At 41.8% G+C, this 56281-nt stretch carries 58 protein-coding genes and 1 tRNA gene (2 of these 59 running past the window's edge); 26 read left to right on the forward strand and 33 right to left on the reverse strand.

Annotation, left to right across the window (positions count from 1 at the left end; all coding sequences use genetic code 11):
- Positions 1–150 carry the 3' end of an alpha-ribazole phosphatase CobZ gene (cobZ, locus tag VFC49_RS00900; protein ID WP_324736559.1) on the forward strand. 297 nt of this gene lie to the left of the window's left edge, so the window shows 150 of its 447 coding nt (coding positions 298–447); its start codon lies off the left edge, out of view; the stop codon is at positions 148–150.
- Here cobZ and VFC49_RS00905 read toward each other — a convergent pair.
- Entirely contained in the window at positions 107–280 is a 174-nt protein-coding gene (locus VFC49_RS00905) for a hypothetical protein (RefSeq protein WP_324735784.1), read from the reverse strand. The two genes, cobZ and VFC49_RS00905, sit on opposite strands and share 44 nt — an antisense overlap.
- Before the next feature lie 67 nt (positions 281–347).
- On the opposite strand from VFC49_RS00905, the gene cobS reads away from it, so the two are divergent.
- Both cobS and VFC49_RS00915 read left to right on the forward strand, forming a co-directional pair.
- Positions 348–1034 carry an adenosylcobinamide-GDP ribazoletransferase gene (gene cobS, locus VFC49_RS00910; protein ID WP_324735785.1) on the forward strand — a complete coding sequence of 229 codons (687 nt, stop codon included), beginning with the start codon at positions 348–350 and terminating at the stop codon, positions 1032–1034.
- A gap of 5 nt (positions 1035–1039) precedes the next feature.
- The gene (locus tag VFC49_RS00915; RefSeq protein WP_324735786.1) at positions 1040–1597 is read left to right on the forward strand and encodes an NTP transferase domain-containing protein; all 558 of its coding nucleotides are present in this window, start codon (positions 1040–1042) and stop codon (positions 1595–1597) included.
- Here the strand turns inward: VFC49_RS00915 and VFC49_RS00920 are convergent.
- From VFC49_RS00920 to VFC49_RS00930, 3 genes are read right to left on the reverse strand one after another with little or no spacing between them, the layout of a single operon-like run.
- Positions 1570–3021 (reverse strand): cobyric acid synthase, encoded by a 1452-nt coding sequence (locus VFC49_RS00920; RefSeq protein ID WP_324735787.1) that lies wholly within the window; start codon positions 3019–3021, stop codon positions 1570–1572. The two genes, VFC49_RS00915 and VFC49_RS00920, sit on opposite strands and share 28 nt — an antisense overlap.
- On the reverse strand, positions 3003–3746 hold the full coding sequence (locus tag VFC49_RS00925) for a radical SAM protein (RefSeq protein WP_324735788.1): 744 nt from the start codon (positions 3744–3746) through the stop codon (positions 3003–3005). Before VFC49_RS00925 ends, VFC49_RS00920 begins: the two co-directional genes overlap by 19 nt.
- Before the next feature lie 35 nt (positions 3747–3781).
- The gene (locus VFC49_RS00930; protein WP_324735789.1) at positions 3782–5641 is read right to left on the reverse strand and encodes an ABC transporter substrate-binding protein; all 1860 of its coding nucleotides are present in this window, start codon (positions 5639–5641) and stop codon (positions 3782–3784) included.
- 95 nt (positions 5642–5736) lie between these two features.
- Between VFC49_RS00930 and cobT the strand changes: the two genes are divergently transcribed.
- A complete protein-coding gene (cobT, locus tag VFC49_RS00935; protein ID WP_324735790.1) occupies positions 5737–6738 on the forward strand; it encodes a nicotinate mononucleotide-dependent phosphoribosyltransferase CobT in 1002 nt (333 codons plus the stop codon).
- Positions 6739–6787: 49 nt separating this feature from the next.
- Here the strand turns inward: cobT and VFC49_RS00940 are convergent, their stop codons facing one another.
- A complete protein-coding gene (locus tag VFC49_RS00940; RefSeq protein ID WP_324735791.1) occupies positions 6788–7081 on the reverse strand; it encodes a hypothetical protein in 294 nt (97 codons plus the stop codon).
- 98 nt (positions 7082–7179) lie between these two features.
- Between VFC49_RS00940 and VFC49_RS00945 the strand changes: the two genes are divergently transcribed.
- Entirely contained in the window at positions 7180–7767 is a 588-nt protein-coding gene (locus VFC49_RS00945) for an adenosylcobinamide amidohydrolase (RefSeq protein WP_324735792.1), read from the forward strand.
- 81 nt (positions 7768–7848) lie between these two features.
- Here the strand turns inward: VFC49_RS00945 and VFC49_RS00950 are convergent, their stop codons facing one another.
- The 3 genes from VFC49_RS00950 to VFC49_RS00960 all read right to left on the reverse strand — a co-directional run bounded on the left by VFC49_RS00950 (position 7849) and on the right by VFC49_RS00960 (position 11477).
- Positions 7849–8409: a CBS domain-containing protein gene (locus VFC49_RS00950; RefSeq protein ID WP_324736560.1), complete on the reverse strand. Its 561-nt coding sequence runs from the start codon at positions 8407–8409 to the stop codon at positions 7849–7851.
- Positions 8410–8652: 243 nt separating this feature from the next.
- Positions 8653–9522: a DMT family transporter gene (locus tag VFC49_RS00955; RefSeq protein WP_324735793.1), complete on the reverse strand. Its 870-nt coding sequence runs from the start codon at positions 9520–9522 to the stop codon at positions 8653–8655.
- 155 nt (positions 9523–9677) lie between these two features.
- On the reverse strand, positions 9678–11477 hold the full coding sequence (locus VFC49_RS00960; protein ID WP_324735794.1) for a hypothetical protein: 1800 nt from the start codon (positions 11475–11477) through the stop codon (positions 9678–9680).
- 124 nt (positions 11478–11601) lie between these two features.
- Between VFC49_RS00960 and VFC49_RS00965 the strand changes: the two genes are divergently transcribed.
- Positions 11602–13065, forward strand: coding sequence for a DHH family phosphoesterase (locus VFC49_RS00965; protein ID WP_324735795.1), 1464 nt, complete (start codon positions 11602–11604; stop codon positions 13063–13065).
- Positions 13066–13070: 5 nt separating this feature from the next.
- Here VFC49_RS00965 and VFC49_RS00970 read toward each other — a convergent pair whose 3' ends face one another.
- From VFC49_RS00970 to VFC49_RS00990, 5 genes are read right to left on the reverse strand one after another with little or no spacing between them, the layout of a single operon-like run.
- Positions 13071–13280: a PRC-barrel domain-containing protein gene (locus VFC49_RS00970; protein WP_013466840.1), complete on the reverse strand. Its 210-nt coding sequence runs from the start codon at positions 13278–13280 to the stop codon at positions 13071–13073.
- A gap of 34 nt (positions 13281–13314) precedes the next feature.
- The gene (locus VFC49_RS00975; protein WP_324735796.1) at positions 13315–13839 is read right to left on the reverse strand and encodes a hypothetical protein; all 525 of its coding nucleotides are present in this window, start codon (positions 13837–13839) and stop codon (positions 13315–13317) included.
- On the reverse strand, positions 13836–14471 hold the full coding sequence (locus tag VFC49_RS00980) for a DUF120 domain-containing protein (RefSeq protein WP_324735797.1): 636 nt from the start codon (positions 14469–14471) through the stop codon (positions 13836–13838). Before VFC49_RS00980 ends, VFC49_RS00975 begins: the two co-directional genes overlap by 4 nt.
- A complete protein-coding gene (locus tag VFC49_RS00985; RefSeq protein WP_324735798.1) occupies positions 14458–15039 on the reverse strand; it encodes an endonuclease V in 582 nt (193 codons plus the stop codon). The genes VFC49_RS00980 and VFC49_RS00985 overlap by 14 nt, the downstream gene beginning before the upstream one ends.
- Entirely contained in the window at positions 15036–15653 is a 618-nt protein-coding gene (locus VFC49_RS00990) for a haloacid dehalogenase (RefSeq protein WP_324736561.1), read from the reverse strand. The genes VFC49_RS00985 and VFC49_RS00990 overlap by 4 nt, the downstream gene beginning before the upstream one ends.
- 337 nt (positions 15654–15990) lie before the next feature.
- Here VFC49_RS00990 and VFC49_RS00995 point away from each other — a divergent pair, with 337 nt between their 5' ends.
- The gene (locus VFC49_RS00995; RefSeq protein WP_324735799.1) at positions 15991–17208 is read left to right on the forward strand and encodes a methionine adenosyltransferase; all 1218 of its coding nucleotides are present in this window, start codon (positions 15991–15993) and stop codon (positions 17206–17208) included.
- Positions 17209–17246: 38 nt separating this feature from the next.
- Here VFC49_RS00995 and VFC49_RS01000 read toward each other — a convergent pair whose 3' ends face one another.
- Complete coding sequence (locus tag VFC49_RS01000) at positions 17247–17468, reverse strand: hypothetical protein (RefSeq protein WP_324735800.1); 222 nt, start codon at positions 17466–17468, stop codon at positions 17247–17249.
- Positions 17469–17604: 136 nt separating this feature from the next.
- Between VFC49_RS01000 and VFC49_RS01005 the strand changes: the two genes are divergently transcribed.
- The 4 genes from VFC49_RS01005 to VFC49_RS01020 all read left to right on the forward strand — a co-directional run bounded on the left by VFC49_RS01005 (position 17605) and on the right by VFC49_RS01020 (position 21777).
- Entirely contained in the window at positions 17605–18147 is a 543-nt protein-coding gene (locus tag VFC49_RS01005; RefSeq protein ID WP_324735801.1) for an adenylate kinase family protein, read from the forward strand.
- A 1-nt stretch (position 18148) separates the two neighbouring features.
- Positions 18149–19027 carry a zinc metalloprotease HtpX gene (gene htpX / locus VFC49_RS01010; protein ID WP_324735802.1) on the forward strand — a complete coding sequence of 293 codons (879 nt, stop codon included), beginning with the start codon at positions 18149–18151 and terminating at the stop codon, positions 19025–19027.
- 170 nt (positions 19028–19197) lie between these two features.
- On the forward strand, positions 19198–20340 hold the full coding sequence (locus VFC49_RS01015; protein ID WP_324735803.1) for an amidohydrolase: 1143 nt from the start codon (positions 19198–19200) through the stop codon (positions 20338–20340).
- A 387-nt stretch (positions 20341–20727) separates the two neighbouring features.
- Positions 20728–21777 (forward strand): FAD-dependent oxidoreductase, encoded by a 1050-nt coding sequence (locus VFC49_RS01020; protein WP_324735804.1) that lies wholly within the window; start codon positions 20728–20730, stop codon positions 21775–21777.
- 15 nt (positions 21778–21792) lie between these two features.
- Here the strand turns inward: VFC49_RS01020 and tiaS are convergent, their stop codons facing one another.
- Together tiaS and VFC49_RS01030 are read right to left on the reverse strand one after the other, a co-directional pair.
- Complete coding sequence (gene tiaS / locus VFC49_RS01025) at positions 21793–23073, reverse strand: tRNA(Ile2) 2-agmatinylcytidine synthetase TiaS (protein WP_324735805.1); 1281 nt, start codon at positions 23071–23073, stop codon at positions 21793–21795.
- A gap of 24 nt (positions 23074–23097) precedes the next feature.
- Positions 23098–23646 (reverse strand): GNAT family protein, encoded by a 549-nt coding sequence (locus tag VFC49_RS01030; protein WP_324735806.1) that lies wholly within the window; start codon positions 23644–23646, stop codon positions 23098–23100.
- 48 nt (positions 23647–23694) lie between these two features.
- On the opposite strand from VFC49_RS01030, the gene VFC49_RS01035 reads away from it, so the two are divergent.
- Positions 23695–24651 carry a transcriptional regulator gene (locus tag VFC49_RS01035; RefSeq protein WP_324736562.1) on the forward strand — a complete coding sequence of 319 codons (957 nt, stop codon included), beginning with the start codon at positions 23695–23697 and terminating at the stop codon, positions 24649–24651.
- Here VFC49_RS01035 and VFC49_RS01040 read toward each other — a convergent pair.
- Positions 24644–25894, reverse strand: a complete 1251-nt coding sequence (locus VFC49_RS01040; RefSeq protein ID WP_324736563.1) for an HD domain-containing protein — start codon at positions 25892–25894, stop codon at positions 24644–24646. The two genes, VFC49_RS01035 and VFC49_RS01040, sit on opposite strands and share 8 nt — an antisense overlap.
- A gap of 118 nt (positions 25895–26012) precedes the next feature.
- A complete protein-coding gene (locus VFC49_RS01045) occupies positions 26013–27302 on the reverse strand; it encodes an AMP-binding protein (protein ID WP_324735807.1) in 1290 nt (429 codons plus the stop codon).
- Positions 27303–27428: 126 nt separating this feature from the next.
- Between VFC49_RS01045 and VFC49_RS01050 the strand changes: the two genes are divergently transcribed.
- Complete coding sequence (locus tag VFC49_RS01050) at positions 27429–28490, forward strand: hypothetical protein (RefSeq protein WP_324735808.1); 1062 nt, start codon at positions 27429–27431, stop codon at positions 28488–28490.
- The gene (locus tag VFC49_RS01055; protein ID WP_324735809.1) at positions 28484–29581 is read left to right on the forward strand and encodes a DUF835 domain-containing protein; all 1098 of its coding nucleotides are present in this window, start codon (positions 28484–28486) and stop codon (positions 29579–29581) included. Before VFC49_RS01050 ends, VFC49_RS01055 begins: the two co-directional genes overlap by 7 nt.
- Positions 29582–29919: 338 nt before the next feature.
- Here the strand turns inward: VFC49_RS01055 and thsB are convergent, their stop codons facing one another.
- Positions 29920–31578, reverse strand: coding sequence for a thermosome subunit beta (gene thsB / locus VFC49_RS01060; RefSeq protein WP_324735810.1), 1659 nt, complete (start codon positions 31576–31578; stop codon positions 29920–29922).
- Positions 31579–31785: 207 nt separating this feature from the next.
- On the opposite strand from thsB, the gene VFC49_RS01065 reads away from it, so the two are divergent.
- Together VFC49_RS01065 and VFC49_RS01070 are read left to right on the forward strand one after the other, a co-directional pair.
- Positions 31786–32160, forward strand: a complete 375-nt coding sequence (locus VFC49_RS01065) for a hypothetical protein (RefSeq protein WP_324735811.1) — start codon at positions 31786–31788, stop codon at positions 32158–32160.
- Complete coding sequence (locus VFC49_RS01070; RefSeq protein WP_324735812.1) at positions 32114–32779, forward strand: Kae1-associated kinase Bud32; 666 nt, start codon at positions 32114–32116, stop codon at positions 32777–32779. Before VFC49_RS01065 ends, VFC49_RS01070 begins: the two co-directional genes overlap by 47 nt.
- On the opposite strand, the gene VFC49_RS01075 is transcribed toward VFC49_RS01070, so the two are convergent.
- Positions 32772–34469, reverse strand: a complete 1698-nt coding sequence (locus VFC49_RS01075; RefSeq protein ID WP_324735813.1) for an endonuclease MutS2 — start codon at positions 34467–34469, stop codon at positions 32772–32774. The two genes, VFC49_RS01070 and VFC49_RS01075, sit on opposite strands and share 8 nt — an antisense overlap.
- Positions 34470–34555: 86 nt before the next feature.
- Here VFC49_RS01075 and VFC49_RS01080 point away from each other — a divergent pair, with 86 nt between their 5' ends.
- Positions 34556–35083, forward strand: coding sequence for a hypothetical protein (locus VFC49_RS01080; protein WP_324735814.1), 528 nt, complete (start codon positions 34556–34558; stop codon positions 35081–35083).
- Here the strand turns inward: VFC49_RS01080 and moaC are convergent.
- Positions 35080–35550 (reverse strand): cyclic pyranopterin monophosphate synthase MoaC, encoded by a 471-nt coding sequence (gene moaC, locus VFC49_RS01085; protein WP_324735815.1) that lies wholly within the window; start codon positions 35548–35550, stop codon positions 35080–35082. The genes VFC49_RS01080 and moaC overlap by 4 nt on opposite strands.
- Positions 35551–35636: 86 nt before the next feature.
- Here moaC and VFC49_RS01090 point away from each other — a divergent pair, with 86 nt between their 5' ends.
- The 5 genes from VFC49_RS01090 (at position 35637) to VFC49_RS01110 (ending at position 41074) form a co-directional block, all read left to right on the forward strand.
- On the forward strand, positions 35637–35966 hold the full coding sequence (locus VFC49_RS01090) for a YbjQ family protein (protein ID WP_013466863.1): 330 nt from the start codon (positions 35637–35639) through the stop codon (positions 35964–35966).
- A 117-nt stretch (positions 35967–36083) separates the two neighbouring features.
- Positions 36084–37007, forward strand: a complete 924-nt coding sequence (locus VFC49_RS01095) for an ABC transporter permease subunit (protein WP_324735816.1) — start codon at positions 36084–36086, stop codon at positions 37005–37007.
- Positions 37008–37011: 4 nt separating this feature from the next.
- A complete protein-coding gene (locus tag VFC49_RS01100) occupies positions 37012–37926 on the forward strand; it encodes an ABC transporter ATP-binding protein (RefSeq protein WP_324735817.1) in 915 nt (304 codons plus the stop codon).
- A 5-nt stretch (positions 37927–37931) separates the two neighbouring features.
- Positions 37932–40154, forward strand: coding sequence for an NEW3 domain-containing protein (locus VFC49_RS01105; RefSeq protein WP_324735818.1), 2223 nt, complete (start codon positions 37932–37934; stop codon positions 40152–40154).
- Complete coding sequence (locus VFC49_RS01110) at positions 40151–41074, forward strand: ABC transporter permease (protein ID WP_324735819.1); 924 nt, start codon at positions 40151–40153, stop codon at positions 41072–41074. The genes VFC49_RS01105 and VFC49_RS01110 overlap by 4 nt, the downstream gene beginning before the upstream one ends.
- A gap of 35 nt (positions 41075–41109) precedes the next feature.
- Here VFC49_RS01110 and VFC49_RS01115 read toward each other — a convergent pair whose 3' ends face one another.
- On the reverse strand, positions 41110–43923 hold the full coding sequence (locus tag VFC49_RS01115; protein WP_324735820.1) for an RtcB family protein: 2814 nt from the start codon (positions 43921–43923) through the stop codon (positions 41110–41112).
- A 50-nt stretch (positions 43924–43973) separates the two neighbouring features.
- A complete protein-coding gene (locus VFC49_RS01120; protein WP_324736564.1) occupies positions 43974–44402 on the reverse strand; it encodes an archease in 429 nt (142 codons plus the stop codon).
- A gap of 63 nt (positions 44403–44465) precedes the next feature.
- On the opposite strand from VFC49_RS01120, the gene panB reads away from it, so the two are divergent.
- Complete coding sequence (gene panB / locus VFC49_RS01125; protein ID WP_324735821.1) at positions 44466–45341, forward strand: 3-methyl-2-oxobutanoate hydroxymethyltransferase; 876 nt, start codon at positions 44466–44468, stop codon at positions 45339–45341.
- Here panB and VFC49_RS01130 read toward each other — a convergent pair.
- The 10 genes from VFC49_RS01130 to VFC49_RS01175 all read right to left on the reverse strand — a co-directional run bounded on the left by VFC49_RS01130 (position 45338) and on the right by VFC49_RS01175 (position 53621).
- Positions 45338–46177: a DMT family transporter gene (locus VFC49_RS01130; RefSeq protein WP_324735822.1), complete on the reverse strand. Its 840-nt coding sequence runs from the start codon at positions 46175–46177 to the stop codon at positions 45338–45340. The two genes, panB and VFC49_RS01130, sit on opposite strands and share 4 nt — an antisense overlap.
- Positions 46178–46301: 124 nt before the next feature.
- A tRNA-Ser gene (locus tag VFC49_RS01135) sits at positions 46302–46389 on the reverse strand.
- Between the two features lie 20 nt (positions 46390–46409).
- A complete protein-coding gene (gene rpsJ, locus VFC49_RS01140) occupies positions 46410–46718 on the reverse strand; it encodes a 30S ribosomal protein S10 (RefSeq protein WP_013466878.1) in 309 nt (102 codons plus the stop codon).
- Between the two features lie 56 nt (positions 46719–46774).
- Positions 46775–48061 carry a translation elongation factor EF-1 subunit alpha gene (gene tuf / locus VFC49_RS01145; RefSeq protein WP_324735823.1) on the reverse strand — a complete coding sequence of 429 codons (1287 nt, stop codon included), beginning with the start codon at positions 48059–48061 and terminating at the stop codon, positions 46775–46777.
- Between the two features lie 110 nt (positions 48062–48171).
- Positions 48172–48612: a hypothetical protein gene (locus tag VFC49_RS01150; protein WP_324735824.1), complete on the reverse strand. Its 441-nt coding sequence runs from the start codon at positions 48610–48612 to the stop codon at positions 48172–48174.
- Positions 48613–48947: 335 nt separating this feature from the next.
- Positions 48948–49085 (reverse strand): hypothetical protein, encoded by a 138-nt coding sequence (locus VFC49_RS01155; RefSeq protein WP_324735825.1) that lies wholly within the window; start codon positions 49083–49085, stop codon positions 48948–48950.
- Positions 49086–49089: 4 nt separating this feature from the next.
- Positions 49090–49674, reverse strand: coding sequence for a hypothetical protein (locus VFC49_RS01160; protein ID WP_324735826.1), 585 nt, complete (start codon positions 49672–49674; stop codon positions 49090–49092).
- Positions 49675–49812: 138 nt separating this feature from the next.
- On the reverse strand, positions 49813–52011 hold the full coding sequence (locus tag VFC49_RS01165) for an elongation factor EF-2 (RefSeq protein WP_324735827.1): 2199 nt from the start codon (positions 52009–52011) through the stop codon (positions 49813–49815).
- A 185-nt stretch (positions 52012–52196) separates the two neighbouring features.
- A complete protein-coding gene (gene surE / locus VFC49_RS01170) occupies positions 52197–52982 on the reverse strand; it encodes a 5'/3'-nucleotidase SurE (protein WP_324735828.1) in 786 nt (261 codons plus the stop codon).
- Between the two features lie 54 nt (positions 52983–53036).
- Entirely contained in the window at positions 53037–53621 is a 585-nt protein-coding gene (locus VFC49_RS01175) for a DUF996 domain-containing protein (RefSeq protein WP_324735829.1), read from the reverse strand.
- Between the two features lie 117 nt (positions 53622–53738).
- Between VFC49_RS01175 and VFC49_RS01180 the strand changes: the two genes are divergently transcribed.
- The 3 genes from VFC49_RS01180 to VFC49_RS01190 all read left to right on the forward strand — a co-directional run.
- The gene (locus VFC49_RS01180) at positions 53739–54707 is read left to right on the forward strand and encodes an archaeosine biosynthesis radical SAM protein RaSEA (RefSeq protein WP_324735830.1); all 969 of its coding nucleotides are present in this window, start codon (positions 53739–53741) and stop codon (positions 54705–54707) included.
- A 220-nt stretch (positions 54708–54927) separates the two neighbouring features.
- Positions 54928–55185, forward strand: a complete 258-nt coding sequence (locus VFC49_RS01185; RefSeq protein WP_013466885.1) for a 2-oxoglutarate ferredoxin oxidoreductase subunit delta — start codon at positions 54928–54930, stop codon at positions 55183–55185.
- A 2-nt stretch (positions 55186–55187) separates the two neighbouring features.
- Positions 55188–56281, forward strand: the 5' portion of a protein-coding gene (locus VFC49_RS01190) for a 2-oxoacid:acceptor oxidoreductase subunit alpha (protein ID WP_324735831.1). Its footprint extends 94 nt past the window's final position; only the first 1094 of its 1188 coding nucleotides appear in the window; it begins with the start codon at positions 55188–55190; its stop codon lies beyond the right edge, outside the window.

A 56281-nucleotide genomic window follows, 5' to 3' on the forward strand; every position in this document is an offset into this window, starting at 1 on the left:
TTCTACTATGACACCAAAAAGCCGGGAATCTTAAAAGAGCTACCACCGTTTTTGGACGATGCAGTTGGGGGATTCATAGCTGGCTGCATGACAAAGCTCTTTGAACCTATGAATTTCGATTCAGCCGAGACTCCCAGCGGAGGAAGATAAACAGAAATATGAAGAGAATTGTAATGTAATAACTAACCGCAAAAGGCAGAATCCCAGCTAAGCCGAGCGTGTATACAAAGGCGAGAGCCAAAACAACGATGAGCAATATTCGATAGTGTTCCTTCTTCATTGCACAAATAATCGGAGGAAGAATTTTTAAGGCTTTTCAACATTGGATTAATTAGCCGGGTGGTTCAATGAAAAACATCATCTCTTTCATGACAAGGATTCCGCTTGAGGGTGACTTTGAAAAAGCAAGGCAGGAGATTTGGGCGTTCCCTATGCTGGCAGTCATTACTTCTGCTTTATCCACAATTGTCCTTTATTTTAACGCTCCTCTGAAAAATATTTTGGCAGTTCTGCTCTTATATTTCACCATAGGCTTGCTCCACCTTGACGGATTAGCAGATTTTGCCGATGGGATTATGACCAAAGGGGACAGGGAAAGGAAGATTAAAGCCATGAAGGACTTGAACACTGGGATAGCAGGAATTTTTGCTGTTGTAATGGTTCTGCTTATCCAAGTCTACTCTTTGAGCTACACCCCGTTCTACGCCCTTTTTCTGGCAGAGCTGAACTCGAAGTATGCGATGGTTCTGGCTTTAAGCACGAAGAAGCCTTTAGGAGATGGGTTAGGAGCTTACTTTATGGAGGCTATGAGCAGAAAGCAACTGCTTTTGGCAACCATGATTTACATTCTCTTACTGGTGCCTTTCTTTCTCTACGAGTGGAGAACTGTTATTAGTGTTCTTGGATTTCTAATTGGGGCTTACATCATAAAGCTCAGCTTAGATAACTTTGGCGGTTTAAATGGTGACTGCATTGGAGCGGTGGCTGAGATAACGAGGGGCGGAACGCTTTTGATCTTGGCTTTCATTTGGTGATACTTATGATAATCATCTTAGCAGGAGGAAAATCTACCAGAATGGGAAAAGAAAAGCCCGTTCTCAGGATAGCCAATAAACCGATGCTCCTCTGGATTTATGAGCAGGCAGAAAAAGTTGATGAAGTTTTAGTCGCATTGAGCAAAAATACACCCAAAACGAGAGAGCTCTGCCTTCGGGAGGGAATTCCTTTTATTGAAACCTCTGGAAAGGGTTATGTTCACGATGTTCAGGGGCTTTTAAAGGAATTTGGTCCATTTGTAAGCATCTCCGCAGACGTTCCTTTTGTGAAAGCAGGTGATTTCTGGCTCATCAAGAAAGCCTTTGACGGAAGAAAAAGCTTAACGGGGGTTCTTCCCTTAAGTCTTGTTCCAAAAGATCTCCACCCCGTAACCTATAGGGGATGTGCAATTGTTGGGTTAAACGCCGTAGCTGAAGAAGGAGAAGAGTTTTTCAAGCTTACAAATCCATTATTGGCTCTGAATGTGAACACTCTGGAAGAGCTGGAGCTTGCAGAAAAAATTGCAAAGCTGATTTACAGCCCTAAGCTTCTCAAGATGTAACTAATGTCGAGATTTCTCTCAACAATCTTTGCAAACCTCTCGATTTCCTCTTCAATACTCCACTTCTGCACTGTTATTGGTTCAAGACCCTTTTCTAAGCGAAGCATGTTCAAAAACCGCTCTGTAAATTCAAAGTTGTGAAAAATTCCGTGGAGATAAGTGCCAAAAACCCTTTTCCCAACAGCTCCTTCAGGCTCAAAGGTCTTAACTCCGTTTATTTTACGTATTATTGAGAATGGGTTTTTTGATACAGAGCGCCCCATCCTAATCTCATAACCATCAACGTTTAAGCCTCTCATAGGCTCCCACATAATTTCGGCCTTTAAATGGTTTGTTCTCTTAGTTTTAGCAAACACCGTTTTAGCTTTCAGCAGACCAATACCCCTAACCCTACCACGCTTCGACTCTATTTTATCAATAATTTTTTCTCCAAGCATCTGAAAGCCACCGCAGATTCCTACAACGAATGCTCCATCTTTATGTGCTTGGATTACTGCATCTTCAATGCCGTTCTCCCTCATCCAGAGCAGATCTTCAATCGTGTTCTTGCTTCCTGGAATTATGATTAAATCCCCTTTGATTTCCTCCGCTTTTGTGACATAATCAACTCCGTTTGCCCAGTGGAGGGGTTCAAAATCTGTGAAGTTGCTTATATGTGGGAGCTTAATGATTTGAATATGCAAATCGCCCTTAACCTTTGGAAAGCTAACGAGAGAATCTTCCTCTGGGATTTTGTGCTCCGTGTATGGTATCACACCCAAAACCTTCTTACCGTATTTCCTCTCAAGATATTCAAAGCCAGGCTTCAGAAGAGAGGCATCTCCCCTAAATTTGTTGAAGACAAAGCCGATTACGAGTTCCCGCTCTTCTTTACTTAATAACTCCATTGTGCCAACTATAGAAGCAAAACTACCGCCTCGATCTATGTCCGTAACGAGAATGACTTTGGCATTTGCATGTTTTGCAACACGCATATTTGCAATATCATAATCTTTGAGGTTGATCTCGACTGGACTCCCAGCCCCTTCAATTACAACGATGTCGTGCTTTTCCAAAAGCTCATCTAAAACCTGCATAGCTTTTTTGAAAAGTTCCTCTTTCTTTGAGAGCATATATTCACGAGCGGAGACACTTCCTATTGGCTTCCCCATGAAAACTATTTGACTCCTCATATTCCCCTCTGGTTTAAGTAAAATGGGGTTAAAATTTATTGAGGGTTTCTTTCTGCACGCTAAAGCTTGTAAATACTGCGCCCTGCTGATCTCTCCTCCTTCTATGCTCGGAGCCGAATTTAGGCTCATATTTTGGCTTTTAAACGGAACTACATCGTAGCCCATGTCCGTGAAAATTCTACATAAGGCTAAGGTTAGGAGAGATTTTCCAGCTCCTGATGAAGTGCCCTGAATCATGAGGGCCTTTCCCATATTTTACTCACCTCAGGATAAAGCAAATTGGGAGGCTCACCTTTTCCTGTTGCCTTTATTCTATACGTGTTTGGCAGGATTCTTCTCACTTTTCTTATGCATTCATCAACCTCCTCATATACGGGGTTCTGGACAAGAGGATCAATTCTGAACCTGATTTTTGGATTTAGTGATGCTATGAATTTGGCTATTTTTAATATTTCATTACACTCTACGATACCTTTAACATAAACAGTTTCGGCAACTATTTTTCCGCTTTTTGCAAAGCGTTTAAAGTTCTTAAGAGCCTTATAGTTAGAAACACCAGTTATTTTCTTGTGAAGCTCATTATCAAGGGCTTTTATGCTGAATGTTATCCCTCTTACCAAATCAACAAGTTCCTTATCCAAAAGCTCACCATTAGTGATAAGCCACACGTCAATCCCCTCTTTTTTCAGGCGTTTTATTAACGGTTTGAGCTCTCTATCAATTGTAGGCTCTCCGCCTCCGAAAAAAGCCAGCTTAACGCCATTTTCCTTTAAAATTCTTACAACTTCTTCAATGCTCAAAAATTTAATATCCCCTCGGATCCACAGCTTATCAAGCTTTCTCTTTAAATCATCTGGAAGACACAGATTCCATTTTTCAAACGCCCATACACAATAAGAACAGCGCCAATGACAACCATGGAAGAGCACATATGCATCTCCGCTTTGAAATTGGACAATGTGATAAACATTTGTCATGGCAACCACCAAAAGAAAGGGTAGAGGGAAAAAGATTAACCAGAGACCGAGGTACTACACTTCAACGGTTGTGGTTCATAGTTGAAAACTTCAGGATGTATGAATTCTGCCAGCTCTTCTAAGCCCAGCACAATTCTTGGCCCTGGACGCGAAATTATGTTGTCGTCGCTTATAACATAGACCCTACCGTTCTTCACGGCATCTGTCTTTGCGAGCTCTGTCTCACAGAGCTGTTCTGGCGAAATTCCAGCATGAGCTGAGAGTATTATGATTTCTGGATTTCTCGCCAACACCTGCTCAATGCTAACTTGTGCCCAGCCAGTTAAATCATTGAATACATTCTCTCCACCGGCTAATTCAATAAGATCGCCCTGGAACGTATCTCTACCAGGAGTGTAGATTGGGTTCCACCAGCTTATGAAGAAAACCTTTGGCTTTGGCTTATCCTTGACTATTGAAGTTATGTACTCAACTTTTGCCTTCATTTCATTAACAACACTCTGTGCATATTCTTCCCTGTTGGTAACCTTACCCAAAAGCTCAATTTGTTTATAGATTTCATCAATGTTTCTCGGTGCAACGATTATTACTGGTGCAATCTGCTGGAGCTGGTCAAGATATTTAAGGTGCATTGAAGTCCCGATAATCAAGTCTGGCTTAAGTGATGCGATAATCTCAATATTAGGATCGCTAAAGCCACCAATTTTCGTAATATTAGCTACTTGAGGTGGGAAGTCATCGTACTTTGTAACACCAACAACCTTATCACCGGCACCTATATAGAACAGGGTTTCTGTTATGCTTGGTGCAAGTGAGACAATTCTTTGGGGCTCTTTTTCAATTGTGACTGTTCTGTTCATGAAGTCAATAACAGTGAGGGGATACTTTCCTCCAAATACATCAGGATGAATAACTTTTGCAAGCTCTTCGAGCCCAATAACAATTCTTGGAGAGGGTCTTACAAGGACATTGTCGTTTTGAATTACCACCACCTTTCCTTCCTTGGCGGCAGTTGTCTTTGAAAGTTCGCTGTGATATACATCCTGAACCGTCATTCCACAATGAGGCGTGAGAATTATGACTTCTGGATCCTTAGCTAAAACCTGCTCTACACTTACCTGCGCCCATCCTTCAACATCGCTGAATACGTTTTCTCCACCGGCTAATTTAATCAAGTCATCAATGAAAGTCCCCTTTCCAGCGGTCATCAGGGGATTATTCCAGACAACATAAAAGACCTTGACTTTTGGCTTGCTCTTAACTGCATTTTGGATTTCCTCAACTTTTGACTTCATATCTGCAACAACTTTTTGTGCTTGTTCTTCTTTGTCGACAACTTTACCGAGAAGTTCAATTGCCTTGTAGATGTCATCCATGTTCTTGGGGTCAATGATTACAACCGGGGCAATCTGCTCAAGTTGAGTGAGATATTTCAGGTGCATAGATGTAGCGATGATTAGATCGGGTTTCAGAGATGCAATTATTTCGATGTTTGGATTGCTAAATCCCCCAATAATTGTTCTACCTTCCTGCACTCCCGGGGGAAAATCATCATATTGGGTAACACCTACAACTTTGTCCAAAGCCCCGAGGAAGTATAAGGTTTCGGTTATACTTGGAGCTAAGGAAACGATTCTCTGAGGCTCTTTTTCAATGGTAACTTTTCTATCTGCAAAATCAGTGATGGTTATTGGATACTTTCGCTGTTCAGTCTCCGTTGGAGCTTTTGTAGTTGAGGTTGTGTGAGCTGCTGTCATCTCTTTTGAGGAGGTTGCTTGGGTAGTCGTACTTGTTGGGGTTGTGCTTTGGGTTGAAGATGTCTGTTGATTTATACAGCCCGCTATTATTACTCCAAACATCAAAATTGTCAAAATCAGGGCGACTTTTCTTTTCATGATTCTCACCTTTTGGATTATTTGTCCAGCCTTCAGCAAAAATATGGGCGAAGGGTATATAAGCTTGTTGGATAAAATTGCCAAGGGTGAAGATTATGATGCTGGTAGTTTTGGGGAACACTGAGGTAAGCACAATCCCGGGAATAAGTGTTGCCGGAGCAACTCCGGAGTTAACCAAATTGACTCCTCCAGCGGATGCCGAATATCTGTTTTATGAAAAGCCTGAAATCATTGATGTTATCCCCGTAACTCCAGAAGGGCACCCGACACCAGCTATAATCACTAAAGCCGCTAAGGAACTGGCTGATTTTCCAATTGTAATTGTCAGGGGAGGGACTTATTTAGCACCATTAGTTCCTCACATTCACATAAGCGACGTAGTTGGGAGGGACTTCCGCAGGGAGAAGGCCCTCCCGGAGGCAGAAAAAATAATAGAGAAGGCAAAACTCTTTGGACAGCAGCTGGACAAACTTAATCTTAGAGAAATAGTAATTGGTGAGTCAACCCCTGGAGGAACGACAACGGCTCAAGCTGTTCTCTGGGCTTTGGGATATGATGCGAGAACTTCATCTGCTTCACCAGACAATCCGCAGAGCTTGAAGGAGCAGGTAATCATGGAAGGCTTCAAAAGAGCGGGCATTGAAAAAGGTGGATTTGCAAATGAACCTTTAAGAGCATTAGAGGAGTTCGGTGACCCAATGATGGCAACCGTTATTGGACTCTCCCAGGGATTCAAAGGTAACGTTGTCTTAGCAGGTGGAACTCAGATGCTGGCAATAGCTGCTCTGCTCAAGGCTATGGGGGAAGATTTGAGCAGATTCATGATCGCCACGACAAAGTGGGTTGTAAATGATGAGAGTTCAACGTTCAAGAAGACGGCAAAAGATATTGGCATAATCTACTACTACGCTGAGCTTGACTTTTCAAAGAGCAAGTTCAAGGGTCTGCAAGATTATGAGAGAGGATATGTGAAGGAAGGCGTTGGAGCTGGGGGAGCAGTTTGGCTGGCTGTTAAGAGAGGGTTTACAGTTGATGATGTTGCAAAGAAGGTTGATGAGCTTTATGAAAGGCTTATGGAGATTGGAGGAAAAGCTTAATTTGCTGTCTTTTCTTTTTTATGCTTGTAAAATATAAAATGGGAGAAAATCACCCAAACAGAATCTTAAGCTCCTTCACAAAAACCTTACGATTGACTATGATGTGAGCAATGATAAGAACGTTCATGATGAGAGCGACTTTTGTTCTAAGTGCAAAGATTTGAGCCTTGGTCATTCCAAGGAATGCTCCGTTTTTTGTGGCCCACAGCATGCCTATTGCAGTGAATAACGCTAAGAGGAACACGATAAACAGAACAAGTGAAAGCAGTGCCTTGACTTTAAGCTTTCTTCTCATCTTGGGATTCTTTGCGGCATCATCAAGCATCTTTTCCATTGGATCCATTTTTACACCCCCAGTGCAGTCATTAATCTTCCTTATCAGCCCTTTAAAAGTGTTCCGAAGACCGTCAAGCTCTTAAACGAAAAAGAGTATTAGACTCCATGGTTGGCAAACACTACATCCATGCTTTCAAGGAACCGATGCTCAGCTTAAGCAACGCCCCTCATAACGGTGGATTATTCAGGGCTAATGGCTTCTTCTTCATGCACGTTCACAAGAACTACAGCGGCAACTACAAAGAAGACTGCCTTAATTTCGAAAAGCAGAACGGATTAAGGGACTTTGTGGGCTTCATGACAGCGGCAGATATTCCAAAAGTTCTCGTCCATGCAAAAAATGGGAGAGTTGAGGCATATATAACGGCAGGAATAACAAATCCTGCCATAGCGGGTGACGAACCTCCACCATGGAAGCCCGGAACGATAAACATTGCCCTCATAATATCTGAAGGGTTAAGCGTTGGAGCATTGGCAAACGCTATAATGACCGCAACAGAAGCAAAAACTTACACCCTGCTGAAGCTTGGCTACAACGCAACGGGAACCACAAGTGATGGGATTGGGGTGTTTGCTTATGAAGGAAGAGAAGAGTGGGCTGGAACTGCAACAAAGCTCGGTATCTCAATTGGAAAAGCCGTAAGAAAAGCCCTAAAGGAAAGCTTGGTCAAATGGGAGAAAATCAAAGATTAAGATTTAAAAATTGTGGCGGGAATAATCTACTGGGGATGATGCCTTCCGACGCTGAGGGATGATGAGTGGACGGCTGGCTGATCACTTAAGCCGGAACAGGTCTGAGCGGGTTATTATCCCTACAGGCTTTCCCTCCTTGTTCTGCACAATAACCGCTGGATGCTCTTCAAGGAGATACTTAACGACCTCAATGTCTTCCTCCTCATTGACTATTGGAAAAGGCTCCTCCATGACTTCCATAGCTTTTCTCTCGTAGATGTCTTCATATTCCAGGCTCTTTCTCACAAGTGTTTTTTCAGTTACAGATCCGACAACTTTGTTTCCTGCAATCACAGGAACCTGGGATATGTTGTGTTCGTTCATCAGCTTGATTATCTTATCCACTTGATCATACGGTTTAACAGCAATTATCGGAGAAGACATTACATCTTTAGCTTTCAACTGGGCTTTCTTACACTGAAGAAGGGCCTCAAGAATTCGATTAAAAGTTGAAAGTCTGGGATCAACTCTTCCACTTTCAAGCTTAGCTATATACGCTTGGGTAACACCTGCCCTTTTAGCAAGTTCCTCTTGAGTAATTCCAAGCTCTTTTCTGATTCGTCTTATCTCTCGCGGATCAATGGGGCGGGGAAGAATTACCATAATAACCACCGGTTATTAAAATTAACTTTGGGGATTATAAAAGTTTTGAAATTGTGGGCCGGCAACAGAGACACCCCGCTCATGGCTCACGGGGGCGGATGCACCGGCCCTATGGGCTCGGCGTGAGCACACTCCGCTCATTGAGCCCGAGTTCTTGCGGAGGCGGGTTCGACCGAGCCCACGAGGGTACGAATTGTACCCTCGCTGTCGGCATTAATAATTGGGATGATTGAGATTTAACCTTTATGCTGTGCTTATCAATATTACACCAATCACTGCCATCACTAAACCGGTCAGAATCTTGCTGTTTGGAGGCTCTCTTAGAATAAGAATAGCCAAGGTCGCTGAGATAATCGGATTTATTGCCGTAATTGGAGCTGCAATTGGAGAACCGACCAAGCTAACTGCCTTCACAAATGAATACTGTCCAATGAATAAGCCTAAAAACGCTGCTCCTGCTAATGCTGTTAATTCTCTTTTTGTAATTGTTTTTATCTCGCTTTCATATTTCTTGACAAATACGCTAATCCCCAAAGCAGCAAACATCATCCTAAGCCCAGCCAATGTAAAAGGTGAAATTTGAGCAGAGAGCCATTCCATGGTAATTATGGCAAAGCTCCACGATAACGGAGCTAAGAGAGCAAATATAAATCCTTTCATATCTAAATGCTCCTCTATTTCCCCCTGCCGTACAATTATAATAGCGAGGACTATTAAAAATGCACCGAATATTATCTGTGGGCTGATATTTCTTCCGAGAAACAAATATGCCCATAAAATTGCCCAGAGAGGATAAGATGAAGTTATGGGCACCGTCCTTGAAACACCCATGATTTTCATAGCGTTAAAGAAAAAGTAATCTCCGATAACAAACCCGAACTGGGCAGAGACAAATGCAACCATAAGCTGGAGGGGTGTTAAGTTTAAAACTTCCTCCCAGTTTCCATTAACCGTAAAGAAGATTGCATAGACAACGGCAATAATGTAGAGCCTAACTATATTTACCGTTATGGCACCTTTGTTTTTCATGCTTATTTTCAACAGTATTGAGGAGACTCCCCACCCAAACGCTGACAGCAGTGACAATATTACTCCGAACATCAACGGATTCATGTGATCTCGTCTTCCACTTAGCTTAAAAACTTAACGTTTCGACAAATATCATAAATGAATTTATAAGCATTTAAAGTTGAAAAGTTTCGGATGATGACCTCGGCAGAACTGAGCTCTGCAATGATGACGATCTTGAGTGCTGATAAAATTTAAAATCAGCGAACAAGGACGTTTATTCTCTTTGGGACAATATTTATGCCATATTCTCTTGAAACATCTTCCATAGCCTTCTTTATTGTCCTAATAGCATCCTCTTTTATTTTATCGTCAGAAATTCCTGAAAATGTCCCAAATAATCCCCCAACTTCCTCTTTTGCAAAGCTGACTTCAAATATAACTTCCACGTTTGAACCCGTGAAGTTCCAGTTCATCTTGAGCCACTTAAAAGTGACCCTTGGAAGCAATTTAAGGTCATTCTGGACTCTTGATTTCAAAGTTTCCATAGCAGGTTCAATACGGCTTTTGAGCAACGTTTGCTCTACATCTTTTTTCTTGTCTTCAGTTAGGAACGACAGCTCCTCAATACCTGCTTCTTTAAGAAGCTTTTCTACCTCTTTTTCTATTTCCGATTTTTTCTTGAGGATTTCTGCAGCTTTTGTACTTACTTGAGACTCCATGACACTCGATGGTTGTTGAGGCATTATACTTTCAACCTCTACCTTGTGCACCCATACATATTTCTTAAGAGCCTTCCCTATCTCCCGAGCATGCTTTTTAGCAAGAGCGGTCACAAATGATTCGATCTGGATTCTGCTCATATTGGCTGCAGAAGCGTGAAGCTTTATGTTGATTTCGTGCTCTTTTCTTCCTTCGACCTCTACTTCCATCTTTTCAACTCTAATCCCCGCATCTTCTATGTCCCTTAGAAGGGCCTTTGAATAGGCACTAAAGTACGTTCTGAATTCTGGATCGATTGTAAGAGATATCTTGGGAGTAACTTGAACTGTCGGTGGCTTTTTAAGTCGCCACAGCTCAACCTCCCCTCTTTCTTTTTCCTCCATGGTATCAACTTTCTCACCAGCTATTACGTTCACCTTTACGGTTCTAATTATTGGCTTCAGTCCAGAAACTCTCCCTATAACAGGTATGTGCCTATTGGCAAAGAATAGAATCTTTCTTTTTGCAATTTCAATGCTCTTTTCGTCCCCGACATTTGCATTGAGTTGAATTGTTAAGTATACTACCCCAGTTCCAATTTCACCGCGAATTTCTACCTCATTAAGGACTGTATCGTTCATCTTCTTAATGTCATTGAGAAGAACTTTTGAGTACTCTTTGAATGCCTCTTCAAGAGCAGGTTTAAATGCTTCGCTTCCAATTATTTCAATCTTCACCTTAAGCTCTTCTTTTTTAGCTACCTTTTGAGAAGCTGGTTTAGGAGCCTCTTTAGGAACTTTGACTGGCTTTTCCTCCAGGGGTTTTTCTATTATCTCGGGAACTTTTGCCTTTTTCACCTCTTTGACTTTCTCAATTTGAGGTGCAGGTTTTGTTCGCTCCTCCCTCTTAACTTTTTCTAAAACCTGTTCCAGGAGTTTCTCCTTTTCAAGAACTTCAGAAAACTCACTCTGCTTGGGAACTCCGAGGAATTCCTCAATGCCAATTTTAGGGGTTGCGCTATAGATCTCAATGTTGTCTGCAATAGACAGCTTAAGCGTTATCTCATCGAGGGTATATACATCGATGACCATTGGATTTGAAAGGAGCAACTTGAGAGCATCCAGTGCTTCCTTTCCGATTACATCCCTATTCTCGATCAGAAACTTTCCATAAGCTGCGAGTATCTTTGAGTTGTCCGTTAATACCGTGAAATAGTATTTCTCATTAGAGTCCTTGGTAAATATTTTGATAAATGCCCCATTAGCATCAGCGAGGGCTTCACGGATAAGTGATACAAAGTCATCCTTGCTTGTGGACACAATATTTTCTTTAAACGGCTGCATTTTAGGTAGCTGCATATTTCACCACCACATATACCATTAGGTATATATATCACTACTCTCCAAAAATCGTTGAAAGGGCATTCTTACTAAAATACATCCACGCTAATATTTAAACATTATTGTATTAAAGGTGGGAAAAATGAAGGTCCTCATACTTGGTGGAGGGGCAATCGGAAGAACTATCGCAGAAGCTTTGAAAGGGGAGTTTGATATCACAATTATTGAAAAAGATGAGCTACGAGCCAGGTCACTATCTGAAAGTGGCTTTCAAGTTGTTCACGGTGATTTTTCATACACTGCCACTCTACTCAAGGCTCACATAGATAAGGCCGATTTAGCGATCATTACAACAATGGATGTTCCCACAATAAAGCGCACTATCCAAGTAATACGCTCAAACAATAAATCAATTCCTATTCTTACGATTCTTCCTGATGATGTAAGCCAGGAGGATATTGTGAATCAAATTAAGGAAGAATTTGAAACAGAGGTTAAAATAGACTACGCTGTATCTCCAAGAAAGGCTATCTCTAAGGTCGTTGTTGATATAGTTGAGATGTTTGGTGAAAAGAAGAATGCAAATCTTCTTGCTAAAAAACTCCAGCAGCTCAAACAAAAAGGAGACGGTCTTCTAATAGTTATGCACGATAATCCAGATCCAGACTCCATGGCAAGTGCGGCAGCATTAAAGACAATAGCACAAAACTTTGGATTTAAAGTGCATATAGTGTATGGTGGAGAAATTACCCATCATGAAAATAAAGCCCTTTTAAATGTTCTTGGAGTTGACATGAGCAGAGTTTCAAGGGGTTCTTATGAGATTAAAAGATACCCCTTCATTGCTCTTATAGACTCCCAACCCAATGGGAATCTTACAATTCTTGAAGAGGATGATTTCAAAAAGATTCAAATTATCATTGACCATCATCAAATTCTTCAGAGCCTTAAAGAAAAGCTGCCTCAAGATGCATTTGTTGATATACGACCCGAAGTCAACGCAACTTCCTCAATACTTGCCGAATACTTTAAGGCTCTTAATTTACCACTAAACGAAACTCTCTCCACAGGTTTGTTTTATGGTATTTATGTTGATACAAAGAAGTTTTCAAAGCTCAGCCATGTTGACTTAAAAGCCATTGAATTTTTGGCAGAGAAGGTCAACTACGAACTGCTTGATAAAATCGAGCATCCGGATATCTCAACAGAAACTGCTGAGATCCTCGCCAGAGCAATTCTTAACAGAAAAATATACAAGAATGTGGTCGTTTCGAACGTTGGATTTATAACGAATAGAGACGCTATAGCAGAATCTGCTGATTTCCTCCTAAGGCTTGAGGGGATAACTACAGTCCTTGTTTTTGGAATAGTTGATGATAGAATTGAGATATCCGCCAGGACAAGAGATGTGAGAATCAACATTGGAAAAGTCCTAAAGGATGCATTTGGCGAGATAGGTAGCGGTGGAGGTCATGCACAGTCTGGGGGGGCAAGGATAAGTCTTGGGATATTTAAACTGGCAAAGGACAAGAGCTCCTTACTAAGACTTGCAGAAGAGGCTATAACAGAAAAATTCCTTGAAGCATTGGGGGTAAAAGAGGGCTGAAAAGATCACTCCTCCTTGGCTTTAACCAAAATGATGTCCCCAATCGCGGTGACCCTGTCGTATGGAATTCCGACTTTCTCGCCGGGTAATCCAAGGGCTAAAACTTTTCCATGCCCTCTGTCGATGTCAATCAAGACCTCGTCAACATAGCCAACGTAGTATCCTTTGGTGTTGTATATCTGCTTTCCATAAAGTTTTGACAGCCTCATTACCATCCCAACCACCACATCTAAGTTCTTTTTTCTGCTTTTAAATTTTCTTCTTAGCTGTCTGAGCACTTTCAACAAATGCTTTGAACATACTCATTAAGAGACTTATTCCTGCTCCCACAACACCGACAAGAACAATGCTCATCACCGAGCCTTCAATCTTGTACATTTCAACATTCCTGAACAGAATGGCTGCAAGGATGAACCCTCCAAAATACGCAAAAGGAGTAACTGCTATATCTAAGGTGCTTGTTGATTCCACGATCCACATCACAAAGACAACCAAAGCTAAAAAAGCAAAAGCGTAGGATACTTTGAAAGGAAAACTAATCCACAGGAGATGAAGGACAGTAGTTATCAAAAATCCCAATATGAATGCATATCCGCTGGCGTTAATATTCCCTTTAACCATGCCAAAAATACCGCCCAGTATTAAACCTCCAAGATAAAGAGGCATGAGTTTTTCCATGGCTGTATATGAAGGATACACCATGACTACCAGAAAAAAGCTTAAGGTAATGCCCAGCCCTCCAAAGCCAAGTATGCTCATAATTTCTTTCTTCATCTTATCACCTTCAGCTTTATTCTTGAGCCATCTTTTAAGTTAAGTTCCCTCCTTAAGTAAACGGGTGCTATAACCTCGGCGATTCTTGGGGGGTGTATGGTTCTTGAGGGTATCACTATGGCACCTTCAATTCCGTTTATTTTAACTCTATAAGCTCTAACATCCCCAAAAGTCCTTCCATTCTTAACAAAGCCTGGGATCAGTATTGGTTTGACGTTGCATAGTGCATCAAAAATAGTCTTTGGAAAAATTATCTTTATGTTGAGTGTGCCGGGATATGGTTCAAATCCAAGATACTCCTCAATTAGGGGGGCATACTGTCTCACATAGTATGCTCCTTCTCCAAGTCCCGAAATAACTTCTCCAATTATCACCCCTTGATATAAAACATTCGAGAGTTGTTCATAAAGCTCTTCCAGATACATCAGAGCTTTGTCAGTCAGCTCGATGCAGGTTTTCTTTCCTTCAACTGTGCGCGTTATATACCCTTCTTTTTCAAGCTCATCAAGCCATCTTAAAACAGTTTGGGGAGAAACCTCGAGCTCCTTTGATAGCTCTCTAAGAGTAATTTTAGCCTTCTCACCAATTGCACCGTTTTTTGCAATCTGTAGGATTAATTTAAGCTTTTTCATTCCCAGCACCCTTTGAAAGTTTATCTGCAATTTTAAGCGGCTTGGGGTAGCCGTTCTCATTTACCCTTTCTACAATTTTTGCTGCAGAGTTCAAATCAATTAAATTTCCAACGCTTACATAAGCTTTTCCCACTTTCACAAGAGAACCCTCTGGATAACCTCTTAAAGGCTTCTTAGCAACTCCAATCGTTGGTTTTTTAAGCAGCAAACCAATGTGAGATGCCAAACCGTAGCCCCTTGGATGAGCTTTGCCGTGTCCCTCAACTAAGAGAACATCAAAGCTTTCTCCTTTGAGTGTTAACAGAATAGGTCTTGTTTCCCTCAAAAAGAAAAATGTTGGGATATATGGAAAATCAACGTTAGTCTCAATGACTTTAGCTTTCAAAATCTCACATGGGGGAAAAGAACACAAAACAAAAGCCGCTTTTGCCTTGTCTTTTTTATATGAAACATCAACTGCACCAATTGTTTTAATTTGCGAAATATCCAATGGTTTTTCAACTATCCTTTTGCTGAGCTTTCTCTGCACTTCAGCAATCTTTTTAAAGTTCACATTAGCCTTGCTCATCCTTTCAAAGCCTCTTCGAGTTTTTCCTCTAAAGCTTTGCTTATCTTTGCTCTCGTTAGGTCTTCAAGAGTACGCTCAAGAATATAGCGCGCTTGATCCTGCTTCTGTCTTATATTAACCAATCCCTTTGGATATTCAAGAGTCATGAGTTCTTCATAAACACTCTCCATGAAATGATAGACTTCCTCTGCTTTTGCAATGTCCCCATTCATGAGCAGAATTAGGAAATATCTCCTCAGCTCACCAATGAAATCTCCAATGCCTAAGACATAATCTGCCCCTGGAATTTCAAGTTCTTCTGGGGAAGGGAAGTCTTGGTCTTTCAGATAGCTGTAAAAGAGCATTGCTTCCACAAATTCCTGATGTGCATTTTGAACATAACCCGCAAAATACAAATCTTGGTGGTTTTTGAGCATCTTCTTAAGGTGTTTAACTAATTCCTGAGCTTTATTGAGTCTTTCCTCAGCCAACTCGAAATCTCCCCTATGAAGAGCCTTTATTGCATCACCGCTTAAACGAACAATATCTCTTGTTGTTTTTAGAGCTTCCTCTCTAAGGGCATCTTTTTCATCAAGAACCTCTCTGATTTTGGTTATTATCTCTGCAATTTTCATCATCTTCACCAAAACTTGTTAGAGGAAAAAACTTAAAAAATATGGGCTTGGCATATCCCACCGCCTTCATCGTCAGCCGTTGTCGGCTTTCCTCGAGCGGCCCCGGAGGCCAAGCCCTGTCTGCCCGGCATCGTCCCTCGCGCTCATAGCTGCCCAAACGCTCACGCGGTCGGGCCACCGGGCAGGGTCGGATGTCCACTATTTTTATCTCCGCCATGAATTTTAAGGATTTTCTCTATTTAATAACTTTCAGTTATATTCTATGCATAAAGATATGCCGAAAAATATATAAACGGACTTTCAGAGCTATGCATGAAAAGCTTCACAGGTGATGCTCATGGCAGAGAAAAAGAGGAATATAGTTGTGGAAGAGCTCATTAGGACTCCAGTAGAGATGCAGAAGGTTGAATTAGTTGAAAGAAAGGGAATTGGACATCCGGACAGCATAGCCGACGGTATAGCTGAAGCGGTAAGCAGGGCTCTTTCAAGAGAGTACATCAAAAGATACGGAATTATACTCCACCACAACACCGACCAAGTTGAAGTTGTAGGCGGTAGGGCTTATCCAAGGTTTGGTGGCGGAGAGGTCATAAAGCCAATATATATCCTTCTCTCAGGTAGAGCCGTTGAGTTCATTGATAGGGAAATGTTTCCAGTCCATGAAGTTGCCATAAAGGCTGCAAAAGAGTATCTGAGAAAAGCTGTTAGACACTTGAACGTTGAGGAACACGTTGTTATTGATTCAAGAATTGGTCAGGGAAGCGTCGATTTGGTAAGCGTATTTAACAAAGCAAAAGAAAATCCAATCCCTCTTGCCAATGATACTTCATTTGGAGTTGGATATGCTCCTCTTAGTGAGACAGAGAAGATCGTCCTTGAGACCGAGAAGCTCTTGAACAGTCCAGAATTCAAAAAGAAGTGGCCGGCTGTTGGTGAAGACATCAAAGTTATGGGCCTCAGAAAGGGAGATGAGATAGACCTTACCATTGCCGCCGCTATTGTTGACAGCGAAGTTGCCAACCCAAAGGAGTACATGGAAGTTAAACAGGGAATTTATGACGCTGTTAAGGAGTTGGTTGAAGAACATACAAGCAGAAAGGTCAACATTTATGTGAACACCGCAGATGATCCAGAAAAGGACATATACTACATAACTGTCACCGGAACATCAGCTGAAGCTGGCGATGATGGCTCAGTTGGCAGAGGTAACAGGGTTAATGGGTTGATTACTCCAAACAGGCACATGAGCATGGAGGCTGCCGCAGGAAAGAACCCAGTCAGTCACGTTGGTAAGATTTACAACCTCCTTGCAATGCTGGTTGCAAATGACATTGCCAAACAGATTGAAGGAGTTCAGGAGGTTTATGTCAGAATTCTCAGCCAGATTGGAAAGCCAATCGATGAACCCTTAGTTGCAAGCATACAGATAATTCCAAAGCAGGGCTACAAGGTCGAGAGCTTTGAGAAGGATGCATATGAAATTGCAGATGAATGGTTGGCAAACATAACAAAAATACAAAGGATGATCATAGAGGACAAGCTGAATGTTTTCTGACTTCCTCTTGACCTTTTAATCTTTGAATAGCAAAATTTTCAAACAGCTGGAGCTCGACCATTCTGCTTGAGGATTCTTAAAAGCTTGGCTTCTTGAGCTAATGCCATAGCCTTCTCTCTCTTAACAACAGCAAGCTTTTTTGAAACACCAACTTTTCTTTGGTACATCATCCTAACAAGCTTGGCTTCTTCAAGCATGAGCAACTCTTTATGTTTCTTGACAACTTCCAATTTTTTCTGAATTAACCTCAAATTCTCCATAACGGTTCACCTGAAAATCTATTATTCACTCCCCCCTTAAAAAACTTTCGTTTAATACCTAAGTTTACTTCGACAATCAACTTAAATAAACCATATCTTTAAAAAGCTGAAGGTTAAATTAATTTCAGGTGAGAAAATGATAATTGCAGTGAGCGGAACCCCTGGAGTGGGAAAGACCACAGTTGCAAAACTTTTGGCAGAAAAACTCGGATACATGTATGTCGACCTCAAGAAATTCGCAATTGGGCATGGGATTGGCGAGATTAAAGGAGATGAGCTTGAGGTTGAAATTGACGAGCTGGCATATTTCATTGAAAAAGAGCTTAAAGGAAAAAACGTTGTTCTTGATGGACATCTGAGTCATTTTATGCCTGCTGACCAGGTTATAATCCTACGCCTGCACCCAAAGATTATTGGGGAAAGATTAAAGGAGAGGGGCTACAGCAGAGAAAAGATAAGTGAAAACGTTGAGGCTGAATTGGTTGATGTCTGCTTAGTTGAAGCCATTGACGAGCATGAGAATGTAATCGAAGTAGATACCACTGGAAAAACACCGGAGCAAGTCGTTGAAGAAATCTTAGATCTTTTGAATAAGGGTGTTAAAAAGAGGGTTGGGATTGTAGATTGGACTCAGGTTTATGAGGAAGTCATCCCGTACTTAAATTTAGGGGGTGAGTGATATGGGACTTGGGTTATGGCTAAGGACTGGCGTATTAATGGCGTTCCTCACCGGATTGCTGATGGCATTAGGATACGTGCTCGGCAGTGAGACAGGGATGATTTTTGCATTTATATTCGCATTAGCTATGAACTTCTTCAGCTACTGGTACAGCGATAAAATCGTTCTCACTTGGTATAGGGCGAGAATAGTTGATGAAATGGAAGCCCCAGAGCTTCACCGCATAGTTGAGGATCTTGCGAGAGAAGCTGGAATACCAAAACCAAAAGTTGCCATAGTACCCACAGAAGTGCCAAATGCATTTGCAACTGGTAGAGATCCGAAGCATGCGGTTGTTGCGGTAACCCAAGGCTTACTGAGAATCTTGGACAGGGACGAGCTTGAGGGCGTGTTAGCTCATGAGATAAGCCACATAAGGAACAGGGATATACTTATTCAGACTTTAGCGGCAGTCTTAGCTGGGGCAATCATCATGATAGCCAGATGGGCCGGCTGGATGCTCTGGCTTGGAGGATTTGGAGGCAGAGACAGGGAAGGTGAATCAGGGAGCATTTTGGGAGCAATAGTTCTGATTATTCTTGCTCCAATAGCTGCAATGATGATTCAGATGGCAATAAGCAGGGCAAGGGAGTATTTAGCAGATGAAAGCGGAGCAAAGATAAGCGGCAAGCCGTGGGCATTGGCGAGAGCACTTGAAAAAATTGAGTATTATGTCTCAAGGAGACCTTTGAGGGATGGCAACCCAGCGACAGCTCATATGTTCATCATAAACCCATTCAGGGGAGCAAGCCTTGCTGAACTGTTCTCAACGCATCCACCGACACAGAAGAGGATTGAAAGGCTCAGGAAGATTGCAGAAGAGATGGGAATGTACTTCTAACGCAGGAGGGGGGAGAAGAATCTCCCCCGTCTCCTATCTTACCACTCCCCTACTCTTTTCTACTATTGGGGAAACTACGTTTTCCTCGCCCTTCCTTAATTGTTTAATTGTGCAACTAAGTCATCGACAAACATTTAAGCGCTTTTATGAAAATTTATTTGGTGGTTGTCATGAAAGCTGTGAAAGCAACTCTTTTATACGATGGATTGGGCAATGTCAAAAAGAACGTCTACATTGTTTTTGACAAAGAAATCAAGAAAATCACAAAAGAGAAGCCCAAAGATGCTGAAATAATGGCGGAAGGAGTTGTAACGCCCGCATTTATTGACGGACACTCACACATTGGGATGGAGCGCTATGGTGAGCCCTATCAGGAGGGAGAAGCAAACGAGCAGATGGATTCAGTTCTGCCCTTAGTTGACGCTTTGTACTCAATTTACATGGACGACAAAGCTTTCAAACACTCAATTGAGTTCGGGGTTCTGTACTCTTCAGTTCTACCAGGAAGCGGAAACATCATCGGAGGAAGGGCTGTTCTGATTAAAAACTATGGAAGGGATATCGAGGATGCATTTATGAAGTACGTCGGCGTTAAAGCGGCTTTTGGGTACAATCCAAGATCGACTAAGGAGTGGAAGGGAACAAGGCCGAGCACAAGGATGGGAGCAATTGGAATTCTTCTGAATTGGCTCATAAAGACACAGAAGACGATTACTTTGCTTGACAAAGGTAAGAAAGAGCCTGAGGAAATTGAACCAACTGTTGAAGCACTAATCCCAGTTTTAAAAGGAGAGGAACCGCTGAGAGTTCACGTACACAAAGAGGACGATATAGCAGCATTGCTCATGATAAAGCGCAAGTTTGGACTTAAGATAACCATCGAACATGCGGGTGATGTTCACAGCAAAGAGACGTTTGAAAAGATCAAGAAAGAGAATGTTCCATTGGTTTATGGTCCATTCGATTCTCTGCCATACAAGGTTGAGCTGAAGCATGAAGACTGGAAGAATGCTAAATACCTCATTGAAGTGAAGCCCCTCTTTGGGCTTATGAGTGATCACCCGGTAACACTTCAAGCAAATCTTTACCTCCAGCTTAGGCACTTCATAAGGTTGGGGATGAGCAAGGAAGAGGCGATAAAGATCATAACATACAACAATGCTAAAATCCTTGGAGTAGATGACATTTTAGGAAGCATCGAGAAGGGCAAGTGGGCGTCATTGGTTGTCTGGAGCGGTGACCCGTTCCACATGGAGAGCTATCCCACGCACGTGTTCGCTGAGGGCGAATTAATTCATGAGTGGGAGGTTTAGTTTCTTTTCTCTTTTCGTTCACATTTTGTGAACGGATCATTTATGATTTGTGAACTTTCGGAAAAGATTTGGCAGCTTTTTCCAATTCTTATAAACTTTCTGAATTTTGCAATCTTCTCAATCTTGGAATGAATAACTTTGAACATGGGAGCATATTTTGACACCCCCAATTTTTCTGTTCACTGATGTATCAATTTAACCCGATGTATTTTGTCATTTTTACTTTAAAATTCGAAATACATTACATTTTGTCAAAAATGGTGGTTCATTTTTGGGTAATTTTTGGATAAAATTCAAATTCCTTTCGAAAAATGCTAAATTTTTCCACATAGCTGATCATTATAGGACATGCAAGTGTATTAAAGTACTATCTTTGGGGGTGATACAATGAAATTCTATATCTGCAGGGAGAAAGAAGAGCCAAAAGAAGAAAGGATTGCAATTGTCGGGACAGGTCCAGCAGGACTTTCCGCTACGGGCTACTTAGCTTGCAAAGGCTACCAGGTGGAAGTCTTTGACAAGATGCCAGAAGGAGGGGGTATGGTTGCATTTGGGATTCCCGAATCAAGAATTCCAATAAAAAGTGTGAGAGAAGGTGTTAAAGATTTGGAGAGACTTGGGATAAAGTTCAATTTCAGAACTAAAGTCGTTTATGATAACTTGAGAGATCTTGGTGATGAGTTCGTTGAGAGAGTTGTTTATTTGGAGGAACTGCTGGAGGATTTTGACGCTCTATTGATAGCAACAGGGGCTTGGAGGCCGAAAAAACTTAAAATTGATGGCATTGAACTTAAGGGAGTATGGGATGCTCTAACATTGCTCTACAAGATAAAACTTGCGAGAATAGGCTACATCCCTTGGAGTGCTGTTCCAGAGATGAGAGGTAAGGAGGTTGTGATAATTGGAGCTGGCTATACAGCGGTTGATGTTGCCTTAGAGACAAAAAGTTTGGGGGCTAAAAAGGTGACAATGGTCTACCGCAGAGGACTTGAGGACAGCTATGCGAAGACTGAAATAAAGAAATTGATTAGTGAGGGAGTTAGTTTCATAGGGTTTGCCACTCCTGCAAGAATTCTCGGAGAAGATGAAATTAAAGGGGTAGAATTTGTTAAAACTAAGATAGTGAATGGGAAAGTAATTCCAACAGGTGAGACCTTCCAGCTAAGCACCGACATCTTTGTATACGCTATAGGACAGTTCCCAACACCGCCAATAAAAGCGCTGATATGTGCAAATGAAAAAATTTTAAGAAATGCTGGAATATTCTTAGCTGGGGATGTTATTGTACCAAGAAACATTGGGACGGCAATACGAGAAGGTATTAGGGTCGCTAAAGAGATTGAAGAGTGGCTGAAGTCAAAGGAGGAAAGACCAAGAGCACTATTCATAAGAAGCTTTCTCTTCTCCCAAAGATCTGAGATTTGGCAAAATTGTTGAATTCCTACTTCCTTTTTACAGATTAATACTTTCCAAAATCTTCTCCTCCCCAAGCGGTAACACTAAAGGCCTTGATAGATGCCTCCTTGCATCTGGTGGGACTTCGTAAATTTTCTTTTGCAGCTTTCTTGGCACCTCAACTGGGATTAAAACTTTAGACATTTTGTAACCGCACTTTTTGCACTTCAGGTAATCTCCCTTGCTCTTCATCGTTCCGCCACATTTTGGGCACTTCGGCTTTCTATACTCAATTTTCTTAGCCAGCTTTACTGGATAAAATTTCTCAAGGTTGAGCGTCAAAACACCTTCAAACTCCTTTACTCCTCCTGCTGCTATAATCTCGTCCCCTTCAATCAACATTCTCACGTATCTCCTGAATCCTTTCGTCGGCTCAAATGCAGCAACCCTCAGCCTTCCAGTTCCATCGTCAACTTCAAAGAAGACGTGCCTTCCCTTCTCCCAGTAACTCTTTACAACTTTTGCTTTAATTACAGCATTATCGAATTGTTTAAGCTCTGCAATCTTTTTGAACCTTAAATGTTCATCCGTGCTTTGATTCGTCTTGAAAATCTGATAAAATTCGACTGGCTCTTCGATTGTTATGCTCTCAAAAGCCAGAAGAACCTTATTTTTGTCAATTCCTCTAATGCCAACCAGAACAGGGTCTTTACCGCGGGGAGTAATTAAAACCGAGCCCTTATATGGATCAACATTATCGTATGTGAAGGGATAAAACTGCTTATCCATTTCAAAAACGCTCTCTTTGCTCACCTTTCTTAGAGTTCCCCAAAGCTCTCTTTTCCTATATGCTAAAAGCTCGTAAGTGGACTCTTTGAGAGGATGCCCAATTGCTGCTAATGCTCCGACTATCCCTCTTCCAAGTTTAAATTTGTAGATTTCAGCATCAACCTCTTTAGCAACTTTCTCTGCCTCGTCAATACTTACGTGCTCCCAGATAGCCCGGTAAGTAAACTCAGTCAGCTCTTCTGGAATTTCCCCCTCCAAAAACACCACACCTGGATTCGTGTTCTCATGAGTTAGATCGGCAAGTTCTTCAACAAATTCAAGAACAAGCCTCTTAATCTTTGGAACATCTTCTTCATCAGCTTCAAAGCTCATTGCAACTGCACCATTCCCTCTCGTCTTGTAGGGAACGTTGGGGTTCAACCTAATCAGCTTTGGCAAATCTAAAGGCTCCGCTAACTTGGAGATCTCCTTATAGAGCAGAGCCCCTAAATAAGTTGTGCACATGCCATTTGGTGAGTCAGTGTCGTCGAGACCTATGTGGAGCATCATCAAAGCGTAGAAAAGAAGAGAACGTTAAAAGCTTTCCCATTCATCCTTAAACAGCTCGTAAAATAAAACATCAGCAAAGCCTTCCTCTGGGATATGGACGTGCTTTTTTAGCCGTCCCACGAGCTTAAAGCCGTTCTTTTCAAGAACCCTTTGCGAAGCTACGTTGTATTCATAAACCCTTGCATAAACCTTCCTTAGATTGAGCCATTTGAAGCAGTACTCCAAGACCAATTCCACTGCTTCCGTTGCATATCCTTTCCCCCAGTACTGCTTGCTCAAAAAGTATCCTATTTCAGCATGCCCATTCTTATGATTAATCTTATGAACTCCAATCAATCCAACGAGAGAGTCGCTCCTATTTTCAATAACTGCAAAAACTCTGTGTCTCTCTTTTTCCCTCCTAATTCTCTCGTACCATTCTACCTCATCTTCAAAGTAGAACACAGCATCTGGTGAAGATAAATATCTCCTCACATCTCTGTCGTTGTACCATAGCCAAACCTTCGGTATGTCCTCTCTCAATAGAACGCTGAGAGAAACCCTCCTCCCAGTTAGGATTATAGGTCTCTGCATACCATACACCTTAAATTTTTAAGTTCTTTTTCCTATTTATAAATGATGATGGAAAAGGAGAGATTGATTAGAGTCGTCGAGAGCATCTTGCGAGGCACAGGATTTAGAACCGCGAGAATGGAGTTTAAGGGTGCATGCTTTGACTTAGTGGCGAGTAGGTTATTCTTATTGCTTTTTATCAAAGTTTTACAGAACATTGACACGCTCACAAAAGAGCAGGCTGAGGATTTAAAGCGCCTGGCTAAGTTCTTCCAAGCTTCTCCGCTCATAGTTGGGCTCAAGACAAAAAACGATGAACTTGAGGAAGGGGTAGTTTACGAGCGCTTTGGAATCTACGCATTGAATCCACAAACCCTCTACGATGTGATAGTTGAAAATGAACTGCCGGCAATCTTCGCTGAAAGAGGGGGCTTTTACGTCAAAATTAATGGAGAGTATCTCAGATATTTGAGGGAGAAGTATGGATACAGCATTGGTGAACTTGCCGAGCTATTGGGAGTTTCAAGAAAAAGCCTGCAGAATTATGAAAGAGGAGAACAGGCTGTCAGCTTAGATGTTGCCATTAGATTGGAGGAGATATTCAACGAACCTCTGGCTAAGCCTATTGATATCCTCCATGCAAAAGTTGAAGCTAAGCTTGACGTAAAGCCAGAGAACGAGCTTGAAAGGGAAATCTTTGAGCGCTTAAAAGCTCTTGGGATGGGAGTTGTTAAAATTAAAAAGGCTCCATTCAATGCAATTTCGAAAGAGGAGGAGTTCAAGATTTTAACAGGGATAGACCAGAGAAAAACCAAGACAACGATAAAAAGAGCTCAGATGGTTAATGAGGTTAGCAAGATAATCCACAGCGATGGAGTCTTCATTTTGGAAAAAACAAAAACTGAAGTTGTTGGAGAAATTCCACTAATACCTAAAAAAGCCCTCTCAGAAATTAGGGATGCTGATGAGCTAATTGAGATGATTGAAGAGCTGAAGAAAGAGATAAAGAAAAAGGTCCTCAGCTGAAAATTACTTTTTTCCAGATTTCCCTAACTTTATTCACGTATTTTGCTGGTGAAGCAATGAGCACAGCCCATCTTGGAGTTTGTCTTCTCTTTAAGGCATTCGCCAAGGGGGTCACTTTTGTAAGAGGCTGAAGTTCCCCAGTGTGGAGCAATACATTGATTTCCGTGGCTTTTAGTCTTGGTTCACTGAGCATTAGATCGGCAATTGAGAATTCAAGAATCACCTCACCTTCCTTGGCTCCAACAGCGTCCGCCAAGTTCCTCTCGATTTCCTGCCTCCTCTTGACGTTTCTGTATGCGCTTAGCAGTTCTTTCTTCTCCTCTGCAGAGAGCTCATCTGCACTTGCCAGCACAGCTGCTTTGTATATGTCCCTGTATTTAATGCGCCTTGCGATTTCACCGGGATAACCCTCAAGGTCTTCAAGCTCGACAATAACTCTGCAGTCAGTCATCCTCCAGAAGTCCCAAAGGTGTCCTTCCTCAAGGGCAAACTCCAGGGCTCTCGTCAGCATTCCTTCGGCAATTTTAACCGTGTGATGGAAGTAAACCCTTGAATACATCAAAGCTCTGGCAACCATCATCCCCTCTACTGCCTCAATTCCCTTCTCATCCACCACAAGCTGACCGCTATGGATTTTCAGGACTTTTAAAAGCCTTTCAATGTCAATTATTCCGTGAGCAACGCCAGTATAATGGGCATCTCTCATTAGGTAGTCAATCTGATCAACATCAACATCTCCATGGAGCATCTGACCTAAATACTTTTTCTCATACTTGCCTAAAATCAAGTCAGCGACTTCTTTTGGGGAATAGCCATAACTCTCAATTATCTCTGGAATGAACTCTCTACTCTCTATCTCTCCATCAATGATATCTATTTTTCCAAGAATTATGTTTTGACCAAGATGCATGTGGTCGTACTCTTTGACATAGTGCTTGTAAATCTGCTCAAATGTGTGAGAGAACGGCCCATGTCCAATGTCATGTAACAATGCTCCTATTTCAAGTAAAGTTTTCTCATCTTTATCAAGCTCGACCTCTTGGGCAAGCCTCCTCGCTATGTTATAGGCTCCAAGGGAATGCTCAAATCGGGAGTGGTTTGCTCCTGGATACACGAGATATGCCAAGCCAAGTTGCCTTATGCTCCTAAGTCTCTGAAACTCTGGAGTCTTTACTAAATCCAGAATGACTCCCTTGATTTTCATGCTTCCGTGAATGGGATCATGTATAATTTTCCCGTCCACCATCCTCACCTGAAAGAATTTCAGAAAGAGATTTTAAATAGATTTTGGCAATTTGACAATTTATTCCGCTTCGCTGTTGTCTACACAAAAAACTAAGCATCAAAAAGAAAAGAAAAAGTCAAATATCCTTGCCAACAATGAAGATTCTTTTTGTCTTGCCAGGCTTTTGTGGGAGCCCTTCTCTGACTTTTTCTGCTGGGACTGCCTCAATTATGAGCTCAGCCTGTTTTGAATCTTCAACCTCATATCTGACTGGGTTGTTTCCTTCATATATCAGGCTCCTAATTTCGTCTTCTATGCCCACAGGCTTTTCTCCTACATATCCAACCCTTATGATGGCTTTCGGCTTTGGATTGCTGGGTGATAGTGGATGGTAGATAATCACAAAGTCAATTAAGAACGGATATCTGTGAACGATGCTAATAATCTGATCGAGATAAAGCGTTGCTCCTGCCAAGCTTATTGCATCCTTTATTCTGAGTATGCTTTTTATTTCCCCGTTTTCCACCCTTGCCAGATCTCCAGCATCGTAGTTGAACAGAGGCAGACCTGTCAGCTCGCCTTCTTTCATTATCTTCGTTACGTATATCTTGTGATATTCTTTGTATTCCTCTTCTTCGATGCTTTCTAAAACTATTATGGACTCAGGGAATGAGAAGTTGGTTGTCTTTTTCTTTGTTACAATTCTGTATCCCACAGCGCCCTCCTCGGACATTCCGAGTGCGTCTATTATCATTGCATTTGGGAAGTTCTCCAATGTAGCTTTTGCCAGCTCTTCGGTCAGCGTCTCACCTCCAACGAGGATCACCCTGATATCATTGCGGATATCTTCTGGAAGCTTTAGTCCAAGGAGAAATGCTGTTGTTGTTAAAGAAAACAGCACAGTTGGCTTTATTGATCTCAGTTCGTTTATCAACAGATCGGGCATGCGGATGAACTGGATAGGAATCTGGAAGTATGCAACCTTTGCTCCAAGCTCTTCGACAGCTCCATACCCCATGATGCCTGAAGCAGACGGCAGTGGGGGGAAGAAAGATGCTATCCTGTCTCCTTTTTCAAAGTATTCATAAAACCAGGGTATGAATTGCCTTGCAACTCTCCTCTTATCATCTATTGTGTAGGGTATTCTCTTCGGCTGGCCTGTTGTTCCACTTGTCCTTACGATGGTGTAAAAGATATCGTAGTTTTTAATGTAACTCGGCCATACCCTTTCAGTATTATAGAGATCTTTTGGAAGTATGTGAAGGTTGTCAATTTCAGAAGCAAGTGTCTCTGGTGTCATGCTCTCAATATCAATCTTGGAGAATTTTTCTTTCCAAAATTTAGTGGTTTCTGCTGCTTTTTTTGCGGTATACCTTAGTTCTTCAAAATGTTCCGGAGCGGTTTTGCCAACAACCAGCTTTGACATAAAAAACCACCATCATAAATATCTCTGAAAAATATTTAAGGATTTGGGAACTAAATTGATAAGACTTCAATTTTTAATTGGGGATTATACAAAACTTTTAAAAACTTGTGAAACAAAAAAGATTTCATGAGATATGCAGAAGTAAAAGAGATGTACGATGATCCTTTTCATTTAGATGAGAGCTCCGCAATACAGTATCTAAGGAATATCTTTGAATTTCACTTCCAGAACACGCCATACTGGCATGCTGTTGAGAAAAAGCGGGGGATAGATTTGGACTCTATTTTTGAAGGCAGCCTTGAAGAAACTGTTGAGAAAATATTCAATTCCAGTCTCTCTATTGAGAGTGACGAATTAAGAGAAAACTGGCTTGGATTTTTACCAAGAAACTATAAGGGCAAACTTAGATTCTACCAATCCTCTGGAACTACAGGACCGAGGTCTTTTTGTCACTGGGATCATGAATATGTGGATCTGCTTGTTTTTTATCTTCGAAGGGCTCTTGACGAAGTTTATCATCTTGATGAAACGTACAATGATTCTCATCAACTGAGAGCCCTGCTTCACGGACCATACGGCTGGTATCAGGAAGAAATGAGTGAACTGATATGGTCATATGGGGGAATTCTATATTTTGTTGCAACTGAGACTGAGGGCTTAAAGAAAATTCTTGAAAAAGAAGGTATTAAAGCTGCAATGAAATATTTGGCTCCTCTTGTTAGATATACCCAAAGGGTTCTTGAAAGGGATGAAATAAACCTGATAAGAACTGCTGTACAGTTATTGGATATTTTCAAGCCTTTCGGTGAAAATCTTGAAACCATAATGTTGAGCGGTACCAGCACAACGCCTGAAGTGATTAAACATTATCAGGATTACTTTGAAAATTCGGTATTCATTCCCCTTTATGGGTATTTTGCATTTGGAGATGCCATTGGGATGTACACAGAAAAAGAAATACGATATTACCCCAACTACCCCTTCACAGTGATCTTACCTCTTGTTCCTGAGAATGGAAGATACAGGATCGCCAAGTACGGGGAAAGAGGACTAACGGGTATAATCATTGCCAGACCTGAAATATTGATAGTGAAGATTGAAGATGAGTTCATAACGAGGGTTCCTCCCATAAAACCTTTTGAATGGGACGGATTTGCCAACCCAAGTAGGGAGGGAGTGTCATGTTAGGAATGCCTGTATATATTCTTGCTGAAGTTTTACTCGTCATGACACTGGATTTATTAGCGTTTGTGTTTGTTTTCAGAGCATACTTGAAAACCAGAAGAAAATCTGCTCTGGTTTTCTCATTTGCATGGCTTTCAGATTTTCTAACAATACTCTTCGCAGGGTTTAATATGTACGTACTGAATTCATTTTTTATTGCGCTGTTCGGAGCTCTGATTACCTATGGAATACTGATATTTTTAGATGAGGAGAAGGAAGCTTTGCCTCTAACGCAAGTTCAAAAAGCCACTGCTCTACCCCCTCTTTTTGTTATATACTTGGTACTTCTGAAGAATTACGTTGGAATAAACGAGTGGACGTTAATTGTTGGGGGGTCTTGGTTTTTAGCGGGAGGTTTTCTAATTTTTGCAGGCGTTTTCATAAGAAACTTAGTAAATGTATATGAAAAAAGCGTCCGGTATCTCTACTATGGTTTTGTCCTGTTTGGACTTCACCTATTACCATATCCATTCTTTGCACGTGAGGAATGGTACGCTCCAATTGGACTTACAGCATCAACGATTCTAATTGTTTTCTTAACAACGACCATGATACGCTTGGTGTTGTCTCCACGCTTCACGAAGCTATATGAGATCTCTGCCGAATCAAAAGCGAGAAAGATTGACCTAACACCCGGGGTCTTGATTGTAAACCAAAACGAATACAAGCAATTGGAGCTAAAACTCAAAGACATGCCAGCGTTGGCGTTTTTGAGAAACATAACAAATGTTCCAGAGACGTGGGAATACTTCTTTGTCACCACAGTAACTAAGGACGGTTCACAAAAAGTCGTATCCCCAACAGATTTAGCAAAGATAACTGAACTCACATACAGATACCTTAAGGCGGCTGCAGATACTAACACTCCGGGTATTGTAATCATTGACTGTCTGGAGTACCTTTTGGTATATAACGAGCCTACTTCAGTCATGAAGTTTCTCACCAAGCTGAGAGACCTGATCGTAGTTCACAAAGCAACTCTGATTCTGGTTGCCGAAAAATCTGCATTAGGTGATAAAAACTGGGCATTATTAACTAAATTGCTTGGTGGATAAAAGAACTTATAAGCCAATGCAATGAATAATATATTGCCCCTGCGCGAGGACCCCGGGGAGAATGAACCGGGGGGCGATGCGGGGGCAACAGCTCGGTCATAGCGAGGTCCCCACGGGAGAGCCTTCCGCGTTACGGAGCACGATGACCGTGGGTAACCCTGACCGAGCACACTTCTGCCCGCCTGGGTTAACCCGCTTGAGAATGCCGTTCTATGGCTTCAGTGAAGGCGGGGGTTACGGGCGGGCAACATACTCTTTCTTCTAAAAATTAGTGTTGTGTTACAAGTTCATTAATTATCAAAATAGTAGGGGATAGAAAAAGAAACAACAGATGAGCATCAACCCATCATGTTCATGCCGCCCATTCCACCCATGCCCTCCATTCCCTGTCCGGAGCCTTCGCTCTTAACTCTTTTTGCAGCTATGACGTCGTCGATTCTGAGGATCATGATTGCTGCTTCGCTTGCGCTCTTGATTGCCTGCTTCTTAACCCTCACTGGCTCAATGACACCCCTCTCAAGCATATCAGCAGGCTCACCAGCAAAGACATCAATTCCAATTGCTTTACCTTTAGTCTTATGTTCGCTGATGACCTTAACAAGCACATCGATTGTGTCAAGTCCAGCGTTCTCTGCCAATGTCTTGGGGATTATCTTAAGTGCCTCAGCAAATGCCTCAATTGCTAAAGCTTCCTTTCCTCCAACTTGCTTTCCGTACTCATCAAGCCTAATAGAAAGCTCAATCTCAGTTGCACCTCCTCCAGGGAGAATTGCTCCGTCTTCCATGACATCCTTAACGACTTTAACGGCATCTTCAAGGGCTCTTTCCACTTCATCAATGACATGCTCTGTTCCACCCCTGATGAGGATTGTCACTGCCTTTGGATTCTTGCAGCCCTCGACGAAGATCATGCTCTCGCCAGCGATCTTTCTTTCTTCAACGAGCTCCGCATAACCTAAATCTTCTGAAGTCAGGTCTTTTACATTTGTGACGATCTTGGCTCCTGTTGCTTTTGCTAACTTCTCCATGTCGCTCTTCTTGACCCTTCTCACTGCCAGGATTCCAGCCTTAGCCAAATAGTGCTGTGCCAAATCATCAATACCCTTCTGGACAAATACAACATTTGCACCAGTAGCAACAATCTGGTCAACCATGTCTTTGATCATCTTTTCTTCCTGCTCAAGGAATGCATAAAGTTGATCTGGAGCAGTAATATTTATTTTTGCATCAGTCTCAGTCTTTTTAACTTCGAGAGCATCGTTTATGAGTGCAATCTTTGCGTTTTCAACCCTCTTTGGCATCCTTGGGTGGACCTTCTCTTTGTCAATCACAACGCCTTTAATAAGCTGGCTCTCCTCAACGCTTTCTCCTTCCTTCTTCTCAATCTTGATGTTATCAATGTCTACCTCAAACTTGCCGTCCTTTTTCTCTGCAACCTGCTTGACAGCCTCAACTGCAAGCCTTGCTAAATGCTCTCTGTGTGATTCTGCACTCTTACCGGTGATTGCTGTTTTTGCTATCTTCATAAGGGTCTCCTCATTTTCTGGGTCTACTTTTATTGCAATGTCTCCAAGTATCTCTTGGGCTTTTTCAACGGCTAAGGTGTAGCCCTTCACAATTATGCTTGGGTGAATGTTTTGATCAATCAACTCTTCAGCTTTCCTGAGAAGCTCACCGGCAATGACAACTGCTGTGGTTGTACCATCACCGGCTTCCTCATCTTGGGTCTTAGCAACTTCGACCATCATCTTTGCAGCGGGATGCTGAAGATCAATTTTGTCCAAAATAGTTGCACCGTCGTTTGTGATGACGATGTCTCCTAAGCTGTCGACGAGCATTTTGTCCATTCCTTTTGGTCCTAAAGTTGTTCTAACGGTCTCAGCAACAATCCTTGCAGCCAAGATGTTCAACCTCTGGGCATCTCTACCCACATACCTTTGGGTTCCTTCAGGGAGAATAACTATTGGCTGTCCGCCCTGTCCAACAAGCTGTGCCATTTTCTTTTCCTCCTAAGATTTCAATACGCTCTTCATACGTTAGTGTTCTATAAAAAACTTTTGTCCAAAAATTCATATTTTATCTGAAATTTTTGTCAAATTGTCTGAAAAAAGCCGAAGTTAATAGAACAATCACAAAGGAATTAAGATGTGGAAGGTGGATAAGATATTTAACCATGAGATACAAACAAAAAAGAGGTTGGGCATATGGATGAAGTAAAAATTTACGAGATAAGAAAAGACAACATTAGAGCCATGCTTAAAAAAATTGCCGAATACAACTTAGCGGATATTGAGGTTGAAAATCGTGCCTCATTTTTAGATGATATGCTGAAAAGTACTGAAGACAGGCTTAGATACGCCCTTCAAAAGCTGGAAGAGAACGATGCTGATACTGCAAAGTTTATCATAAAGAGCAATGTTGGGATGCTCATAGTAAAAATCGAGGATGTAATAACAATAAGGGTAACAATAAAAGATTACAAAAAATTCGTTGATGATTTTAGACTTGCTAAAGATCAAACAGGTGGTGTTGATGGAACTAATAAAGCAGGGAGCAGAAGCAAAAATATACTTGGCTAAATTTGAAGAGCTTTATTTTCCCTTTAATAATGAAAAAGTAATTATAAAGCATCGCATTTCAAAACGGTACAGGATAAAGGAGATTGATCAAAAACTGAGGAAAGAGAGAACTGTTAGGGAAGCAAGAATCCTACACAGGGCTAAGGAGTTTGGGGTTAGTGTCCCCCATATCTACGAGGTCGATTTGAAGGATATGAAAATTGTCATGGAATTCATTGAAGGAGAGCGTTTGAAAGAGTACTTGGAGAAAATTCCCATAGAGGAACGTTTAAAACTTTGCCGTGAAATTGGAAGACAAATTGGAAAACTGCATGAGGCTGGTATTGTTCACGGAGATTTGACAACATCTAACATGATTTTAAGAGATGGAAAAATTTACCTCATAGATTTTGGGCTGGCAGAGTTTGATAACACACTTGAAGCCCAAGGCGTTGATCTACATCTACTAAAGAGAGCTATGGAAAGCACACACTATAAATGGTTTGAGGAAGGCTTCGAGGTTGTTCTTGAGGGCTATGGAGAGGTTAGAGGTGAAGAGAAAGCCCAGATGCTGAAAGAGAAGATAGGGGAAATCGAAAGCAGAGGCAGGTATGTAAGGGAGAGGAAGTGGATTAAGTGAATGCCCGCCACACCCTCTCAAAAATCTTCTTTTCTTTTCCTCTCTTGGTGCGGTAAAGCTTTTCAACAATCAGCTCTGGGGTGCTTTTACCCAAAACCCCAAACTTTGGCTGTCTGTCAACAATTAGGTTGAGATTTTCATCCAAGCCTTGAGCTTCGATTCCATCAACTCTCGCAAATGGCAGCTCCTTCTTTAAATCCTCGCCCAAATGTGACACAATGATGACGTAGAATCCTTTTTCATAAGCAATCTTCAAGAGCTCCGCTATTATCTTGACAGCAGCTCCGGGTTCGGTTATTGCTTCAAACTCATCAATTAAAATTAACTTTCTTCCATCGCTTGTCAGTGCTCTCACAAAGCTCTTTAAAGCTGTTTCAAAAGCTCCAGCACCGTAAATGGATCGCTTTCGCTTAAAGAAGAAAAGCTCGTCTAAAACCTCGACCCAAGCTTTCTCGGCATTAACTGGAAAGCCCATATGAGTTAAGATAACTATTTGAGAGATAAGCTCAAGCAGTGAAGTTTTTCCACCACTGTTTGCACCTGTCAAAATAACGACCCTCTCACCGTTTACACCATTAAACTCTATTGGAGCCTTTCCAACAACATAACTAACCGGCTGAGGATTCTTAATGAACAGATGCCTCCCATTTATGAAAGCGATTCCTCCTTCAATTAGCTCTGAGAATGTAAATCCTTCTGTAAATTCTTTTACAGCCCTTAAAAACTCCAGCTCATAGGCTCTGTTTATCTCTTCTTTAAGCTTTGGTATGAGGTGCTTTATTTCATCAAGAATTTCACGACTCTTTAAATACAACTCAACTTTGAGTTCCCTTTCCAGTTCTCGATGCAAAGCCTCAATGCTCTCTGGAGGGACTTCTATGGGATAGAGGTTTTCTCGTGAAAACAGTTCAACAGTGAAGTTTAGCTTTTCACTAAGCCTTTTCTCCGCTTCATTTATTTCTTCAAGAATCTCACTCTCAATTTCGCTGAAGTGCTTAAATATTGCATCATAGTTCCCTTCTCTGAGCTCTTTTAGAAATTCTAATAGCTCCTTGCCAGTCAAAGTTAGGCTGAATTTCTCAAGCTTTTCTGCTATCTTTTCGTTTAATCTTCTCTCTTCTTTTGCTATCAGTTCGTCAAGATTTTCAATTAGTTCTCTTCGCTTCATTATTTCCTCTAACTCTCCCAACTTTTTCAAAATTGATTCAGCAACACTCTTTTCTCCAAGAAGGTTAGCAATTTGTGCTAAAGCTTTCAATGTCTCTCTATTCTCCCAAAGAGGCATGATATAGAGCTCAGGAGCAATTTCACTTATGCTAGGTTCGACGTCAATTCCAATTCCCACGGTGCTTAGGATTAAATCATATCCTTCCAAAGGCTCTGTTGAGACTTCACACACTCCCAAAGCTTGGGCTTTTTCTAATTCACTTTCGTCAACGACCAAAAGCCTATCGTGCAGAAAATCCTTTTTAAAACGAATTGGCCTGATTTTTACCAATACCCCTTTCAGTTCTGGTACAATTCTTGAAAAGTTTTCTTTAAAATACTCCTGCCTCCTCAGAATTTCGTCCTTATCATTTGTTGGTTCAAATTTATCAAGATAAGCTAAGCTCTCCTTAAGTTGAATCTTTTTCTTTATTTCTTCACGGATGCTTTTGTAGATTGCTCTCGCTTCGCTGTTGAGCTTCATCTCTTGATGCTTATCGCAAAAGTTTATGAAGATTTTCCCCCGAAATACAACATAAAGTTTAAAATTTTTAATGTGTATTGGTTGTCATGCTGTTTAGGAAACTCATTAGCCCAAGATATCACCTGAGAATTTGGAAGCTGAAATTTGAGAAAGAGAAAATTAAAGGGGGGTTAAGGCTGAGAAGCATTAAGTTCATTGAATTTCACGATAATTCTTACGATGCAGAGCTTAAAATCGACTCCCTTCTTGCCTCTGTGGTTAATGAGAAGTATGTTTACTTGATGAAGTTTGACAGTGGAGATTTGCTTGTAATCAGCGAAAAGCCCTTAACCAAAGAGGGAATTCTAAAGCAAGACGCTTACTTGGTTCGTGATGAAGCCACACTAAAAAAGCTCCTTTTAAGTCAGCGATCTAAGAAATCACGAATACTTGTGGAATTCCAGCCATTTATTGTCTGGTTTCCAGTAGCTGTGATTCTGATGTATCTGTCAAAAAGAATATCTATTCTGGGATTCCTCTTAGCATTCGGTGGGTATTTTGTTATAAAGGAACTCCTCAGGATTTTGGAATACTACATCTTGGGATACTGCAGAGATAGGGAAAAGGAGAATTAAGGATGGTTTCCTTTGATCTTCTCGACAACTCTAATGTCATAAATCCTCGTAACCGGATACTGTCCCTTCTCGTCTTTTTCCACGGCTTTCACCATGTCCCAGATTGTAAGTAAAGCGACACTAACCCCTGTTAAAGCTTCCATCTCAACCCCTGTCTTGTAGTATGCCCTTACTTCACAAGTCGCCTCAATGTAATCTTCTCCAAACTTAAAGCTTATGTCAACACCAGTTAGCGGAATAGGATGGCAAAGGGGTATTATCTCCCAAGTTCTTTTTACTGCCAAAATTCCAGCTATCTGTGCAGCTGCAAGTACATTTCCTTTTTTAGTTTTACCCTCTTGGATAAGCTTTATTGTCTCCGGTTTGAGCCTTATTTTCCCTTTGGCAGTTGCCTTTCTTAACACAACGTCTTTATGGCCAACTTCCACCATTTTAACGCCTTTTTCATCCACATGAGTGAGCTTCATGCAACCACCACTTTTTCTACAATGGAAAAGTATTTAAGCTTTGAATTCTTACAATACATCGAAGTCCGAGGTATGGGGGTGATAATATGGATGAGTTCATTGTCGCAACCACCGAGCATGTCCCTGGTTACAAAGTCGTCAAGGTTCTTGGCATTGCGCGAGGGGCGACCGTTAGGGCTAAGCACATTGGAAAAGACATCCTTGCTGGGCTTAGAAATATAGTTGGTGGTGAGGTTAAAGAATACACTGAAATGCTTGCAGAGGCGAGGGAAGTGGCCATTCAAAGGATGATCGAGCATGCGAAGAGCATGGGAGCAAATGCCGTCATTGGCGTTCGCTTCATGACCTCAAGCATTGCCGCTGGAGCCGCTGAGATTTTTGCATATGGTACAGCAGTTATTCTTGAGAAAGAGTAACTTACCAGCTTTTCTTGTTAATATTTTTTGTTATTCCAATTAAACTTATATCCATAGTAAGCCTTATAAACAAGCACAGCATAAAGGGATGTAAAGCTTACTTTACAGGTGGTGACAATGAACCCAATTTTGAATGTTGCAGCTAAGGATATCCAAGAGAGCATTAGAAGTAAGAGACTTGTAATAACTCTTGCATTCTTTGTTTTGGCTGGTGTGGGCATGGCTTATTGGATAAAAAACTTAATGATGAACCTTTCAGTTGGCGGAGGTGGGTTGGCTGATGAACAGCTTTTAAGTAATGCGGTTAGAGGAAATCTTCTTTCAAGTGCCAAGAATTTTCTTGCGATACTCTCTATGCTGATAGGTGCTGATGCGATAAACAGAGAAATCGAAAGCGGAACAATAAAAGCGACACTTGGACATCCTATTTACAGAGACCAGTTCCTCCTTGGGAAACTCCTTGGAAGGGCAGTTACGGTTATGTTTGGCTTTGCAATTTTTGCTGTGGTGAGCACAGCATCGATGCTCATAATAGGCATTCCTACAAGTTCCGGTGTTCTGTTCACGTTCATAAAGCCGTTACCGTTTTTTATTATATTTTCCCTCGTCTATCTTTCCCTTGGGATGCTCATTTCAACAGTGATAAAGAAGCCCTCAACGGCAATTATCATTGCCGTTATATTTCCGGTGTTCCTTGAGATAGTTTATCCAATGCTCGTCTCAATGATCATCGCTTTTAAAACCATTTCTTCAGGGGCTACATCACCTGAAGCAATTCAGGAGATGGTTAGAAAAGTGTACACTTTCCTCATGATACAGCCCGGCTTTCATTTAGAAAACATCAACAATGCAATATTCTACGGAATGACTTCCTCTCAAATTGCTTCAGCCGCAGCGTTTTCAATTTCTTTACAAGCTCAAGCTCCACCATATCTCGAAGCGCTGGGCTTGGCATGGAAAAACATAGTCTTACTTTTTGTTATGATGCTGATTCCATTTGCCCTTGCCTACTTGAGATTCATGAAAGCTGATTTGAGGTGATCCTATGTACGCTATAGAGATTGAAAGCTTGACAAAGATGTATGGAAACCTAAAAGCTGTTGATGATCTTACATTAAATGTTGAAAAGGGTATTGTATTTGGATTTCTCGGTCCGAATGGTGCTGGAAAGACAACGACGATACTGAGCATGCTCGGTCTTATTATACCCGACAGAGGTAGCATACGAATACTTGGACACGATGTGCTTAAAGAACCAATAAAAGTCAAGAAAAGAATTGGCTTTCTCCCCGAAAATGCAACGGCTTATGACGAACTAACAGCCTGGAAAAATCTTGAGTTTTTTGCAAACTTTTATGATTTTTCAAAGCAGGAAAAAGAAAAACGTATTGAAGAGCTTTTGAAGCTTGTTGGACTTTGGGATGTAAAGTATAGAAAAGTTAAGACCTTCTCTAAGGGCATGAAGCAGAGGCTTTTGCTTGCTCAAGCTCTGATCAACGATCCCGAAGTGCTGATCCTTGATGAACCAACAAGCGGGCTGGATCCTGAGGGGGCTCATTTAGTGAAAAGCATAGTTAAAGAAGAGAGAGAAAAAGGAAAAACAGTCTTCTTTTCAAGCCATATTCTCAGTGAGGTTGAAGAGCTCAGCGATAAGGTTGGAATAATAGTGAAGGGAAAATTAAGGGCACTGGGAACTCTTGAGGAAATTAAAAAACAGTTCATGGAGCTTGAAGGGTATGAGATAAAGGTGGAAACCAAACAGGAGATTCCAGAAATAGAGCTACCCGAAATTATAAGAATTGAATATCCAACCAGAAATCGGGCAATAATTTTTGCAAAAGCAGATATAAGAGAAGAACTGTCAGAGTTTTTAGCAGACAAAGGCATTACAATAGTTAGTCTTGAAATAGAAGAGCCAAGCCTGGAGGATATATTCTTAAAGACAATTTACAAGAGGTGAGAAATATGAAGAAGCTTGTATTAAGTGTGCTCATGCTCTCTCTTCTCCTGTTGTCCTCAGCACCGATGATAACCACACAGCCTTGGGTTGTGATGTTCCAAGGAAAAATTAAAGTTGGAGAAAGCCTCCAAGTTGGGGATTATCAAATCAAGCTGACCTTAAGCAAAGACAATCTACCATATATGATCATCTACAAAGGGAACGAGATTAAAGCACTTCAAATGGTCAGATTCGGAGATATTATTGAAGTTGGAAACCTTAAGATAATCCCAGGAAGTTTTGACGGAGAGCAACTGTTTCTAATAATTCAGTATCAGCCTCAGCTTTCTCAAGAGATAACTCCCAAAGTAGGACAGAGCTACACAGTTGACGGCTATACCTTTGAGGTTTTAAACATGACAAACGAGAGCATTATTATTAAAGTTGGTTCGACAGAGTACATTATTAGAAACGGATCTTACGATGTTTATGATAAACTGGCATTTGAATATATTGACGGAAAGCTCCTGTTATATGTGGCAGATATTGGGGTTGAAAAGACACCCCAATTGGAATATGAAATTCATTATACTTTCGATGCAATAACTGTCAAGGCTGGTGATTCTGTTGAAATACCAGTTGAGATCATCAATAGAGCCAGTGATGACATAACATTGCCGTTGAAAATTATTTCTAAGCCATTGAATTGGGATGTCAAACTGATGGATGCACAAAAAGGCTACGAAGTTAGTGAGATAACCCTAAAGAGCGGAGAGGCAAGATACTTAAATTTAGCTGTTAGTATTCCAGAAGATGCAAGCGGCACGGGCACAATTAAATTCTCCATAGGTAAAGAACTTGGTGAGATTAGGATACATGTCCAGCAAAGAGAAGAAATCAGGATACAGCTTTCAATCCTTTCTATAGAAAGTGAAGCTGGAGAAAAAGTTGCGTTTCCAATTACACTTACCAATTATGGCTCAGATAAAAGGATAAATCTCCAAGTGATCGAAAAGCCAGAAAATTGGGATGTCTACTTCCTACTAAATGGAGTCAGGATAAGATCTTTTCTTCTGCCCGGTGCAACGTCTCAGAGAGCAACTTCTGAAACAATTTCGCTTGTTGCTGAAATTCCAAGAAATGCTGAGCTTGGAAACCATCAAATAAAATTTGCAATAAACAACGCAACTTACTCCTTCAACATTTTCATATATAAGACACATAAGGGAGAACCTGCAAAACTTATGGTAACGGTAAAAGATGAAGAGGGCAATCCAGTCAGAAAAGCAAGAATTCATGTTGGTAACAGCACTGTCTTTACAGATAGCTATGGGAAAGCTGAGATTGAGCTTAAAGCTGGCAACTACAAAGTTTTTGTGGAGAAGGAAGGTTACGAAAAAGCTATGGAGGAGGTTACACTTGAAAATGGAGAAGAGAAAAATATTGAGATAATTCTCAAAAGACTGCCGTACTATTTCACAGTTGAAGGTGAGGGGGATACAATAACAGTAACAACTGGATCAATAGGAACATACACCCTAACAATAAAAAACTTAGGAAAGAATGACGACACATATGCCCTATCCCTCCTTGGACTTCCATCAGAATGGTCGGGTGAATTTTACTATGCCCAGAGTCCAGTAAGGAGTATTAAGGTAGAAGCTGAGAGCTCGAGAGATGTCATGCTGAGGATCGTTCCCCCATTTAATGCCCAGCCTGGTGAATACAATCTGACAATTGTTGTTAAGAGCTCATCGGGATTTGAGAAAAAACTTCCAGTGTTAGTAAAATTAATCGGGGAATATAGATTTGAGATGTACCCAGAGACGCCAATGATAAGTGTCAAAGCCGGAAAAGAGGGCATTGCATATGTTTCTCTTGAGAATACTGGAACTGCACCAATAACGAACATAAAATTTGAAGTGAGTGCCCCCCAAGGATGGGATGTTAAAGTTGTTCCCCAGGTTATTCCGGAGCTAAAATCGCCTTATATGGAGAAAGGCAACATCAGGGTTGTAGGTATTAGTTCGGAACGAACTCGGCTTACAATTACTGTAAAAGTTCCTGAAACCACCCCAGCAGGCACGTACCAGATAACAGTTACCGGAAAAGGAGACCAAGCACAAGCAAGCACCCAGATTACAGTTAGAGTGACCCAAAGCTCAAAGTCAGCCTACATTGGAATATTAATACTGGTACTGACATTTGGAGCAGTAATATGGATGATGAGGAGGGTCGGTAGGAGATGAATGTCCTAAACATTGCAATGAAGGAGTTCTATACGTCAGTAAAGAGCAAGCGCTTTGTGATAATACTTGCTGTTTATCTTCTTTTTGTTTTTCTCATTGCATACTCCATAAAGGGTCATTTCCTTGAACTAACGAAGCCACAAGTTAGCAGAACAAACCTTGAACCTTTCGGTGCTGAGGGAGATACATACATGACACCTCTATCGGCTATGTTGCTTCTAAATTTCACCTTCTTCACTATCTTTGGAGCAGTAATGGGTGCTGCATTGGGTGCTGATGCAATAAACAAGGAGGTTGAAACTGGAACAATCAAAGTCCTTCTTGGACATCCCGTTTATAGGGATGAAGTCATAAACGGCAAATTTTTTGGGAATACCTTGGTTTTGACGATCACAATACTGATGGGATACGTTTTTACTATTGCATTCCTTCTTATGATGGGTATTCCTTTAGATGGTGAATCCTTCTTTAGAGGACTGATTGCTTTTATAATAACCCTCTTATACACCCTTGTGTTTCTCAGCATTTCAATTCTATTTTCAACGATTTTCAAAAAATTCGAAACTTCAATGCTCGTATCGGTAGGCACTGCAATCTTTTTAACCCTTATCTATGGCATAATCGTTACTCTCATAGCTGGGCACTTAGCTGGTGAAATGCCTCCCTATGGAACGCCTGCATTTGAGATGTGGCGCGAAAACGTTGAGCTCTGGGAGCAAAGACTGCACTATATAAATCCAACTTATCATTATGCAAAACTCATAATTTTGATTTTCTCTGGAGATAGAATAACCAATGCCTATGCTCCGTTAAGTGAAGCGTTTTCATTTGGATTCAATAATTTAGCTATGCTCTTGGTGGCACTTCTGTTGCCATTCGCATTTGCCTACGTAAGATTCATGACAAGCGATTTAAGATAATCGTTGTTGAAAATTAAAAAGATTCCAGAGGGAGTTCAGCCTTTGGCAACTCCAATAGGTCTCATCCTTGCAACCAGCTTTGCAATTCCTGCCTTTGCAACGACATTGACGACGTTGTCAACGTTCTTATAAGCTCCCGGAGCCTCTTCAGCGACAACCCTTAGGCTCGCTGCCCTGATGTAGATTCCTCTCTGCATGAGCTCATTTCTAAGCCTGTCCCCTCTATACTGCCTTGTAGCGGCTTTTCTGCTGAGAACCCTTCCAGCACCATGGCATGTCGAGCCAAATGCTTCTTTCATTGCCCCTTCGGTTCCAGCTAAGACATAGCTTGCGGTTCCCATTGAACCAGGAATAAGCACCGGCTGCCCAACGTCTCTGTAAATCCTTGGCACCGCCTCATGCCCAGGTGGGAATGCCCTTGTAGCACCTTTTCTGTGAACAACAACCTTAACTTTTCTTCCGTCTACCTCGTGCTCCTCAAGCTTGGCTATGTTATGGGCAACATCATAAACAATGTGCATCCCAAGATCTTCAGCTTTTTGTCTGAACACTTCTTCAAAGCTCTCCCTTACCCAGTGGGTGATCATCTGTCTGTTTGCCCAAGCGAAGTTTGCAGCAGCTTTCATAGCACTGAAGTATCTCTGTCCCTCCTCGCTTTGGAACGGGACGCTGACAAGTTCTCTGTCTGGCCATGGGACCCTGTATTTTCTGTTGGCTCTTTCCATAATTCTGAGATAGTCGCTTGCAACCTGATGACCCAAACCTCTTGATCCTGTGTGAACCATCACAACCACTTGCCCCTCGAAAATGCCGTAAACCTCAGCCACTTCTGGATCGAATACCTTGTCCACAACTTGCACCTCAAGGAAGTGATTTCCGCTGCCAAGAGAGCCAAGCTGTGGTGCACCTCTTCTCTTTGCTGTATCACTTACGTAAGAGGGGTTTGCTCCTTCCATCCCCCCTCCTTCTTCCAGTCTCTCCAAGTCTTCATCCCAGCCATAGCCGTTGTCAACTGCCCACTTTGCACCCTCTGCTAAAACGTCATCAAGCTGGGTCCACTGAAGCCTGACCCTTCCTTTGCTACCCAATCCGCTTGGAACGTTCTTAAAGAGCGTATCAATGAGCTGCTTGATCTTTGGTCTTACATCCTTCTCGGTAAGGTTTGTTCTGATTAACCTCACTCCACAGTTGTGTACCACTATTCCATTGGCTATGAAGTTGTGCGCCCTGTGGTAAACCCCGATGTCATATAACAGTTTTGAGTCACTTCTCACTTTACGGACTTCAATTACAGGGTCTAAAACGAATCCTCCTTCAAGGCCATATCTCCTGGCAAATGCTTCAAAATCTGGTAGCAACTCTGTGAGTTTCTGATTCCTTTTTACTAAGTTGCTCTCGTTGATTTCCTTGGAGACTAAGAGTTTTCTACGTAGGTATTCAGCAAAGATTAGTGCATAGGGCTTCTTTGAAGTATATTCATAGCCCACAAGGGATAAGAAGTTATAAATTTCCGACGTGTTGGCGTATATGGTCAGACGGTACATGACCTTGCCATCATATTCTTTCACTTTCCAGATGTGGGATGTAATTCCGAATTCAGATAGCATCTCCCTAATAGACTCAAGGAACCTCTTAAGGTTACCTTCAAGTTCCTTGGACTTGACCACAGTTAGTGAGATTGAATTTGGAGTATATTTATGCTTGGGAGTAAGGAGAGCTGGCTTAGTGCCATCCGCCCCAAAAAGTCCGGCCAGGAAGTTTCTCTTAATCCACAAGGGTGCATTTTTGATCCAGATAGGAACATCAAATTCCACATCAGTCTTCTTACCAATGGGAGCACCCAATTTGATCAGGAGTAAAGCAAATGCCTTCGAGGTGACCTTTATTGAATACTCTGTTCCTTCTGTATCAAATTTGCCCCATGCAGTTTTGATTTTTTGTCTTCTTCTCCTGGAGTGTACCTTTGAGGCTCTGATGTTGAAATAAAATGCTAAGTCTTTTCTCAACGACTCCAGTCCTTCTCTATCACCGTAGAACACTGTTACAATTCTCTTCCTTCCGTTTTTCTCTTTGTATATGTCAAATGACCCATCTCCCAAGAAGTAACCAAGGATTCTTGCAAGTACTCCTATTCTTGGATCTCTGAGTGATAGGGGTAGTAGATTCCTGTTTTCGAGGTACCTTATGAGTTGCTTATCCTCACCCTCGAAGTCCTCATAGGTTAGCAAACTAATGTTCTTTGGCTCTTTATATTCGGGCCCCTCAAATGGGTAAACTACGACCAAATTTCCTGGTTTAAGTTCCTCAGCAAGCTTGTATCCATTTTCTGTTAAGACCGGATGATCTCCCGATGCTTTAAGAACTCTTCCACTTGAGAGATATATTTCGTATATCTCCTCATCACTCTCCCTTTCTGCCACGAGCATTATTTTTGAACTGTCGTTGTGTCCCTCCTGAACATTGTATACCTTGAGAGGGATCTTCTTAAAGTTCTCTGGGAGGTCTTTCACTTTAATTTTGAATCCAAGGTCGCTGATAATTTCAGTCTCCTCGTGGATACAATTCACATCGTAACCAACTCCACCTGGGCTGATAACTCCTTCTTTCGCGTCAAAAGCCGCAACACCGCCAATTGGGAAACCATATCCCTGATGACCATCTGGCATGACTATAGAATACTTGTAAATTCCAGGAAGCATAGCTACATTCGCAGCTTGCTCAAGTGTTCTATCTTGACGCATTTTTTGAATTAAAACATCATCTGCATAGACTCTCCCGGGAACCCTCATTCTCTTGTCAAACTTGGGTATCTCCCATCTTATCTGATCTATCCTTTTCAATGGAACCATTCCCCCACCTCCAATTAAATTAACTCTCTATGTGATTTAAGAGCTTTGCTTTACAGATCCGGCACCAATTGGACAATCCAAGTTCCATCTTCCAACTGCTCAATCTTCATGTCATGATATGTTATTGCCTTAACCTCCTCCTTGGGCTCATGTTTTCCATAATCTAAGGGCTCCCCATAAGCTTTGGCTTTGAGCTTGTACCCTTCTTTGGTTTTCTCAATCTTAACTTCAAAGTCTGAAAATACAAGCCCTTCAGTATCGTGGAGAATTAAGAGCTCCTCAAGGAAGTTGTAGAGCAGAGCATACAAATCCTCACCGCTAACTTCAATCTCTCTCACTTCTTTTGGTTCGACTTTTTCCACATCTACCATCACGTCAAACAGTGCTATGGCAACATTCTCAAAAGCTTCTTCGAGAGTTCTTCCGTATCCTCTAATTCCTATATCTGCGGTATGTTCATAATGCTCCCACTTTCTCATTTTCATTCTCTCACCTCCGATAGGTTAATATTCCTTGGGGGTTTATTAGGCTTGGGTGAGAATATGAGGGAGATAACTCCAAGGAAGATTATCGAAATGAAGGGAAAAGAAAAAATTTCCATGGTGACAGCTTATGATTATCCTTCAGCACTGATAGCAGATAAAGCGGGAATTGACATTATCTTTATTGGAGATTCCCTTGGCATGGTAGTTTATGGCGAGCCAAATACCTTAAATGTCTCTATGGAACAGATGATTTACCACACGAGGGCTGTTGCCAAAGCCGTTAAGAGGGCCTTAGTTTTGGCAGATATGCCCTTTATGAGCTATGAAGTGAGCATTGAGGAAGGGCTTAGAAACGCGGCAAAACTCATCCAAGCAGGTGCCGATGCTGTGAAAATTGAAGGCGGTTATGATCACAAGAAGCTTGTTAAAAAGCTTGTGAGAGCTGGAATCCCTGTAATGGGACACACTGGTTTAACACCCCAGCGCTATCTCCGTTTAGGTGGCTACCGCCTGATAGGCGAAACTGAAGAGGAGATAGAGGAAATCCTTAGAGATGCAAAAGCTTTGGAAAAAGCGGGGGCATTTGCTGTTGTTCTGGAGTTTGTACTTGCAGATGTGGCAAAACTTGTAACGGAAGAAGTTAAGATACCAACGATTGGAATTGGCTCTGGACCATATGTTGATGGGCAAGTTCTGGTTTGGCATGATCTTTTAGGAATTTATGAAAATGTTCCACCATTTGTTAAAAAATATGCCGATTTAAGAAGCATGATTCAGCTTGCTCTTGAAGAATACAGAAGCGAGGTAAAAGAGGGCAAGTTCCCAGAACCAAAACACTACTGGGAGTTTTTAGATAAGGATGACTTTGAAAAGAAGAAAAAGAGGGCAATTGAAAAACTCATGAGAGACTCATTAGAGTTCTCTGATGACTAACGCCGTTCACTCTTAATTTTTGAAACTCCCAGGGTTCCTATCATTATCAGCATGAACCCTATTGCATGGTAAACCGTAAAATTCTCCCCAAGAAGTATTGATAGTCCAATGGCAACGGCTGGTGCTGGTGTTATTATTGCAGTAGCCTTTGAGAGGTTGATGAGCCTTATTGCTGAGTACCACAAAACCTGAGTTAGCGCAATTATCACTCCCTCAGCTACAGCAAGTTTTGTAAATTCCAAATCAAAACTTAGAGCCAAAACCAAAAGAATCAGTCCCCCAAATGTGTTTCTGAGGGTAGCTATTAAATATGGGGAGTACTTCAACTGTTTGGCAATTGTGTGTCCGATTTGCCAGAATAATGGCGTTAGCAAAAGCAATACATCTCCTCTCTTAGGCTCTATAAATCTTCCCTGAGTTATCACAAGAACTATCCCCAAAAGAATTATCAGCGAAAGGACAAGCTGCTTCTTAGTTATCCTTTCCCTTAGGAATAGGTATGAAAGGACAAACGAATACAATACCTCACTCCTTGTTATCAGAGATGCATTTATTGCCGTGCTCATTCTGGCACCATATGAGTACGCAATGTATGCCAAAGCTGTTCCAAAAAGGCCCACAAGAAAAGCTTTATGAAGATGCCCGGGGATTTCTTTTAGCTCTCTCCATTTGCCTGAGGGCAAAATCATTACCCACAATATTAAAGAGGCAAACAATGCAGAAAACGCCGCAAAGCTGAGAGGGTTAACTGGATTTGATTTAATAACAACTGGTTCAATTCCTACAAGGATTAGCGCGATGAAAGCAAACAGTGTTCCCTTGGCTTCTTGATTCATATGGCTCACCAAAGGATTTGGATTATTCCTGCACAATCGCAATACACTCTAAAGCTTAATTAAAAATGCTTAAAGAGTTTGTGTATGCCCTGATAATTTATGCAGGCGAGAACAAAGTTTGTTATGGCGCCGGGGCGGGGATTTGAACCCCGGAGGGCTTAACGCCCACGGACTCTCCAGGCCCGCGCCTTCCCAGGCTAGGCTACCCCGGCACTAAAAATAAGAAGAGCAATCATGAGATAAGCTCGATTTCGATTGTTACGTCTTCAGGAACGCGAATCCTCATTATCTGCCTCATGGCCCTCTCATCAGCCTCAATGTCAATGAGCCTCTTGTGGACTCTGAGCTCAAATCTATCAAAGGTTGCTGTTCCCTCACCATCTGGGCTTTTCCTTGTTGTTATCCTGATTCTCTTTGTTGGGAGTGGTATAGGACCGCTCATCCTAACTCCTGTTCTCTCTGCAATTTGCTTGATTTGATCAGCTACCTCATTAAGGGACTTTATATTGGTGCTTGCAAGCTTGATTCTTGCTTTTTGCATTTTTGCCACCTCTTAAGAAGCTTCAGTTAAAAGAAAGAACTTAGAAAGAAAGGGCTTCACTCGCCCTTCTGAATGGATATGACCATACCAGCAGCGACTGTTTGACCCATGTCTCTGATAGCGAATCTACCGAGCTGTGGAATCTCCTTAACTGGCTCGATGACCATTGGCTTGGTTGGTCTGAGGATAACGATAGCTGAGTCACCGGTCTTAATGAACTGTGGGTTCTGCTCAACGATGTTACCTGTTCTTGGGTCAAGCTTTGCAAGGAGCTGTTCAAATCTAACAGCAACCTGTGTGGTGTGTGCGTGGAGAACTGGTGTGTAACCAACGGTAATGGCTGTTGGGTGGTTGAGGACGATAATCTGAGCTTTGAATGTGTCCTTTGGTCTGACAACTGTTGGAGCTTTGTCTGGGTGTCCAGCGACGTCACCTCTCTTGATGTCGTTCTTGCTGACACCTCTGACGTTGAATCCGATGTTGTCACCTGGAAGAGCCTCTTGGAGTGGTTCGTGGTGCATCTCGATGCTCTTGACTTCACCCTGGATTGGCTTGTGGAAGATTGTGCTGGCTGGCTCGAAGATAACTACGTCACCAACTCTAAGCTTACCTGTCTCAACTCTACCGACTGGAACTGTACCGACACCCTTAATTGAATAAACGTCTTGGATTGGGATTCTGAGTGGCTTATCAACGGGCTTTGGTGGCTCTGGGATCTGGTCAAGTGCCTCGATGAGTGTTGGTCCCTTGTACCATGGCATCTTGTCGCTCTTCTTAACTACGTTGTCACCTTCCCATGCTGATGTTGGGATGATTGGGAAGTTCTTGTAGCCGAGCATCTTGAGGAGTTTCTCGACCTGAGCGGCAACTTCCTTGAATCTCTTCTCATCGTAGTTGACCATATCCATCTTGTTGATTGCAACGATGATGTGGTTGATACCGAGTGTTCTTGCAAGGAATGCGTGCTCCTTGGTCTGTGGCATGACACCGTCTGTGGCTGCAACAACAAGAACAGCGGCATCAGCCTGTGAAGCACCGGTAATCATGTTCTTAACGAAGTCTCTGTGTCCCGGAGCGTCAATGATTGTGATGTATCTGTGTGGGGTCTCAAACTTGGTGTGAGCGACGTCAATTGTAATACCTCTTTCTCTCTCTTCCTTGAGCCTGTCCATGACCCAAGCGAACTTGAATGACTTACCCTTTTCACCCATCTCTTCAAACTTCTTAATGATCTGCTCTGGAATGTTGGCTGTGTCGAAGAGCAGTCTTCCGATCATGGTGCTCTTACCGTGGTCGACGTGTCCGATAAACACAATATTAACGTGTGGCTTCTCCTTTGCCATTTTTATCCACCTCCAAATTTCTGCCTAACCTTATTGACTGGAATAGGTTTTTAAAGCTTTCTGTAACCTCGGCTCTCTTGAGCGGGAAACCCGCTTTTTGCAAGAGAGCCTCATGAGTCCAAAGGAAGATACAGGAGAGGGTTTAAAAAGTTAACTAATTGCAGTTTTTGCAAAATGGTACTTTCAGAACAAAGAGCATCCACTGTGTATGCTCTAACTCGTTTTGTGTGGAACTCTCTGATATAAACTGTATTGCCAATAACATTGACGTCTTTTGGAGTGTAGCTTAGTCGCTTACATGCTAACTTTATCAAGTTCTTGGTATAAACACAAAGACCTCTTCTCTCATCCCCCGAAGGTCTCACAAATGAATAAATCACCGCAACGTATTTTTCTCCAATCCCAATTTTGACAAATGCCCTCAAGTTCTCTTCTCTCCATGGCTTTGCAACTCTAACTCTCTTTTTGGGTTTGTAGCTTTCTAGCAGGTACACATGACCTTCGCTCGTTGCTACATAAGTGAAGTTACCATAATCTCCAACATCAGTCACCACTCCATAATCGAGACAGAAAAATTTGGAGCTTCCATCCATGACGTTAATCCAATAAACACAACCATTCGAAAGAATGATTTTGCCGTCTTGATAAGAATTAAACCAGACAGCTTTTGCTATATATGCTTCCCAGCGTTTATTTAGGGAATAGTCAAGAAATAGTAGCTCAGTACCCGGACCATAAGGGTCTCCTGGATAACTTGCTATTAAGAGAACTCCCTCCGGCAAGCATAAGTACTCTCCAACAGCTCCATTGAGTTTGTAAGTTTTATTGCTGAGGGTAAAGTTTACATGGTTTCCGAGTGCATCTGTCCATTCTTTGATCTCAATTTTTAGATGACATTTTGGATTGGATATTTAGTATCTTCAAATGATGGAACACTTTCTGGTTTAACTTCGATGATAAGTGCTCTGGAGGAGAACAAAAGTAATATAATTGCCCCTAAAAGAACAAGCCTCAGTTTCTTCAACTTTTCACCTCCTAACTTCAAACCAATCTTCAGCCTTCAGTGTTTTCTCCTTCCAGTAGGGAAGTGTAATCCTTGAATATCTCACATTTGGATTGTACGTAACTACCACCCTATATCTGCCCTCCCACGGGAAATACCAGTCCTTTATTTTCCCACCTTCAGGTCTTCTGCCCCAAGAAAATCTGTAGATACCAACAATTTCCTCACCAGGTTGAAGAACCTTGAGGTTTTCATCCGTTGGAGGTAAGAGCGAGGGTCTTGGACCTGTGTATTTAATTTTGGTTCCATTCTCAAAATAAATCTCGATACTGAGGGAAATCCATCTCATGGGAGCTATCCCCCTCACCGGAGCAGCACCAACGTTTTTCAATCTGAGGGTTATGTTGAAGATCTCGTTTGATGTCAAAACTTTTGGAGAAACACTAACAGAAAGAGACAAATTGCCTTTATATAACATCTCCTGGGTATTGTTTTCTACATTCTCAGAATTCATGATATCTACAGAATCTTCAATCTTCTGATTCTTCCCACCAATCAAGAGTACTATAACAAGCAAAAGGAGCACAACAAGAATTACTACCTTTTTCACTTCATCCACCTTATCTAAAAGATACTTTGCCCTTCGTTTATATAACCTTTTCTGACATAGTTAATGGAAAATAATCCCTAACTGTTACAGAAATACCACCAAAATTAAATTGTAGAAAAGTCAGAAGAAGAGAAGAAATCAAATCTGTGGGCAGATGTCCTTTTCTGTTGGTGGGTTTGGATCGAGTCCCTTTCTCTGTCTGATCTGTCTGATTATCTGGACAGCGAGTTCTTGTGGAACTCTCTCGAATCCTGCATGTTCGGTGCTCCACAAGGCTCTACCGCTTGTTGCACTTCTGATGGCTCCAGCGAATCCGAACATCTCGGCAACTGGTGCCTTTGCAATGATGGTCATGACTTCACCTTCCTGCCTCATATCAAGGAGCTGACCTCTTCTCTGGCTAATTTCCCTGCTGACTGGACCCATGTACTCGTACGGAACGTTGATGATAACTTTCTGGTATGGCTCGTAAAGGACTGGACCAGCTTTCATCATTGCACAGTGAATGGCTGTTCTAATTGCTGGATAAATCTGGGCTGGACCTCTGTGTACGTTGTCCTCGTGGATTTGTGCATCAACTAATCTAACGATAACCTTCATAACAGGCTCTTTTGCAAGTGGTCCCTCATCCATTGCTTGGTGGAAACCATCAATGAGTAAGTCCATAACCTCGTTGAGATACTGGATACCCTTGGTGTTGTCAAGGAATAGGTTTCCTCTGTAGACATCAACAATACCTCTGGCGATATCGTAGTCCATTCCGAGTTCAGCAAGCTTCTTTGCAACAGCTTTTCTGTCCTTTGGTCTTCCCTCTGGAATTTCGCCATCTCTAATTGCCTGATAGATGTTGTCTGGCATTGGCTCAACTACAACGTAGAACCTGTTGTGCTTGTTTGGTGACTTGCCTTCAACGATTGGGCTGACCTTTGTGATGCTCTCTCTGTAGACGACAATTGGTTCTGAAACATCAACATCAATGCCCCAGTCTTCTTTAAGCTTGTAGAGCTTGACTTCTAAGTGTAATTCTCCCATACCGCTGAGCAAGTGCTGACCAGTTTCTTGGTCAATCTTAACTTGAAGTGTTGGATCTTCCTTAGCAAGCTGTCTAAGGGCTTCGATAAGTCTTGGCAAATCCTTAATGTTCTTTGCCTCAATTGCAACTGTAACGACTGGCTCGCTTGTGTAGTGCAAAGCTTCGAACGGTTCAATTGGTTCTTGAGCGACTGTCTCACCAGCCATTGCATCCCTCAAACCAGTTACAGCGACAATGTTACCTGCTGGAACTGCCTCCATGTTAACCCTCTCTGGACCCATGTAGATACCGACCTGCTGGATTCTGGCTTTCCTCTTTGCAGAGATAAGGTATACCTCCTGACCAGTCTTAACAGTACCGCTCCAGACTCTGCCTGTTGAAACCTCACCAGCGTGCTTGTCAATGATGATCTTTGTAACAACCATGACCATTTTACCTTTTGGATCACATTTGAGCATTGCCTGACCGACGTCACTGTTGATATCACCGCGCCAGAGGTGGGGAATTCTGTACTTCTGGGCCTCTAACGGGTTTGGCAAATGCCTAACGACCATGTCAAGAACCACAACGTGAAGTGGAGCCTTCTTTCTGAGGGTCTTCAGGTCACCAGCATTTGTGAGGTCAATTATTTCTTTAAATGAAACTCCAGTCTTTTTCATGAATGGAACACTGAGAGCCCAGTTGTAGTAAGCTGAACCGAATGCAACGCTTCCATCGTTAACGTTAACCAGCCACTGCTTCTTGAACTCCTCTGGGGCATATCTCTTGATGAGCCTGTTAACGTCTGTGATTATCTTAACGAATCTCTCCTGCATCTGCTGTGGGGTAAGCTTAAGCTCTCTGATGAGTCTATCGACTTTGTTGATGAAGAGAACGGGCTTAACGTATTCCCTCAAGGCTTGTCTGAGAACTGTTTCAGTCTGTGGCATAACCCCCTCGACAGCGTCAACGACGATAATTGCACCGTCAATTGCTCTCATTGCTCTTGTAACGTCACCACCAAAGTCAACGTGACCGGGAGTGTCAATTAAGTTAATCAGGTACTCCTTTCCCTCGTACTCGTGAACCATTGAAACGTTAGCTGCGTTGATTGTAATTCCCCTTGCCTGCTCCTGCTCGTCGAAGTCAAGAACAAGCTGCTTTCCTGCAAGCTCCTCGCTAATCATACCCGCCCCTGCCAGCAGGTTATCACTCAATGTTGTCTTACCGTGGTCAATGTGAGCAGCAATACCCATATTCCTAATTCTCTCGGGCTGAGTCATCAGCTCCTTAATTTTCGCAATCATCTCTTCCCTTCTTCCCATTTACACCACCTTCATGAGCATGTTCATCATTCAGTTAAAAAGTTGAGTTATAAATCTTTCCATAGGGAAGAATAGAGAAAGTTAAGCCATTATTATTTCCAACTACCCGACTTTTGCTGGGAGCTGTAGTGTCCTGAGTACAGAGAAACCCCTCGAGTTAAAGGGTTTACTCTTCAATGACATTATCAAAGTCCCAAGTGCCCTCTCAGGTATTTTAAATCCACATCAGCTGTCATATCTATGTTTATTGGGGTCACGCTAACTTTTCTCTCGACTTTTACTGCATACATATCAGTCCCTGGTTCGAGTACTTCCTTTGGGCACTGTGTCCCGACAATCCAATAATAGGGTGTCCCCTTTGGATCGATCCGTTCTTCAATTGATGGCTGATACATTCTTCTTGCTAAGCGTGTAATCTCCATTGGAGTGTTTTCATTTGCATCATAGGGAACGTTGACGTTGAGCATATCAACACCCTTTGGAAGCCCTTTTTCAAGAACTGCCCTAGCAATCTTTTTCAGAAATAACTTTGCCATTGTAAAGTCTATCTCTTCCCCTGCACCGAATTTGTACTTCTCTCTGTTCACTTCTAAACTTATCGCAATGCTTGGAATTCCGTGGGTTGCTGCCTCAATTGCAGCACTTGCAGTTCCGGAAATTGTGATTTCGGTACTCATGTTTTCTCCCAAGTTAATCCCGCTAATTGCTAAATCAAAACTTCCAAATCGAGCCAGTGCAAATATTACACAGTCAACGGGCATTCCATCTAAGGCATAAGCCGCTTTCACTCCATTTATCGTTACACGTTTCGCCCTCAGAGGTCTGTGCAGGGTCATTGCTCTTCCGCTTGCACTCCTCTGGAACATTGGTGCAACGACATAAACATCTCCAAGTCCTCTGAGTGCCTCAATTGAGGCTCTTATCCCTCTTGAGTAAATACCATCGTCGTTTGTTATGAGTATCTTTGGCATGGATTAATCTTGTCAAATCAACTTATAAATTTGTGGTAGAAAAATAAAAACTGTTCAGACTATTACCGAGTTCTGCTTGGATGGCAACTCTTCTGGAAGAGAGAAGTAAGCCACAATTTCAAGGATTCTCGCTACAAAAATTATCAATAATCCAATGAGTATTATTGCAGTCAGAGCTCCTATGAAGTACAGCAGTCCAGTTGTTTTAAAGAGCTCAACTCCTGTATGTTCGGCTATCATCTCATAGCTTTTCTTTAAATAGTATGAGCCTAAGGAAAACATAATCCAGAAAATCACAAAGCCCACAAGAATGCTCCCTATGATTGTCATTATTGCTCCAAAATTCTGCATTTCATGCTCAAATGCTCTTGGACCGCCCATTGCTATTATCGATGTTCCAAGAACTGCTATGATGGCGATTATTAACGCAAGAAACGCACCGATCTGGAGAATGAACGAGATGAGGTAGTTCTTGAAAATTGCTTCATCGCCGGTTTCATTCGAAATTTCTTTCACAGCTAAGAGAATGAGCACAATGCCGACTATGCTTAGGGCACTACCCAGCCTTGGAACTGCACCGCCTACTAATGCTAAAATCGCGCCAATTCCTCCATACATCTTGGCTTGACTCAGTGTCATGATAATCACCCTGGATGAATTACTAAATTTATAAATATAATCTTTTCTCTTTTTTAAGTTGAAAATAATCACAGCAACTTTAAAAACCCAAACCTCGATGCCTTGGTAGGTGAGAAAATGAGTTATTGGACAAGTGAGGACAACGTTGCTGGAAGAAAAGGGGTTGCATTGTTCATAATCCTACCAACCGTTGGGTGTTATCGTTACAGAATAGGGCAAGCCTGCTACATGTGCTCATATCCTGCATCTGCTCCTAAGAGCCCATGGGATCAAGAGGAGATAATTGAATACGTTAAAGGGGCACTTAAGAAGATTGAAGGAAAAGAAAGAGTTGCTGTGAGAATTTTTACTTCTGGTTCATTTCTTGACGACGGTGAGCTTAAACCAGAGACGAGAAAAAAGATTTTCAAACTTTTGGCTGAGTATGATAATATCAAGGAAATTGTGATTGAATCAAGATCGGAGCTTGTGAGATACAATGCCGTTAAGGAACTTGCAGATATTGCCGAAGACAGGCATTTTGAAGTTGCAATTGGACTTGAGACCGCAAACAATGATATAGCGGATGTATGTATAAACAAGGGCAATACTTTTGAACAATTTGTCAATGCCAGTGAAGAAATAAGAAGTGCTGGTGCGAAGGTTAAAACATATCTCCTCCTAAAGCCAATTTTCCTAAGCGAGAGGGATGGAATTGAAGATGTAAAAGAGAGCATAAAAAAAGCCGCCCCTTATACTGATACATTTTCTATAAACATCACAAACATACAAAAGGGTACAGTTTATGAAAGACTCTGGGAAAAACGGGAATACAGACCCCCTTGGCTGTGGAGTGTTGTTAAAATATTAAAATGGGCAAAAATGGCATTTCCGGAAAAAAGAATCCTCAGCGATCCAGTAGGAGCTGGCTCAAAAAGAGGTCCCCATAATTGCGGGGAGTGTGATAAGATGATTGCCGATGCAATAAGGAAGTTTTCAACAACCCAAGAACTCAAATATCTTGAGGATCTCGAGCATGAATGCATAGCGGAGTGGGAATATATAGTTCAAGAGGGACTCTTAGACTGGCAGTTACTCACTTATTAAACTTCACAATGTTTTTACATTTGTAAACATGATTTATGGCAAAATCTCCTAAAAAAGTGTTCATTTGCATTGTCAAAACTGTTGAATAAACTCTTGAAACTCTCTTTTTAATGCACAAAGATATGTAATCTTTACTTTGGGCGATATCACACTTTTGGTTTTCGAAAGCTTTAAATGTTTTACATACGTAAAAACTTTGAGCAATTTGCAGGTGATGATTATGGCAGATGTCGAAATTAAGACGGAGGGCTATCTCACCATAGGAAAAACTGACCAGGTGGAAATTGACGTCGATACTTTTCTTTGCAAAGGCTGCGGGATCTGTGTTGAGCTTTGCCCAAGAAAAGTCTTTGAATGGAGCAAAGAGCTGAGCGAAAAAGGTGTTCATTATCCTGTTCCAGTTCACGCTGATAAATGCGTTAAATGCAAGCTCTGTGAACTCTTGTGTCCAGATTTCGCCATAGCTGTTAGGTGGTAGCTATGATTATTCAGGGTGATGAACCAGAGCAGATTAGACTTTTAAGAAAGCTTTACCCTAAGGGGAACTATTTCATGCAAGGTGACGAGGCAATAGCGTATGGGGCGATCTTTGCGGGCTGTAGATTCTATGCGGGCTATCCAATAACACCAGCAAGTGAAATTGCCGAGACAATGGCAAAAGAATTGCCAAAAGTTAAGGGGTATTACATCCAAATGGAGGATGAGATTGGGAGTATTGCTGCTATCATTGGTGCTTCTTGGACCGGATTAAAATCGATGACTGCTACAAGTGGCCCTGGATTCAGCCTGATGCAGGAAAATCTTGGCTATGCTATTATGACTGAAACTCCAATAGTTGTAGTTGACGTCCAGAGAAGCGGACCATCAACTGGACAAGCAACAAAAGGTGCCCAGGGAGACTTTTTCCAAGCAAGATGGGGAACCCATGGAGACCATCCAATTGTTGCTATTTCACCAATAAGCGTTGAAGACTCGTTCTGGGAAACAATAAGGGCATTCAACATCTCTGAAAAGCTTAGGATTCCGGTTATTCTGCTTGCTGATGGTATAATTGGACATACAAGAGAGCAGATAAGAATTCCAGATCCGGAGGAAGTTGAGATAGTTTACAGAAAGCTCCCCAAAAATGAGGAAGAAGCCAAATATCCATTTGGTGATGTTGATGGCTCCCTAATTCCTCCAATGCCTCTCTTTGGTCGCGGTTACTTCACTCATGTAACAGGCTCAACTCACAAAGAGACAGGTTTGAGGGATGTTTACACTCCAGAGGTTCACATAAAACTTGTAAACCGCTTGCACAAGAAGATTGAGAAGCACGAAAAGGAGATAGAGAAGTGGGAAGAGTATTTCACCGATGATATGGAAATCCTCGTTGTAAGCTGGGGAGTTTCAGCTCGTCCCTCTCTTGGTGCTGTTCTCAAGGCAAGAGAAGAGGGCATAAAAGTTGGACTCTTCATTCCAAAGACCGTACACCCGTTCCCAGGTAAAAAAGTTAAAGAGCTTGCAAAGAAGGTCAGAGCGATTATCGTCCCAGAGATGAACCTTGGGCAGCTAATCCTCGAAGTGCAGCGCTA

It is taken from the genome of Thermococcus sp. SY098 (assembly GCF_035621495.1).
Lineage (GTDB): Archaea > Methanobacteriota_B > Thermococci > Thermococcales > Thermococcaceae > Thermococcus_B.

Bases quoted from the DNA above. Each gene is read 5' to 3' on its own strand.
- VFC49_RS00965 (WP_324735795.1), top strand. From the start codon at position 11,602: ATGAAGGTCCTCATACTTGGTGGAGGGGCAATCGGAAGAACTATCGCA.
- panB (WP_324735821.1), top strand. From the start codon at position 44,466: ATGAGGGAGATAACTCCAAGGAAGATTATCGAAATGAAGGGAAAAGAA.
- VFC49_RS01035 (WP_324736562.1), top strand. From the start codon at position 23,695: ATGGAAAAGGAGAGATTGATTAGAGTCGTCGAGAGCATCTTGCGAGGC.
- VFC49_RS01095 (WP_324735816.1), top strand. From the start codon at position 36,084: ATGAACCCAATTTTGAATGTTGCAGCTAAGGATATCCAAGAGAGCATT.
- VFC49_RS00925 (WP_324735788.1), bottom strand. From the start codon at position 3,746: ATGACAAATGTTTATCACATTGTCCAATTTCAAAGCGGAGATGCATAT.
- surE (WP_324735828.1), bottom strand. From the start codon at position 52,982: ATGCCAAAGATACTCATAACAAACGACGATGGTATTTACTCAAGAGGG.
- VFC49_RS01015 (WP_324735803.1), top strand. From the start codon at position 19,198: ATGAAAGCTGTGAAAGCAACTCTTTTATACGATGGATTGGGCAATGTC.
- VFC49_RS01070 (WP_324735812.1), top strand. From the start codon at position 32,114: ATGGAACTAATAAAGCAGGGAGCAGAAGCAAAAATATACTTGGCTAAA.
- VFC49_RS01050 (WP_324735808.1), top strand. From the start codon at position 27,429: ATGAGATATGCAGAAGTAAAAGAGATGTACGATGATCCTTTTCATTTA.
- VFC49_RS01165 (WP_324735827.1), bottom strand. From the start codon at position 52,011: ATGGGAAGAAGGGAAGAGATGATTGCGAAAATTAAGGAGCTGATGACT.
- cobT (WP_324735790.1), top strand. From the start codon at position 5,737: ATGATGCTGGTAGTTTTGGGGAACACTGAGGTAAGCACAATCCCGGGA.
- VFC49_RS01175 (WP_324735829.1), bottom strand. From the start codon at position 53,621: ATGACACTGAGTCAAGCCAAGATGTATGGAGGAATTGGCGCGATTTTA.
- VFC49_RS01185 (WP_013466885.1), top strand. From the start codon at position 54,928: ATGGCAGATGTCGAAATTAAGACGGAGGGCTATCTCACCATAGGAAAA.
- VFC49_RS01110 (WP_324735819.1), top strand. From the start codon at position 40,151: ATGAATGTCCTAAACATTGCAATGAAGGAGTTCTATACGTCAGTAAAG.
- VFC49_RS00995 (WP_324735799.1), top strand. From the start codon at position 15,991: ATGGCAGAGAAAAAGAGGAATATAGTTGTGGAAGAGCTCATTAGGACT.
- VFC49_RS01105 (WP_324735818.1), top strand. From the start codon at position 37,932: ATGAAGAAGCTTGTATTAAGTGTGCTCATGCTCTCTCTTCTCCTGTTG.
- VFC49_RS00950 (WP_324736560.1), bottom strand. From the start codon at position 8,409: ATGGTAATTCTTCCCCGCCCCATTGATCCGCGAGAGATAAGACGAATC.
- VFC49_RS00955 (WP_324735793.1), bottom strand. From the start codon at position 9,522: ATGAATCCGTTGATGTTCGGAGTAATATTGTCACTGCTGTCAGCGTTT.
- VFC49_RS01100 (WP_324735817.1), top strand. From the start codon at position 37,012: ATGTACGCTATAGAGATTGAAAGCTTGACAAAGATGTATGGAAACCTA.
- moaC (WP_324735815.1), bottom strand. From the start codon at position 35,550: ATGAAGCTCACTCATGTGGATGAAAAAGGCGTTAAAATGGTGGAAGTT.
- VFC49_RS01115 (WP_324735820.1), bottom strand. From the start codon at position 43,923: ATGGTTCCATTGAAAAGGATAGATCAGATAAGATGGGAGATACCCAAG.
- VFC49_RS00915 (WP_324735786.1), top strand. From the start codon at position 1,040: ATGATAATCATCTTAGCAGGAGGAAAATCTACCAGAATGGGAAAAGAA.
- htpX (WP_324735802.1), top strand. From the start codon at position 18,149: ATGGGACTTGGGTTATGGCTAAGGACTGGCGTATTAATGGCGTTCCTC.
- VFC49_RS00960 (WP_324735794.1), bottom strand. From the start codon at position 11,477: ATGCAGCTACCTAAAATGCAGCCGTTTAAAGAAAATATTGTGTCCACA.
- cobS (WP_324735785.1), top strand. From the start codon at position 348: ATGAAAAACATCATCTCTTTCATGACAAGGATTCCGCTTGAGGGTGAC.
- VFC49_RS01130 (WP_324735822.1), bottom strand. From the start codon at position 46,177: ATGAATCAAGAAGCCAAGGGAACACTGTTTGCTTTCATCGCGCTAATC.
- VFC49_RS00905 (WP_324735784.1), bottom strand. From the start codon at position 280: ATGAAGAAGGAACACTATCGAATATTGCTCATCGTTGTTTTGGCTCTC.
- VFC49_RS01180 (WP_324735830.1), top strand. From the start codon at position 53,739: ATGAGTTATTGGACAAGTGAGGACAACGTTGCTGGAAGAAAAGGGGTT.
- VFC49_RS00990 (WP_324736561.1), bottom strand. From the start codon at position 15,653: ATGAAAATTGCAGAGATAATAACCAAAATCAGAGAGGTTCTTGATGAA.
- rpsJ (WP_013466878.1), bottom strand. From the start codon at position 46,718: ATGCAAAAAGCAAGAATCAAGCTTGCAAGCACCAATATAAAGTCCCTT.
- VFC49_RS01045 (WP_324735807.1), bottom strand. From the start codon at position 27,302: ATGTCAAAGCTGGTTGTTGGCAAAACCGCTCCGGAACATTTTGAAGAA.
- VFC49_RS00945 (WP_324735792.1), top strand. From the start codon at position 7,180: ATGGTTGGCAAACACTACATCCATGCTTTCAAGGAACCGATGCTCAGC.
- VFC49_RS01065 (WP_324735811.1), top strand. From the start codon at position 31,786: ATGGATGAAGTAAAAATTTACGAGATAAGAAAAGACAACATTAGAGCC.
- VFC49_RS00920 (WP_324735787.1), bottom strand. From the start codon at position 3,021: ATGGGAAAGGCCCTCATGATTCAGGGCACTTCATCAGGAGCTGGAAAA.
- VFC49_RS01120 (WP_324736564.1), bottom strand. From the start codon at position 44,402: ATGAGAAAGTGGGAGCATTATGAACATACCGCAGATATAGGAATTAGA.
- VFC49_RS01080 (WP_324735814.1), top strand. From the start codon at position 34,556: ATGCTGTTTAGGAAACTCATTAGCCCAAGATATCACCTGAGAATTTGG.
- VFC49_RS00940 (WP_324735791.1), bottom strand. From the start codon at position 7,081: ATGGATCCAATGGAAAAGATGCTTGATGATGCCGCAAAGAATCCCAAG.
- tiaS (WP_324735805.1), bottom strand. From the start codon at position 23,073: ATGATGCTCCACATAGGTCTCGACGACACTGACTCACCAAATGGCATG.
- VFC49_RS00985 (WP_324735798.1), bottom strand. From the start codon at position 15,039: ATGAGCAAGGCTAATGTGAACTTTAAAAAGATTGCTGAAGTGCAGAGA.
- VFC49_RS01090 (WP_013466863.1), top strand. From the start codon at position 35,637: ATGGATGAGTTCATTGTCGCAACCACCGAGCATGTCCCTGGTTACAAA.
- VFC49_RS01030 (WP_324735806.1), bottom strand. From the start codon at position 23,646: ATGCAGAGACCTATAATCCTAACTGGGAGGAGGGTTTCTCTCAGCGTT.
- VFC49_RS00975 (WP_324735796.1), bottom strand. From the start codon at position 13,839: ATGAAGAAAGAAATTATGAGCATACTTGGCTTTGGAGGGCTGGGCATT.
- VFC49_RS00930 (WP_324735789.1), bottom strand. From the start codon at position 5,641: ATGAAAAGAAAAGTCGCCCTGATTTTGACAATTTTGATGTTTGGAGTA.
- VFC49_RS01075 (WP_324735813.1), bottom strand. From the start codon at position 34,469: ATGAAGCTCAACAGCGAAGCGAGAGCAATCTACAAAAGCATCCGTGAA.
- VFC49_RS00980 (WP_324735797.1), bottom strand. From the start codon at position 14,471: ATGAAAAAGCTTAAATTAATCCTACAGATTGCAAAAAACGGTGCAATT.
- VFC49_RS01055 (WP_324735809.1), top strand. From the start codon at position 28,484: ATGTTAGGAATGCCTGTATATATTCTTGCTGAAGTTTTACTCGTCATG.
- thsB (WP_324735810.1), bottom strand. From the start codon at position 31,578: ATGGCACAGCTTGTTGGACAGGGCGGACAGCCAATAGTTATTCTCCCT.
- VFC49_RS01000 (WP_324735800.1), bottom strand. From the start codon at position 17,468: ATGGAGAATTTGAGGTTAATTCAGAAAAAATTGGAAGTTGTCAAGAAA.
- VFC49_RS00970 (WP_013466840.1), bottom strand. From the start codon at position 13,280: ATGGTAATGAGGCTGTCAAAACTTTATGGAAAGCAGATATACAACACC.
- VFC49_RS01005 (WP_324735801.1), top strand. From the start codon at position 17,605: ATGATAATTGCAGTGAGCGGAACCCCTGGAGTGGGAAAGACCACAGTT.
- tuf (WP_324735823.1), bottom strand. From the start codon at position 48,061: ATGGCAAAGGAGAAGCCACACGTTAATATTGTGTTTATCGGACACGTC.
- VFC49_RS01020 (WP_324735804.1), top strand. From the start codon at position 20,728: ATGAAATTCTATATCTGCAGGGAGAAAGAAGAGCCAAAAGAAGAAAGG.